The organism is Thalassospira lucentensis (assembly GCF_001613805.1).
GTDB classification, from domain to species: Bacteria; Pseudomonadota; Alphaproteobacteria; order Rhodospirillales; family Thalassospiraceae; genus Thalassospira; species Thalassospira lucentensis_A.
Map to the genome: position 1 here is coordinate 173,015 of NZ_LPVY01000002.1, position 57,671 is coordinate 230,685.

56 protein-coding genes and 1 tRNA gene (2 of these 57 running past the window's edge) are annotated in these 57,671 nt (G+C 55.1%); 31 read left to right on the forward strand and 26 right to left on the reverse strand.

Going from position 1 to position 57,671, the window contains the following annotated elements; translation table 11 throughout:
• The 3 genes from phbB to AUP42_RS01205 form a co-directional block, all read right to left on the reverse strand.
• On the reverse strand, positions 1–302 hold the beginning of the coding sequence (gene phbB / locus AUP42_RS01195; protein ID WP_062948099.1) for an acetoacetyl-CoA reductase. The gene continues 421 nt to the left of window position 1, outside the view; the window shows 302 of its 723 coding nt (coding positions 1–302); its start codon is at positions 300–302; the stop codon falls past the left edge of the window.
• Between the two features lie 248 nt (positions 303–550).
• On the reverse strand, positions 551–1,723 hold the full coding sequence (locus AUP42_RS01200) for an acetyl-CoA C-acetyltransferase (RefSeq protein ID WP_062948101.1): 1,173 nt from the start codon (positions 1,721–1,723) through the stop codon (positions 551–553).
• A 205-nt stretch (positions 1,724–1,928) separates the two neighbouring features.
• Positions 1,929–2,390, reverse strand: coding sequence for an Lrp/AsnC family transcriptional regulator (locus AUP42_RS01205; RefSeq protein ID WP_062948103.1), 462 nt, complete (start codon positions 2,388–2,390; stop codon positions 1,929–1,931).
• Positions 2,391–2,516: 126 nt separating this feature from the next.
• Between AUP42_RS01205 and AUP42_RS01210 the strand changes: the two genes are divergently transcribed.
• Both AUP42_RS01210 and AUP42_RS01215 read left to right on the forward strand, forming a co-directional pair.
• Positions 2,517–3,533, forward strand: a complete 1,017-nt coding sequence (locus AUP42_RS01210; protein ID WP_231858116.1) for a nucleoside recognition domain-containing protein — start codon at positions 2,517–2,519, stop codon at positions 3,531–3,533.
• Positions 3,534–3,754: 221 nt separating this feature from the next.
• Positions 3,755–4,225: a dual specificity protein phosphatase family protein gene (locus AUP42_RS01215; protein WP_197468230.1), complete on the forward strand. Its 471-nt coding sequence runs from the start codon at positions 3,755–3,757 to the stop codon at positions 4,223–4,225.
• An 11-nt stretch (positions 4,226–4,236) separates the two neighbouring features.
• Here the strand turns inward: AUP42_RS01215 and AUP42_RS01220 are convergent, their stop codons facing one another.
• Entirely contained in the window at positions 4,237–4,887 is a 651-nt protein-coding gene (locus AUP42_RS01220) for a GntR family transcriptional regulator (protein WP_062948109.1), read from the reverse strand.
• A 291-nt stretch (positions 4,888–5,178) separates the two neighbouring features.
• Here AUP42_RS01220 and AUP42_RS01225 point away from each other — a divergent pair, with 291 nt between their 5' ends.
• From AUP42_RS01225 to AUP42_RS01245, 5 genes are all read left to right on the forward strand, one after another.
• A complete protein-coding gene (locus AUP42_RS01225; RefSeq protein WP_062948110.1) occupies positions 5,179–6,315 on the forward strand; it encodes an amino acid ABC transporter permease in 1,137 nt (378 codons plus the stop codon).
• 2 nt (positions 6,316–6,317) lie between these two features.
• Positions 6,318–7,394, forward strand: coding sequence for an amino acid ABC transporter permease (locus AUP42_RS01230; RefSeq protein ID WP_062948112.1), 1,077 nt, complete (start codon positions 6,318–6,320; stop codon positions 7,392–7,394).
• Between the two features lie 22 nt (positions 7,395–7,416).
• On the forward strand, positions 7,417–8,460 hold the full coding sequence (locus tag AUP42_RS01235) for a transporter substrate-binding domain-containing protein (RefSeq protein ID WP_082824639.1): 1,044 nt from the start codon (positions 7,417–7,419) through the stop codon (positions 8,458–8,460).
• A gap of 141 nt (positions 8,461–8,601) precedes the next feature.
• Positions 8,602–9,381, forward strand: a complete 780-nt coding sequence (locus AUP42_RS01240; protein ID WP_419865689.1) for an amino acid ABC transporter ATP-binding protein — start codon at positions 8,602–8,604, stop codon at positions 9,379–9,381.
• Between the two features lie 13 nt (positions 9,382–9,394).
• Positions 9,395–9,871 carry a hypothetical protein gene (locus tag AUP42_RS01245; RefSeq protein WP_197468231.1) on the forward strand — a complete coding sequence of 159 codons (477 nt, stop codon included), beginning with the start codon at positions 9,395–9,397 and terminating at the stop codon, positions 9,869–9,871.
• A gap of 23 nt (positions 9,872–9,894) precedes the next feature.
• On the opposite strand, the gene AUP42_RS01250 is transcribed toward AUP42_RS01245, so the two are convergent.
• On the reverse strand, positions 9,895–10,971 hold the full coding sequence (locus AUP42_RS01250) for an alpha/beta fold hydrolase (protein ID WP_062948117.1): 1,077 nt from the start codon (positions 10,969–10,971) through the stop codon (positions 9,895–9,897).
• Positions 10,952–11,779, reverse strand: coding sequence for a hypothetical protein (locus tag AUP42_RS01255; RefSeq protein WP_062948119.1), 828 nt, complete (start codon positions 11,777–11,779; stop codon positions 10,952–10,954). The genes AUP42_RS01250 and AUP42_RS01255 overlap by 20 nt, the downstream gene beginning before the upstream one ends.
• A 323-nt stretch (positions 11,780–12,102) precedes the next feature.
• Here AUP42_RS01255 and phaR point away from each other — a divergent pair, with 323 nt between their 5' ends.
• From phaR to AUP42_RS01275, 4 genes are all read left to right on the forward strand, one after another.
• A complete protein-coding gene (gene phaR / locus AUP42_RS01260) occupies positions 12,103–12,717 on the forward strand; it encodes a polyhydroxyalkanoate synthesis repressor PhaR (RefSeq protein ID WP_062948121.1) in 615 nt (204 codons plus the stop codon).
• A 329-nt stretch (positions 12,718–13,046) separates the two neighbouring features.
• Complete coding sequence (locus AUP42_RS01265) at positions 13,047–13,316, forward strand: hypothetical protein (RefSeq protein ID WP_156484551.1); 270 nt, start codon at positions 13,047–13,049, stop codon at positions 13,314–13,316.
• 170 nt (positions 13,317–13,486) lie between these two features.
• Complete coding sequence (locus AUP42_RS01270; RefSeq protein ID WP_007090137.1) at positions 13,487–13,882, forward strand: helix-turn-helix domain-containing protein; 396 nt, start codon at positions 13,487–13,489, stop codon at positions 13,880–13,882.
• A 131-nt stretch (positions 13,883–14,013) separates the two neighbouring features.
• A complete protein-coding gene (locus tag AUP42_RS01275; protein ID WP_062948125.1) occupies positions 14,014–14,652 on the forward strand; it encodes a hypothetical protein in 639 nt (212 codons plus the stop codon).
• A 46-nt stretch (positions 14,653–14,698) separates the two neighbouring features.
• Here the strand turns inward: AUP42_RS01275 and proB are convergent, their stop codons facing one another.
• From proB to rplU, 4 genes are all read right to left on the reverse strand, one after another.
• Positions 14,699–15,814 carry a glutamate 5-kinase gene (gene proB / locus AUP42_RS01280; RefSeq protein WP_062948127.1) on the reverse strand — a complete coding sequence of 372 codons (1,116 nt, stop codon included), beginning with the start codon at positions 15,812–15,814 and terminating at the stop codon, positions 14,699–14,701.
• Positions 15,811–16,848: a GTPase ObgE gene (gene obgE / locus AUP42_RS01285; RefSeq protein WP_062948129.1), complete on the reverse strand. Its 1,038-nt coding sequence runs from the start codon at positions 16,846–16,848 to the stop codon at positions 15,811–15,813. The genes proB and obgE overlap by 4 nt, the downstream gene beginning before the upstream one ends.
• A gap of 179 nt (positions 16,849–17,027) precedes the next feature.
• Positions 17,028–17,288, reverse strand: coding sequence for a 50S ribosomal protein L27 (rpmA, locus tag AUP42_RS01290; RefSeq protein ID WP_007090141.1), 261 nt, complete (start codon positions 17,286–17,288; stop codon positions 17,028–17,030).
• A gap of 30 nt (positions 17,289–17,318) precedes the next feature.
• A complete protein-coding gene (gene rplU / locus AUP42_RS01295; protein WP_007090142.1) occupies positions 17,319–17,630 on the reverse strand; it encodes a 50S ribosomal protein L21 in 312 nt (103 codons plus the stop codon).
• 361 nt (positions 17,631–17,991) lie between these two features.
• Here rplU and AUP42_RS01300 point away from each other — a divergent pair.
• Positions 17,992–18,081 (forward strand) — tRNA-Ser (locus AUP42_RS01300).
• A 455-nt stretch (positions 18,082–18,536) separates the two neighbouring features.
• Positions 18,537–20,057 carry a hypothetical protein gene (locus AUP42_RS01305; RefSeq protein ID WP_062948131.1) on the forward strand — a complete coding sequence of 507 codons (1,521 nt, stop codon included), beginning with the start codon at positions 18,537–18,539 and terminating at the stop codon, positions 20,055–20,057.
• Between the two features lie 58 nt (positions 20,058–20,115).
• Here AUP42_RS01305 and mntR read toward each other — a convergent pair whose 3' ends face one another.
• The gene (gene mntR, locus AUP42_RS01310) at positions 20,116–20,547 is read right to left on the reverse strand and encodes a manganese-binding transcriptional regulator MntR (RefSeq protein ID WP_062948133.1); all 432 of its coding nucleotides are present in this window, start codon (positions 20,545–20,547) and stop codon (positions 20,116–20,118) included.
• Between the two features lie 142 nt (positions 20,548–20,689).
• Here mntR and AUP42_RS01315 point away from each other — a divergent pair, with 142 nt between their 5' ends.
• The 5 genes from AUP42_RS01315 to AUP42_RS01335 all read left to right on the forward strand — a co-directional run bounded on the left by AUP42_RS01315 (position 20,690) and on the right by AUP42_RS01335 (position 25,792).
• Positions 20,690–21,664: a metal ABC transporter solute-binding protein, Zn/Mn family gene (locus AUP42_RS01315; RefSeq protein WP_062948135.1), complete on the forward strand. Its 975-nt coding sequence runs from the start codon at positions 20,690–20,692 to the stop codon at positions 21,662–21,664.
• A gap of 23 nt (positions 21,665–21,687) precedes the next feature.
• Positions 21,688–22,488, forward strand: coding sequence for a metal ABC transporter ATP-binding protein (locus AUP42_RS01320; protein WP_062948137.1), 801 nt, complete (start codon positions 21,688–21,690; stop codon positions 22,486–22,488).
• Between the two features lie 39 nt (positions 22,489–22,527).
• Positions 22,528–23,748, forward strand: a complete 1,221-nt coding sequence (locus AUP42_RS01325) for a metal ABC transporter permease (RefSeq protein ID WP_062948139.1) — start codon at positions 22,528–22,530, stop codon at positions 23,746–23,748.
• Positions 23,745–24,695 carry a metal ABC transporter permease gene (locus AUP42_RS01330; RefSeq protein WP_062948141.1) on the forward strand — a complete coding sequence of 317 codons (951 nt, stop codon included), beginning with the start codon at positions 23,745–23,747 and terminating at the stop codon, positions 24,693–24,695. Before AUP42_RS01325 ends, AUP42_RS01330 begins: the two co-directional genes overlap by 4 nt.
• Positions 24,696–24,871: 176 nt before the next feature.
• Positions 24,872–25,792: a hypothetical protein gene (locus AUP42_RS01335; protein WP_062948143.1), complete on the forward strand. Its 921-nt coding sequence runs from the start codon at positions 24,872–24,874 to the stop codon at positions 25,790–25,792.
• 14 nt (positions 25,793–25,806) lie between these two features.
• On the opposite strand, the gene AUP42_RS01340 is transcribed toward AUP42_RS01335, so the two are convergent.
• Entirely contained in the window at positions 25,807–26,913 is a 1,107-nt protein-coding gene (locus AUP42_RS01340; RefSeq protein ID WP_231858117.1) for a siderophore-interacting protein, read from the reverse strand.
• A gap of 167 nt (positions 26,914–27,080) precedes the next feature.
• Between AUP42_RS01340 and AUP42_RS01345 the strand changes: the two genes are divergently transcribed.
• The 4 genes from AUP42_RS01345 (at position 27,081) to AUP42_RS01360 (ending at position 31,416) form a co-directional block, all read left to right on the forward strand.
• Entirely contained in the window at positions 27,081–27,932 is an 852-nt protein-coding gene (locus tag AUP42_RS01345; RefSeq protein ID WP_062948145.1) for a GNAT family N-acetyltransferase, read from the forward strand.
• 365 nt (positions 27,933–28,297) lie between these two features.
• Positions 28,298–29,071 (forward strand): motility protein A, encoded by a 774-nt coding sequence (locus tag AUP42_RS01350; protein WP_062948147.1) that lies wholly within the window; start codon positions 28,298–28,300, stop codon positions 29,069–29,071.
• Between the two features lie 56 nt (positions 29,072–29,127).
• Entirely contained in the window at positions 29,128–30,051 is a 924-nt protein-coding gene (locus AUP42_RS01355) for an OmpA family protein (protein ID WP_082824641.1), read from the forward strand.
• Between the two features lie 54 nt (positions 30,052–30,105).
• Complete coding sequence (locus tag AUP42_RS01360; protein ID WP_062948151.1) at positions 30,106–31,416, forward strand: pentapeptide repeat-containing protein; 1,311 nt, start codon at positions 30,106–30,108, stop codon at positions 31,414–31,416.
• A gap of 7 nt (positions 31,417–31,423) precedes the next feature.
• Here the strand turns inward: AUP42_RS01360 and mutL are convergent, their stop codons facing one another.
• From mutL to AUP42_RS01395, 7 genes are all read right to left on the reverse strand, one after another.
• Positions 31,424–33,367 carry a DNA mismatch repair endonuclease MutL gene (mutL, locus tag AUP42_RS01365; protein ID WP_062948153.1) on the reverse strand — a complete coding sequence of 648 codons (1,944 nt, stop codon included), beginning with the start codon at positions 33,365–33,367 and terminating at the stop codon, positions 31,424–31,426.
• Positions 33,368–33,485: 118 nt separating this feature from the next.
• Positions 33,486–34,844: a M16 family metallopeptidase gene (locus AUP42_RS01370; protein ID WP_062948155.1), complete on the reverse strand. Its 1,359-nt coding sequence runs from the start codon at positions 34,842–34,844 to the stop codon at positions 33,486–33,488.
• A gap of 2 nt (positions 34,845–34,846) precedes the next feature.
• Positions 34,847–36,268: a M16 family metallopeptidase gene (locus tag AUP42_RS01375; RefSeq protein WP_062948157.1), complete on the reverse strand. Its 1,422-nt coding sequence runs from the start codon at positions 36,266–36,268 to the stop codon at positions 34,847–34,849.
• Positions 36,269–36,455: 187 nt separating this feature from the next.
• Positions 36,456–37,034: a DUF3035 domain-containing protein gene (locus AUP42_RS01380; RefSeq protein WP_062948159.1), complete on the reverse strand. Its 579-nt coding sequence runs from the start codon at positions 37,032–37,034 to the stop codon at positions 36,456–36,458.
• A gap of 50 nt (positions 37,035–37,084) precedes the next feature.
• A complete protein-coding gene (gene lspA, locus AUP42_RS01385) occupies positions 37,085–37,558 on the reverse strand; it encodes a signal peptidase II (protein ID WP_062948160.1) in 474 nt (157 codons plus the stop codon).
• 69 nt (positions 37,559–37,627) lie between these two features.
• Positions 37,628–40,468, reverse strand: a complete 2,841-nt coding sequence (gene ileS, locus AUP42_RS01390) for an isoleucine--tRNA ligase (protein WP_062948162.1) — start codon at positions 40,466–40,468, stop codon at positions 37,628–37,630.
• A gap of 103 nt (positions 40,469–40,571) precedes the next feature.
• Positions 40,572–41,528, reverse strand: coding sequence for a bifunctional riboflavin kinase/FAD synthetase (locus tag AUP42_RS01395; protein ID WP_062948492.1), 957 nt, complete (start codon positions 41,526–41,528; stop codon positions 40,572–40,574).
• A gap of 339 nt (positions 41,529–41,867) precedes the next feature.
• Between AUP42_RS01395 and AUP42_RS01400 the strand changes: the two genes are divergently transcribed.
• Positions 41,868–43,085 (forward strand): MFS transporter, encoded by a 1,218-nt coding sequence (locus AUP42_RS01400; RefSeq protein ID WP_197468232.1) that lies wholly within the window; start codon positions 41,868–41,870, stop codon positions 43,083–43,085.
• A 101-nt stretch (positions 43,086–43,186) separates the two neighbouring features.
• On the opposite strand, the gene AUP42_RS01405 is transcribed toward AUP42_RS01400, so the two are convergent.
• A complete protein-coding gene (locus tag AUP42_RS01405; protein WP_082824642.1) occupies positions 43,187–43,621 on the reverse strand; it encodes a MaoC family dehydratase in 435 nt (144 codons plus the stop codon).
• 242 nt (positions 43,622–43,863) lie between these two features.
• Here AUP42_RS01405 and AUP42_RS01410 point away from each other — a divergent pair, with 242 nt between their 5' ends.
• On the forward strand, positions 43,864–44,655 hold the full coding sequence (locus AUP42_RS01410; RefSeq protein WP_062948168.1) for a class I SAM-dependent methyltransferase: 792 nt from the start codon (positions 43,864–43,866) through the stop codon (positions 44,653–44,655).
• A 12-nt stretch (positions 44,656–44,667) separates the two neighbouring features.
• Here the strand turns inward: AUP42_RS01410 and AUP42_RS01415 are convergent, their stop codons facing one another.
• Positions 44,668–45,564, reverse strand: a complete 897-nt coding sequence (locus AUP42_RS01415) for a sterol desaturase family protein (protein ID WP_231858118.1) — start codon at positions 45,562–45,564, stop codon at positions 44,668–44,670.
• 103 nt (positions 45,565–45,667) lie between these two features.
• Here AUP42_RS01415 and AUP42_RS01420 point away from each other — a divergent pair, with 103 nt between their 5' ends.
• The 5 genes from AUP42_RS01420 (at position 45,668) to AUP42_RS01435 (ending at position 51,126) form a co-directional block, all read left to right on the forward strand.
• Entirely contained in the window at positions 45,668–46,696 is a 1,029-nt protein-coding gene (locus AUP42_RS01420) for a M23 family metallopeptidase (protein ID WP_062948170.1), read from the forward strand.
• A 191-nt stretch (positions 46,697–46,887) separates the two neighbouring features.
• Positions 46,888–49,311: a bifunctional diguanylate cyclase/phosphodiesterase gene (locus tag AUP42_RS01425; protein ID WP_062948172.1), complete on the forward strand. Its 2,424-nt coding sequence runs from the start codon at positions 46,888–46,890 to the stop codon at positions 49,309–49,311.
• Positions 49,312–49,534: 223 nt separating this feature from the next.
• Positions 49,535–49,657 carry a hypothetical protein gene (locus AUP42_RS21955; protein WP_256376265.1) on the forward strand — a complete coding sequence of 41 codons (123 nt, stop codon included), beginning with the start codon at positions 49,535–49,537 and terminating at the stop codon, positions 49,655–49,657.
• 198 nt (positions 49,658–49,855) lie between these two features.
• Positions 49,856–50,182 (forward strand): hypothetical protein, encoded by a 327-nt coding sequence (locus AUP42_RS01430; protein WP_062948496.1) that lies wholly within the window; start codon positions 49,856–49,858, stop codon positions 50,180–50,182.
• Positions 50,183–50,262: 80 nt separating this feature from the next.
• Positions 50,263–51,126 carry an NUDIX hydrolase gene (locus AUP42_RS01435; RefSeq protein WP_062948174.1) on the forward strand — a complete coding sequence of 288 codons (864 nt, stop codon included), beginning with the start codon at positions 50,263–50,265 and terminating at the stop codon, positions 51,124–51,126.
• A 44-nt stretch (positions 51,127–51,170) separates the two neighbouring features.
• Here the strand turns inward: AUP42_RS01435 and AUP42_RS01440 are convergent, their stop codons facing one another.
• The 3 genes from AUP42_RS01440 to AUP42_RS01450 form a co-directional block, all read right to left on the reverse strand.
• On the reverse strand, positions 51,171–51,650 hold the full coding sequence (locus AUP42_RS01440) for a hypothetical protein (protein ID WP_062948176.1): 480 nt from the start codon (positions 51,648–51,650) through the stop codon (positions 51,171–51,173).
• Positions 51,651–51,769: 119 nt separating this feature from the next.
• Positions 51,770–52,231: a hypothetical protein gene (locus AUP42_RS01445; protein WP_062948178.1), complete on the reverse strand. Its 462-nt coding sequence runs from the start codon at positions 52,229–52,231 to the stop codon at positions 51,770–51,772.
• 136 nt (positions 52,232–52,367) lie between these two features.
• Entirely contained in the window at positions 52,368–53,030 is a 663-nt protein-coding gene (locus AUP42_RS01450) for an NnrU family protein (protein WP_062948180.1), read from the reverse strand.
• 224 nt (positions 53,031–53,254) lie between these two features.
• On the opposite strand from AUP42_RS01450, the gene AUP42_RS01455 reads away from it, so the two are divergent.
• Positions 53,255–53,695 carry a GcrA family cell cycle regulator gene (locus tag AUP42_RS01455; protein WP_062948182.1) on the forward strand — a complete coding sequence of 147 codons (441 nt, stop codon included), beginning with the start codon at positions 53,255–53,257 and terminating at the stop codon, positions 53,693–53,695.
• Positions 53,696–53,792: 97 nt separating this feature from the next.
• Here the strand turns inward: AUP42_RS01455 and AUP42_RS01460 are convergent, their stop codons facing one another.
• Together AUP42_RS01460 and AUP42_RS01465 are read right to left on the reverse strand one after the other, a co-directional pair.
• The gene (locus AUP42_RS01460; RefSeq protein ID WP_062948184.1) at positions 53,793–55,775 is read right to left on the reverse strand and encodes a bifunctional 2',3'-cyclic-nucleotide 2'-phosphodiesterase/3'-nucleotidase; all 1,983 of its coding nucleotides are present in this window, start codon (positions 55,773–55,775) and stop codon (positions 53,793–53,795) included.
• 168 nt (positions 55,776–55,943) lie between these two features.
• Positions 55,944–57,230, reverse strand: a complete 1,287-nt coding sequence (locus AUP42_RS01465; protein WP_097052071.1) for an MFS transporter — start codon at positions 57,228–57,230, stop codon at positions 55,944–55,946.
• A gap of 138 nt (positions 57,231–57,368) precedes the next feature.
• Here AUP42_RS01465 and AUP42_RS01470 point away from each other — a divergent pair, with 138 nt between their 5' ends.
• Positions 57,369–57,671, forward strand: partial view of an AraC family transcriptional regulator gene (locus AUP42_RS01470; protein WP_062948186.1) — the 5' end (the start) only. The gene runs 489 nt beyond the window's last position; the window shows 303 of its 792 coding nt (coding positions 1–303); the start codon lies at positions 57,369–57,371; its stop codon lies off the right edge, out of view.

The window sequence follows — 57,671 nt, forward strand, 5'->3', positions numbered from 1 at the left end:
GCCTGCCAATGATCGACGGACATCTTGTGCATGAAGCCATCACGGGTGATACCGGCATTATTGATCAGGAAATCGACAGGGCCGACTTCGGATTCGACCTGCCGGATGCCATCGGCACAGGCATCCGCGTCCGCGACACTCCATTTAAAGGTCGCAATGCCGGTTTCGTCGGTGAAGGCGCGCGCGGCTTCATCATTGCCGGCATAGTTTGCCGCAACCGTATAGCCCGCTTCCTTAAGCGCCAGGCTGATTGCCCTGCCAATTCCGCGTGTACCACCGGTTACCAGTGCTGTTTTTGTCATGGTCGCCTCCCTAAACTTCAGTCATCGAATTCATGTATCGGTATCCCGTAGTTTGCCCTTCTACGACATGCGAAACTTTAGTCCATAAAACGAACTATAAACGTAACTTTATTTCTTCTCCATCATCCATGTCACGTGAAATGCGTGAACTTTGGTCGAATTTCATCTGCATTCTCAGGTAAACAAACAGGGCAGCCCCCAAAGGAGGCCGCCCTGCACGTTTCATCCAATCAGATGGTTCGAAGCGATCAGCGTTCGACGCACAGTGCGACCCCCATGCCGCCGCCAATGCACAATGTCGCAAGGCCCTTTTTGGCATCGCGTTTCTGCATTTCGTAAAGCAGGGTGGTAAAGACGCGTGCGCCTGATGCACCGATCGGATGGCCAAGGGCGATCGCCCCGCCATTGACATTGACCTTATCGGTATCCCAGCCCATGTCGCGGTTGACCGCAATTGCCTGTGCGGCAAAGGCTTCGTTGGCTTCGATCAGGTCAAGATCACCAACCGACCAGCCAGCCTTTTCAAGAGCCTTGCGCGATGCCGGGATCGGGCCGGAGCCCATGACGGCAGGATCAACACCGGCAGTCGCCCAGCTTTTGATCGTCGCAAGCGGCGTCAGGCCGCGTTTGGCGGCTTCATCGGCCGACATGACAATCAGGGCGGCGGCCCCATCATTGATGCCCGATGCGTTACCCGCGGTTACCGTGCCTTCCTTGTCAAACGCCGGGCGGAGCTTTGCCATGCCTTCGATAGAAGCACCGTGGCGCGGATATTCATCGGCATCGAAGATCACATCGCCCTTGCGTGAGGAAAGGGTGACGGGGGCGATTTCATCATTGAAGCGACCGGCTTTCTGGGCGGCTTCGGCCTTGTTCTGGGACGCGGTCGCGAAGGCATCCTGATCTTCGCGGGTGATCTGCCATTTATTGGCGATGTTTTCCGCGGTATTGCCCATGTGATAGCCGTTGAAAGCACACCACAGGCCATCCTTGATCATGCTGTCGATGAATTTGACATCGCCCATCTTGTGACCGGCGCGCAGATTGGCGACATGCGGTGACATGGACATGTTTTCCTGACCACCGGCGACAACGATTTTGGCGTCACCGGCCATGATCTGCTGGGCGGCAAGGGCAACGGTGCGAAGACCCGAACCACAAACCTGGTTGATGACAAAGGCGGTTGCGCTATCGGGGATACCCGCCGCGATGGCCGCTTGGCGTGCCGGGTTCTGTCCGGCCCCACCAGTCAGGACCTGACCGAAAATGACCTCGTTTACGGCATCCGCCTCGACACCGGAACGTTCCAGAGCCGCCTTGATGGCAACAGCGCCAAGCTCGTGTGCTGGGGTGTTGGCCAGCGAACCGCTAAAAGCGCCGATCGGTGTGCGTGCTGCACCCACAATTACGACGTCTGTCATGAAACCCTCCGATTATATCTTGAATACGTTTTTCCCCGGACCCTGACGATCCTGCTGATCGGACCTGCAATCCGCCCACGATCTTATCGCGACGCAATAAAAAGCCAAGCATTGATACACACCACTTTCGGACAGTTTTGTTTCCGGGTGTATGGGCCGGGCAAATCCGCGCAGATCCGTTATCCTCATAGTTTGCCTGAAACGGCTATAACGCAACCCCGACTTCATCCTTTAATATCTCGGTCGCAATATAGGTGCGGTACCAGACGATATTGTCGTCCGCGTCAAACAAGGTTTCGCAAAGGGCGGTATATTCCGCCATGTCGCGCATATGCAGGACCAGAACACCGGTGACCTCGCCGGTGACAAGGTAGCATTGCCGAACGGCTTCAAGGGTGCGGACTTTTTTGATGAAGTCCTGCCGGTAGCGGTTGCCATGGCGATGAAATTCCAGATTGATCACCGCGGTCAGTGGCCGCCCGACCAGCGCCGGATCAATCACGGCGACAGTTTTACGAATGACCCCAGATTCGCGCAGTTTGGCGACACGGCGCAAACAGGCCGAGGGCGACAGGCCAACATGATCGGCAAGGGTTGCATTCGCGATATCCGCGTTTTCCTGCAATATCCGAAGGATTTTGGTATCGATACGGTCAAGGTCGGCCAATATCTGCAACTCCGAAGCGCCAAGTGATAAAACTACGCCGTATTATTGCACAAAAGCACGTAATTTCGCCGCGTAATAATATGGTGGTTATGCGAGGATGCGCATCGTTAAACGAATGCCCCACATATGACCCGCGTACCACCCAAGAAGCCCGGAACCTCGCGCCCCATGCATCGCTATTTCCTGAATTTGCTAAACCGCAGCCAGCGTTTGTTCATCACCCTGATCAAGGTCATGTTGCCGGTGATGATCATTGTGCGCATCGCCGATGAATTCGGCGCGGTTGCCTTTACATCCGATCTGTTATCCCCTGTCATGAGCCTGATCGGGTTGCCGCCCGAGGCAGGCCTGATCTGGGCGACCTGTGCACTGGTCAGTATATATGGCGCGGTCGGGGCGTTTATCGGGTTATCCGCCCATCTTGATATGACAGCGGCGCAGCTCAGTGCGCTTTGCGCGATGATGCTGTTTGCCCATGGGCTTCCGGTCGAACAGGCAATTGTCAAAAGGGCCGGGGCCAGCTTTGTCGCGACGACTGCACTTCGGCTTGGCACGGCGGTGTTTTACGCCGCACTGGTCACATGGATCAGCGACACCACCGGATGGCTTTCCGAACCGGTTGATTTTTCATGGATGGCCGGCAGTGAAACCGTTATCGCCGCAACTGGCCTTGAAGGCTGGATCGACTGGACCATCCAGACAGTCAAATCGCTTGTTGTCAGCTTTGCGGTGATTGTCGGATTGCTTGTGCTACTTGATATTCTTGAAAAAACCGGCATTACCGACCGCATTACACGCGGCATGATGCCGATCCTGCGGGTGTCGGGCCTGTCACGCGATGTGGCACCGGTCACGACCATTGGGGTGTTGCTGGGCCTGACCTATGGCGGGGCGCTGATCATTGACGAGGCCCGCAAAAAGAACTTCCCGCCGCGCACCCTTTTTCTGTCGCTAAGCTGGCTGTCGCTGTCGCATTCGCTGATAGAGGATACGGCGATCATGCTGGCCCTTGGTGCAGATATCTGGGTCGTTCTGGTCGGGCGGGTGATCCTGACATTGCTGATCATTGCCGCCCTTGCACGTCTGACGCTGCGCTGGCAGCGTGAACCGGAACAACTGGCGACGGATTCCGCTAGTTCCTGAACGAAACCCGGGCTTGATATCCCTGATCCACTTAGTAAGCCGCGAATATCTGAAATGTCACAGTGACAGGGCTTGCCCGCGACTATGGCGCGTGTAGAGTGAGCAGAATTAAAATTTCTGTCAGAATCAAAACGGGGTCAAGGTCGGGTTTAATGTGTCAGGACATGTATATCCGTGCCATTTTACCTGTGACGAATGGCCAGAAGACCGGAATCATCCAGATGGCGGTCCCCGGATACGATGTTGATGAATGCGGTCATTTGACGATGGACTTTGGCCGTTGTCAGGCAGCCCTGGCAGAGCTGAAACGGCTTCATGTGCGTCATTATGTGTGTCTGACGACGCTGTCCGAGATCGGGCCGGAGGAAACCGGCGATATTCGCGATCTGGTCACGCGGCAGGGCATCAAAAGCCATCACCTTCCGATAGAAGATTATGCAAAGCCGGACGGGAATTTTTTGAGCGCATGGCGAAAAGTGTCGCCACAATTGCAGGCATGCCTTGATGCCGGGGACGGGGTTGCGTTGCAATGCCTTGCGGGCTATGGCCGAAGCGGCACCGTTGCCGCCCTTTTGCTGATAGAGCGGGGAATGGCGCCAGACATTGCGATAGAGACCGTAAAGAGGATAAGCGGTGAATCGATAGAAAGCAGCGTACAGTTGGACTTTCTGCTATCCCGGTCTGCCCTGTAAAAATTGACCGTTCAGCTTTCCGCCGCGTCAAGCAACGCACAGTAGCTTAACAAGGTTTCTGCGCGCAGGCGGAAATATGTCTGAAAGTCGCCCTTCTCGATCGGACCGATCAGTTTTTCAAATTCGGTCCGGATCAGGTTGGTCGCAAGATCAGGGAAGCGTGCCGACTGATGCACAAGCCCCGGAACGGTGCGATAAAACAGCATATCATCGGTACGTTTCAGAACATCATCCGCAATCAGCCCTGCTGTCAGAAGATGGACATCTCGGAGCACGCTCCAGAATTTTTCACGCTCTGCATCCGCCGAAAGACGCGATACCCGATAATAAAGCGGGGCAATCGACGCCTCGATATCCTGGGGCGTTGCGGTAATGCCAAGATCATCAATGATGCGATAGATGCCCGAACGGATCTGCAGCCCCTGGCGTTGGGTTTCCAATGGCTGATCCTGCACCGTGGTACCGACACCGACCTTGACCACCGCGAGTTTTTCGTAAGCAAGCCGCTGTAGCACCTGGCGGATCGGCGTGCGGCTGACCTCGAACTCCTTGCCAAGTTCCCCCTCATACAGCACAGCGCCGCTTTCATAGACACCCAGACAAATGCGTTCACGGATGGCTTCGTAAATAATATCGACGCTGGATTTCTGTGTGGCTGTCATGCGCTCTGTTCTTTTGTTCGGACCAGAGTCGCATTGAGAAAACGTCAAATTCGCAACCGATCATGGCCTATTCAATGAAGAATGGTGTACATGTATGCACCCACAATAGCAATGGCAAGATTTCATATTTCGGCCTGAAAGCCGCTGATAACTGCGACTAAACAGATATAACTCGCGCCTCCCCACCCTTATTTACCCCTTTGTCATATAAATATCATTTACTGTATAGCTGTATACAAGCATACTAGCTGCAATGCACAAGACACTCAAATCAGGGAATGGGTGATACGCATGCGTCTTCCAAGGTCACAGTTCTTCTGGCAATTGCTTGTCGTCGGTATCCTCGTCTGGCTGGGCTATGTTCTGGCCAGCAATATCGAAGCGAATCTGGCGAAATCGAACATCGTTCTGTCCTTCGACTTCCTGTCGGGGCAGGCCGGTTTCGATATCAGCGAGAGCCTTTTGCCGGTTTCATCGACCAGCAGCTATGGCAGCGTAATTCTAGCTGGCGTTCTCAATACATTGACCCTTGCATTGTGCTGCATAATCGGCGCGACCGTGATCGGCGTGCTGATGGGGATTTTACGAACAAGCGGCCATTATCTGGGAGAACGGGTTGCCGGATTTTACATCGAGATCACGCGCAACCTGCCCAAACTTCTGATCCTTCTTGCACTTTATCTGGCGATGGTGACCGCACTTCCGGTGGTGCGCGAAAGCTGGTCATTTTTTGGTCTTGTCCAGATTTCGAACCGGGCGGTTTATTTCCCGGTTATTGAACAGGGCATCGGGCTTTATTGGGTGATCGCCATGCTGGTGATCTGGCCGGTCGCCCTTTTGATACTTGGCCGCGTTGCCCGCCGGATACAGGAACGCACCGGCATCCGGTATCCGGTTGTCTGGCCGGTTTCGATTTTCATTCTGGTAATGATCGCGGTGCCTGCGACGACGGGCCTGATTGAATATCCCCTGTCGTGGCCGGTTCTCAGGGGGTTCGATTTCGCCGGGGGCGGACGGATTTCGGTTCAGTTCCTTGTGCTGGTGCTGGCGCTTTCAATCTATCACGGCGGGCAGGTCGCGGAACTTGTGCGCGGTGCCATTCAGTCGGTCCCGGTCGGGCAGTTCGAAGCCGCACGGGCATCCGGACTGAGTTTTGCGCAGATGACGCGGCTGGTCATTTTGCCGCAGGCGGTCCGGGCGGCTGTGCCATCGATGGGCAACCAGTATCTGAACATCACCAAGAACACCTCGATCGCGCTCGCGGTTGGTTATTCCGATCTGGTGTCGGTGATGACGACATCAATCAACCAGACATTCCGTCCAATCGAACTGATGACGGTGTCCATGGGTGTTTATCTTGGCATCTGTCTGATCGTTTCATGGCTGGTCAATATCTATAACGCGCGCGTCCAGATGGTGAGGACCTAATCATGGAACAAACCCTCCGGACCGGGAATGTCACGGCCCCCACCATCAGTCCTGTCACCATATGGCGCAAAAGATTGTTCGGAACCGTGCGCGACAGCGTGCTGACGCTGATCCTGATGGCGGTGATTATCGCCTTTGTCCGGGTCGCGGTTGACTGGCTGGTTCTTGATGCGGTTACCCCGTGGGGGGATCGGGCCGCCTGTGCGGAAGCCGCTGGTGCGTGCTGGCCGTTTCTTGTCGAAAAGCACCGGCTTATCTTGTTTGGTACTTATCCATGGGAACACCAATGGCGCCCGCTGGTTGCCAGCTTGCTGCTGATTGCAGGGGTTGTCGTTTCGATGGTGCCGCACTGGCAGGACAAGCGTCTGGCATGGCTTTGGATCTGCCTTGCCGTCGGGTTTACCGTTTTGATGCGTGGTGGCGTGCCGGGTCTTGAATATGTTCAGCCAGAACGCTGGAACGGCCTGCCGGTACTTTTGATGCTGGCGATTTTCGGACTGGTCTTTGCCTTCCCGCTTGGCATTGCGCTGGCCCTTGCCAGACATCAGGACCAATTGCCGGCCATTCGCGCAATTGCCGTTCTGTGGATCGAGCTGGTTCGCGGCGTTCCGATGATCATGGTGCTGTTTCTCGGGCTGTTTGTTCTGCCACTTATGATGCCCGACGACATCACGCTCAATCCGCTGATCACGACCATGATCGCATTGGTGATTTTCCATTCCGCCTATTTTGCCGAGTCCGTCCGCGGTGGTTTGCAGACCGTGCCATGCGGGCAGTATGAAGCCGCCGACAGTCAGGGTTTGACCTGGCTGCAAAAGACCCGACTGATCATTCTTCCGCAGGCTCTCAAGATAGCGATGCCCGGAATTCTGAACACGGTCCTTGGCGCTTACAAGGACACGTCGCTCGTCGTCATCATCGGCATTCACGACATCATGGCCACAGCGAAAATGTCATTCAGCGACCCTGTCTGGCAGCGCTACGGGCTGGAAGCGTATTTGTTTGTAGGAGCGTGGTTCCTGGCAACCTGCTGGTGCCTTTCTTCCTATAGCAGATGGTTGGAGAGAAGAACTTCGTAACGGCATTTTAACAGGGAGCCAAATGATGAAAGTACGTTTTGCCTTGCCTGCTGCGTTTGCAGTACTCGCCAGTCTGACCACTCAGGTTCAGGCCGGCCCCGTCATGGATCAGATCAGGGCGGATGACAGCCTTGTCTGTCTGGTCAATACCAACTCGCCGGGCTTTTCAGTTCCGGACAGCCAGGGTGTTTATCAGGGTTTCAATACCGATTTCTGTCGCATGGCGGCGGCCGCGATTTTGGGCGATGCCAAGAAAGCCGATATTCGTGGCATCGGTTTTTCCGACAGCATGAAAACGATCGTCGCCGAAGGTGCCCACATGGCATCGCGCAGCATTACGCGCACCGGCACCCGCGATGCCAACCCGGGCATGCGGTTTGTCGCGACGACCTTCTATGACGGCCAGGGCTTTATGGTGCCCAAAAAGCTGGGCGTTACAAGCGCATCCGAGCTGAGCGGTGCGACGATCTGTGCCGAGGAAGGCTCCACCACACTTCTGAACATTGCCGACTGGTTTGGCGATCGCAATATCGAATACCGCGTTGAAAACATCGCCGATAAAACAGCACGCCTGCAGGCATTCTTCTCGGGGAAATGCGATGTTCTGGCCAGTGACCGCACGGCATTGAGTTCGGACCGCTTGCTTGCAGAAAATCCCGATGATTTCGCCATCCTGCCCGACGTGATTTCCAATGAGCCACTGACCATTCTGACACGCCCCGACGCGACACTTGAAACCGCTGTTTACTGGGCTTTTCAGGTCATGCTGAATGCCGAAGAAATGGACATCACGTCTGAGAATGTGGATGCGATCATGGCGGACCTTGCAAACCAGCCCCAGGGGGTTGTGCGCCTTCTTGCTGCGGATTCCGCAGTCGGCGAGATGGCCCAGCAGATCGGTCTTCCGGCTGACTGGAGCTATCAGGTGATCAAACAGGTTGGCAATTACGGCGAAGTATATGAACGCCACCTTGGCACCAAAACCACCTTTGGCATGGAACGGGCCGGAACGGTGAATGCGCTTAGCCGGGATGGTGGTCTGCTTTACCCCGATCCGATCCGCTAGATGCCCCTGGGCGGGGCCGACCAATGAAGACAGCCTGCACGCACCTGTGGTCTGTGAGCAAGTCGGCCCCATTCTGCAGAAACTCGAAACCGCCCCGGGAATACCGGGTGGCAGGGCGACATCCGCCCCCGAAGAACAGGGATGGAAACCGTGATCTTAGCAACAACAAGCCCGAACCCGAACCGCACCAGCATGATCCACATCCGGAACATGAACAAATGGTTCGGGGATTTTCAGGTACTTAAAGATATTTCACTCGACATTGCCGAAGGCGAACGACTGGTGATTTGCGGACCGTCAGGGTCGGGAAAATCAACCCTGATCCGCTGCATGAACGGGCTGGAGAGACATCATGCCGGCAAGATCGAAATTGCCGGAAACCCGATTTCGACCGATGGCAGGTCGCTTGCGAAAATTCGCAAATCGACGGGCATGGTTTTCCAGCAATTCAATCTGTATCCGCACCTGACCATTCTGGAAAACTGCGTTCTGGCACCGATGTGGGTGCATAAAACGACCCGTAAGCAGGCCGAAGAAACAGCCTTTCGCTATCTTGAACGGGTCAATATCACGGCCCAGGCACACAAATACCCCCATCAGCTTTCGGGCGGGCAACAACAGCGCGCGGCAATTGCACGCACTTTATGCATCAGCCCGAAAATCATGCTGTTTGACGAACCGACATCCGCCCTTGATCCGGAAATGATCAAGGAAGTCCTTGATGTCATGGTCGACCTTGCGCGCGAAAATATTACGATGATTTGCGTCACCCATGAAATGGGTTTCGCACGCCGGGTCGCCGACCGGATGGTGTTCATGGACCAGGGCGAGATTGTTGAAACCGCCACACCCGATGCGTTCTTTGATGCGCCACAGTCCGAACGCAGCAAGGCCTTTCTGGCCAAGGTATTCAGTCACTAGAAAGTCTCTTTATATGAAGACAATCTTATTCGTCTGCACCGGTAACACATGCCGGTCCCCGATGGCGGCCGCCATTACACGCCAGTATGCCCTGCAGCATAAATTGCCAATTACCCTTCGTTCTGCCGGCCTTCACGCCCGTGAAGGCGATACCATCACCCCTGAAGCAGAATTTGCGTTGCGCCAGATCGGCATCACCGAAAATCACACGAGCCGGGGTCTTTCACGCGAAATCCTTGAAAGCAGCCATGTGATTTTTGTCATGGAAGCCTGGCAGGCAGAAGCAATAGAAGCCAGCATGGAAAGCTATGCATTTCCATGCCCGCCCCCGGTTCGAATGCTTGATCATGGGGCAGATATTGTTGATCCGCTGGGTCGCGGGCAGGCCGTATATGACGAACTGGTTTGTCGCTTCCGTGAACTGATCCCTGCCCGGCTATCCGAACTTGAAATCAGCGCCACTGCCGAAAGCCGCGGCCGCAACCCCTAACATCCCCCCAAAAGAGATTGCACTCAGTCTTCCCGAGCAAGCCAATCAAGCATCGGCACCCATGTGGATTTTTCCGCGCGCGATCCGACCATCATGCCGATATGACCGGCCGATGGGTGCAATTCGGTTCGCATATCTTCGGGCAGGGACGCAAAAAGGGCCTGCGCGCTTTCGGGCGGGACGATCCGGTCATTTTCCGGGATGACGGCAAGTGTCGGGCAGCTGATATCTGCCGGGTTAATATCAATGCCGTCGATCTGCCATTCACCCTTGGCCGGTTTGTTTTCGACATACCAGCCAATCAGGCAATCAATCGCCACCCGGCGGGTCAGTGGCACACCATCATTAAGCCAGTCTTCAAGGGCGACAAAATCATCGGCCTTGGCCGAATTGGCCGGGATGGAGGCAAAGCGGCGGAACTTTTCCCCGATCATGAACGGGTCAAGGCTTGCAAACAGGCTTTGCAGCACATCGACCGGCAGGCTGTCATGGATCGACAGCATATGAGGCAAGGACGGCGCAAAGGCCGCAGCAATACGCCCCTGTGTCGGGCCAGCCGCCATGAAATCCCAAGGTGTCGCCAACAGCACCAGACGCGATACCTGCGCGGGATCCAGCAGGGTCGCGGCCAGCGCCAGCACGCCCCCCATGCAATAGCCGATCATCGGCACCGGCCCGCCATTCATATCGGCGATATCCTGAAGGGCGGTGACCAGACGACCGGCAATATAATCATCAAGGCCGTAATGGGTTTCTTCTTCGCCGGGATAGCCCCAATCGACCAGAAGCGGCCGGTATCCGGCCTTGGCCAGAAAACGGGCGAAGCTGCGTTTTTTGTTCAGATCAAGGATATAGCCGCGGTTCACCAGCGACGGCACCAGCACGACAATGCCAAGCGGGCTTTTGGGCTTGGCATCTTCGACCGCACCGTAATCAAGAATGCGGGTTGCACCATCTTCCCAGATCACCGGCGCATCATCGGCACCGCGTTTATAGCCATGTTTCTGGTAGGCGCGCACACCGTCATGAAAGGCCGACTGGCTGGCAAAGGCGACACGATCAAGTGCCTGCGCGATATCGTCAGGATGATGGTTTTCCATCTCGCTCAGGAGCTTCTTCGCCTGCTCCTGCAGTTCCGGCCTCCAAGGCAGAAATTGTTTCCTGAAGATCGGCAATGCGGCGCGCGAGCTGAGCCAGCTCGTCATCTCGACCGCCAGATGCATCGCCAGCGGCCTTGGCCCCGCGCGACGATTGCTTGCCCTTTTCGGCGGGTTTGTCTGCTGTCGGTTTTGCGCGCTCATTTTTTCCCTGCCCCGTTTTCTTGCTTTGGCCTGTCTTGTCTATCCTGCCTGCGGCGGCCTTGGCCGTATCGGCATCTTTGGCGGCTGCGTCCGGATGGGACGTTTCATCGGCGCTGGTTACGCCCGTCATTCCGGCCATCGTCGCCATATTTGGCGGGAAAGGCCCACCGGGTGGAAAACCGGGTATTGCCATTTTTGACATCTGATTGAACATGGCGGCCATCGGATTGACCGCCGGGTCCATCGGCGTGCCCTTCATCATTTCCGGGATCGTTTCGGGCATCAAACCCGCTGCCATACCCGGAAAACCGCTCGGAACAGTACCGGGAAAGGCTCCTGGTTTCTGCCCCGTTGCCAGTTGCCCGATCAGCTTGCCCCATGCCTCGAACCCCTCGCCAATCCGCGAAGTATCTGCCCCAAGGGAGGCGTAAAGCCGCCCGATGGCGCTTGCCGCGTCGGCACCATCGGCCGTTGCGGCAACCTGTTCGCGCCAAAGGTCCATGAACTGCTGGGCCAGATGATCAAGATGATCGTCAAGTTCATCCTCGAGGTTGTCATTAGGCAGATCGTCGGGATCCTGATCCTTTTTCGCCCCTGTGTCGGACAATGTTGCTTCCCCCGGTTCTGATACGGATCACGCAGATGACATGCGCCTTGCGGCTGGTAAATACTATAGGGGGTTCGGGCCTGCGCGAAAACGAAATCCATTGCTGCGTGGCAGCAACCGGGACCAGAGGTTGTTTTTCGCAGCGCACATCGCGTTGAACACTGGACACATTGGAAATTACACGGCACTCTTATGCACGCTTGAGCAGGCGCAAAATTCAAAATGCTGCGCAACATTCAAATTTGTGCAAACGCAAACAAGGTATTTCATACCGCACTGCCCAAGCCAAACGTCCGGGAAACAGGGAAGCAGGGAATAACGTCATGACCACGAAAAAATCAGATGATCAGGATCGCGTCGTTATCAAGAAATACGCGAACCGCCGCCTCTATAACACTGCGACCAGTTCGTATGTGACGCTTGACCACCTGTCGCAGATGGTCAAGGACAATACCGATTTCGTCGTTTATGACGCCAAGACCGGCGAGGATATCACCCGTCCGGTCCTGACACAGATTATTGTCGAGGAAGAGAACAAGGGGCAGAACCTGCTGCCGATCAGCTTCCTGCGCCAATTGATCGGGTTCTATGGCGACAGCCTTCAGGGTCTGGTACCGAGCTATCTGGAACAGGCGATGCGTTCGTTTGCGCATAATCAGGAACAGATGCGCGAATATATGCAGGGCACGATGCAGGGCATTTTCCCGTTCGGCCAGTTCGAAGAAATGAACAAGCAGAACATGGCACTGTTTGAACAAACCATGAAGATGTTTTCCCCCTTCCTTCAGGAAGAGGCCGACAAGGCCAACGGGAAAGCCGATGCAGCCCAGACCGGCAAACCGGCAAAAAATGACGCATCCCTTGATGACCTGAAAAGCCAGCTTGAAGCGATGCAGGCGCAGCTCAACAGTCTGGTCAACAACAAAGCCAGCAAGTAAACGGCACCAAACCCGTTCATTTCAAAGCATCACGCAGAAAGCTCCGGATTTTCCGGAGCTTTTTTGTTTTTGCCCGCATGTGTCGCGGCATCATTCCTGCATAAACTTTTCATTAACGTTTTTCACCGCCCGGCACCTGTCGCAAGGCGGCAATTTTTGCCGGGTTTACGCCCCCTTGAATGGAGTCCCTTGCATAAGACCAGTTAAATACCCCGGTTAAACGCATAAAACCGCAAAATGACATGACAGCGATCACACCGATCCCCTTGCACCCGGCCCGCAGGCCCGACGCTGCAAGTAGTGGAACAGACGGCCCTGCCGGGATCGGGATGGATATCACTGCACTGGTTTCGCCTGTACGGGAAATCGCGCAGAACGGTGGCGCATGGCTTGAACCCCATGATCCTGGGGGCAGTGCAGCATTTTGGGCGCAGCTTTTGGGGCAGATCCTACCTCAGGAAAACCTTTTGCAACCTGCGGTCATTCAGGAATTGCATGCCAGCTATGCACGTCATTCCACACCTTACGGCTCAGAAAGCCATGTCTTTTTTTCGCCTAACGCACTAGACAACGACAGGCGAATTGACCTATATAGCTAGCTTCTGGCGGATCGCTGAGACTCCTATCTGACCAAAGTTCAGATATTTCTTGCAAGCAGAAGGCCTTCAAACCGGGTCAACCTGATTGTGATTAATAGGCGAAATTAACAAGCCTGACAGCGTCCCGAGTGGGAATAAATAACTGGCGGTTGATAACGGAAAAATATGCAATGACTGAGATTGTATCAAACGAAGAACCGAAACGCGCTAATCGCGCAACAGATACGGACCGTTATGTCGGTCAGCGTATTCGCGAACGTCGCATCATGCTGGGTCTGTCCCAGCAGCAGATGGCCGACCTGATCGGTGTTACCTACCAGCAGGCTCACAAATACGAGCGCGGCATCAACCGCATTTCTGCCGGTCGTCTTTACGAAATCTCCCAGGTCCTGGGCGTTCCTGTCAGCTACTTCTATGAAGGTCTCGACGGCAACCAGGAAACCGAACTTAATGCGCGTCAGCGCATGTGCCTTGAACTGGCGCGCAACTTTGCGAGCATCAAGCACGAAAAACACCAGGAAGCGCTGAGCCAGATGGCACGCGCACTGGCCGATCAGGCTGCCTAAGCCTGATCACTGCGATCTTCAGCATTGCTGCAAAAATCAGGCTGCCTTCCATGGCAGCCTTTTTTTGTGGCTGATCACAGGCACGATTTTTGTGATAGCGTCACGGCAAGACCAAGACAGGAGCAAACCGCATGACAGGCGATATCACGCAATCCGGCCTGATCGATCTGATCGACGAGCAACGCAGCAAACTTGGCTATCTGTCGATATCGGCCCTTATGGCGCTGACAAAGACCGGCAATGTCATCCTTGATCCGTTTTCAACCCTGATCAGCATCCATGCCGATATCGGGCGCGACAATATTTTCCATCCTGCCGTCCGGCTTGATGCCACCTCCCCGGCGATCCTTGAGATTGGCAGCCGAAATACGTTTTACGCCAACACGATGATTGATGCCCAGACAGGGCCGATCACGATCGGCAATGACAATCTGTTTGGCGAAGGTTGCGTTCATGTTGCCACAAACCAGCCCGGTGCGGCGATCATCATCGGATCAGACGGCCGTTATCGCGGATCAATCCAGATTTCAGGCTTATCCGTTCTGGGTGATGGCAGCCAGATCCTTGGCAATATTATTGTCCGCGATGTGCAGCTTGGTGCAGGCGGATCATTTCGCCACCCGATTGCCGATGAACGTGGTGCGGTTTTAAAGGGGGTTGGACTGGGAAGCGAGATTATCCTTCAGACGGGTCAGGTAATTGCCGGAAACGGCACCCTCGCCCCGGAAAACGTCCGGATGCAGTCCTTCTATCATCCGGATGCAAAATAGGGGCAGCCGATGGCTACCCCTTTGTCGCAAATCCTGTAACCGAACTCTATTGATCGGCGATCACAAGATCGTCGGAATGAATAACCGCGTTGCCACGGCTATATCCCAAGGCGGTTTCGATTTCCTGCGAGGAATGCCCCTTGATCAACCGGGTTTCCTCGGCCGAATAGGATGTAATGCCACGCGCGATTTCATTGCCCTCGGCATCAAGGATGCGCACCGCATCCCCGTGCTTGAAGCTGCCATCAACACCGGCAATCCCCGCCGCCAGCAGGTTTTTGCCAGCACGCAATGCCTTTGCCGCACCGCCATCAACAATGATGGCCCCGCGTGCCGAAAGCGACGTTGCGATCCAGTGGCGACGTGCCGCAAGCGGGCTTTCACTTGGCAGAAACAGGGTATGCGGCCCGCCTTCAAGCTGCGCCTTTAGCGGATGATAGATGGTGCCGCGCGCGATCATCATGCGGCATCCGGCCTTCATCGCGATTTCGGCGGCCTGCAATTTGGTCACCATGCCGCCGGAGCTATACATCGTCGGCGCGGCACCGGCCATGTCCATGATTTCGGGTGTCAGTTCACGCACCGTCGGGATCAGGGTCGCATCCGGGTTCTTGCGCGGATCGGCGGTATACAGCCCATCGATATCGGACAGCAATACCAGCGTATCGGCCGAAATCATGTGGGCAACCTTGGCACCAAGACGATCATTATCGCCAAAGCGGATTTCTTCGGTGGCAACCGTATCGTTTTCATTGATCAGCGGCACCGCACCGCGTGCCAACAGGGCATTTAACGTACCGCGTGCATTGAGGTAACGACGACGGCTTTCCATATCCTCAAGCGTCACCAGAACCTGCGCCATGATCAGGCCGTTACGACCCAATGCTTCCTGCCAGACCTGCGACAGGCTGATCTGGCCGGTGGCGGCAGCGGCCTGTTTATCAGCAAGGCTGATGGTGCGGTGATCAAGCCCCAGCAAACGCCGCCCCATGGCGATCGCACCACTTGAAACCACGATGACCTCGACCCCGCGTTCGCGCAGAAGAGCGACGTCATCGGCAAGTGCTTCGAGCCAGGCACGGCGAAGCTTGCCGGTATTTTCATCGACCAGAAGGGCAGAACCGACCTTGATGATCAGGCGTTTTGCGTCTGCAAGGCTCACGGTTGAAAGCCCTCATCTTCGCGGCCCTCCATCGCACGGTGCTCGCGCTCTTCGACAATGTGGCGGCGCAGTTCGCGATGAACTTCCTTGACCCCCTGCTGGGTGGCGCCAGACACGATAAAGACTTTCTTGCCGATCCCTTTTTCAAGGATTTCACGCTGTTCCTCGACCATTTCCGGCAGAAGCTGATCGGCCTTGGAAAGGGCGACGATTTCGGGCTTGTCGATGAGGACGTCGGCATAGCTTTCAAGCTCTTCGCGAACAGTGCGATAGGTCGCGACCGGGTCCTCGTCCGCGCAATCGATCAGATGCAGCAGAACTTCGCAGCGTTCGATATGGCCCAAGAACCGGGTCCCGATGCCCTTGCCCTCGGATGCGCCTTCGATCAGGCCCGGAATATCGGCCAAAACGAATTCATGATCATCGATTTCAACCACGCCCAACTGCGGATGCAGGGTGGTGAAGGGATAATCGGCGATTTTCGGACGCGCGCTGGATGACGCGGCAAGGAAGGTGGATTTGCCCGCATTGGGCAGACCGACCAGACCGGCATCGGCAATCAGCTTCAGACGCAGCCAGACCGACATTTCCTCGTTCGGCCAGCCTTCTTCGGCCCGGCGCGGGGCCTGGTTGGTGGAGGATTTGAAATGGGTGTTGCCCCGGCCGCCATCGCCGCCCCGGCACAGCACAAAGGTCTGGCCCGGCTCAAGCATATCAACAATCAAGGTTTCGCGGTCTTCTTCAAGGATCTGGGTTCCGACCGGGACCTTGATCGTGATCGAGTTGCCCGAACGGCCGGTCCGGTTGCGCCCCATGCCGTGCATGCCGATTTCGGCCTTGAAATGCTGCTGATAACGGAAATCGATCAGGGTGTTAAGGTTTTCGACCGCCTCGACGATCACGTCACCGCCACGCCCGCCATCGCCACCATCCGGGCCGCCATATTCGATGAATTTTTCGCGCCGGAAGCTGACCGCACCGGCACCGCCGCGGCCACTGCGTACGTGGATTTTTGCTTCGTCGAGAAACTTCATAACCGGTCCTTTGGGCGATGCCCGTCAATCATTCCGCCCGGCCGGATCGCGATTTCGAAACAGATCGCCTCGCATCGACGGCACGGGAAATTTTCATATAACACATAAAACAAGGGAGGAATGATTGCTCATTCCTCCCTCGAAATCTTTGCTACGGATGAGCGCAGCCGACGGGAGGCTTACGCCTCGGCCGGAACGACACATACATAGGTACGACCCTTGAAGCCCGACTTGAACTGGACGTTGCCGCCAGCCGTCGCAAACAGGGTGTGGTCTTTGGCCAGGCCAACATTGTCGCCTGCATGGAACTTGGTGCCACGCTGACGAACGAGAATGTTACCTGCAACAACCGTCTGGCCGCCGAATTTCTTAACGCCGAGGCGCCGACCTTCGGAGTCGCGACCGTTACGGGAGCTACCACCAGCTTTCTTATGAGCCATGAAACTCTCCTAAAACTGCATCCCGGCCGATCAGGCCGTGATGTCCGTGATGCGCAGAACAGTCAGGTTCTGGCGATGACCATTTTTGCGACGGTAGTTGTGCCGGCGCTTTTTCTTGAAAACGATCACCTTGTCGCCCTTGGTCTGTTCGAGAACTTCTGCATTAACAAAAGCCCCTTTGACCAACGGAGCACCAACCTTCGGCGCACCGTCGCCAGCAACCATGAGAACTTCTTCAAGTTTCACGGTATCACCGGCCTGGGCAGCGATCTTTTCGACTTTGATAACGTCGTTGGCAGCAACTTTATACTGTTTGCCGCCAGTTTTGATGATTGCATACATCGATATAGTTCCTGAAAAATCATTCTGGAAACGCACACGCGCGCTTCGGTGTCGCTGCTAACTGAAACCGAACCGCTGCGAGAGACGGGTGAAATACCTTTTTCGCCCACCAGAGTCAACCGCAAAGCGCACCGTTTCCGGGCTTTGGCCATGGCAGGGACGCATGGCAGACCTTTGGCGCAGACCGGATCGGCAACAGGGCGCATCCCAAATTGGCAAAGCCAGATCGCGTCCCTCGCAAACCAGGGCTGCCAACAGAACCGGGAACATTGATAAAAGAGTTCGGGGAAAATACGTTTTCCCTCTTGCATTCTGGCTTAAGGATCGTTAAACAGCGCCTCGAACGCCAGACCACACATGCGGAGAGGTGCCGGAGTGGTCGAACGGGGCGGTCTCGAAAACCGTTGTACTAGCAATAGTACCGTGGGTTCGAATCCCACCCTCTCCGCCATTCTCAAACGTTCATAGCCAATTACACGTATCAAAAAAACGTGCAATCTCGTGGCATTTTCAACATCGAAGATATACGCACCCAAGAAACCAATGCTTTAGAGATAGAGTATTGGCTAAAAGCATTCTAACACACCCGCGCGCAACGTGAGCCAATCGTGTTTATGACACGCCACAAGCGCACGCCTTTCTTGTCTGACCTCATCGAATTCTTTCAGCCGTCGCCATTAAACATCAATGTTAAATTAATTTTTACATAAAAGCTAAAATTCCCTATTACTTAGACTCTAGGAAGCAGCATTCTAGTCTCACTTCCCCTTATTCATAGATTGAAATCGCCTCGCAAGAGCCTATCAGCACAACCAAGATCAGGAACAACAGGGATGACATCCCGAAAATCAAGCCACTCATAAAAAATAAAATCTTTAAATATTTAGAAAAATTAAAGCAAATAAAATGATAAAATTCATCAAAATAAAAGAAAATGAATTCAAATATCTATATTACATAATTCCATTGATAACATTTTCAATATTACATGCATACAGACCATTTTATCTTGGATTAATACATGACGATTGGAGTATATTTGTAATACCCAACCAAATGACATCTAAAGAATTATTAGAATACTCAATATCTCAATTCTCGGATAGACCTGGAATTGGATTAGCATACTATACTATATGTTTTCTATGGAATGGAAGTATCCCCATTCTAGTTTTCATAACATCAATCTTCGTGGCGATATCAGCGATTTTACTATATTTAGTCTTGAGAAAAATTGAAATATTACTTGGAAACCGAAGCTTCTCTGCCGAAATAGCCACCACAGCCTGGATCGCATTCCCTTGGGGCCTTGGATATTCTGTCTGGAATTCAGGCGCCGTAACGTTGCTTTGCCTAATCTTATTCCTTGCTCATGTCCTGATGACCTTCAGTTATGTTGATTCAGGAAAGAAATGGCATCTCACAGCCAGTATTGCTTTTCTTTGTTCCTCCTTCCTGACTTATGAAGCATTTTACTTGGGCTTCATACCAGTATCGGCACTTCTCATCATTTTATACAAACAAAATAGAAAAAGTATAGAAAGAATACTGATCTCATTAATGTCATCAACGCTTATCCAGATATCCGTCATAGTACTTTCTCTGCAATCCACACCAAAAGAAGTAGGCATCAATATCCTACTACTGGCAGGAAATTTCCTGTACAAACTGCCGATAGCAATACTTCAACCTTTTGGACAGCTCTGGCCAATTATTGCAGTTGTTCTATGCATATTTCTATATTATGCGGCAAAAGCAACTAGAAACATAGAAAATGAGAAAATGCAGATTTACTGTTTGTATTTCATCGCCTGCATTTTTGGGATAGCAGTTAGCACCACTCCTTTTTCATTAGCTCATTATGTAATACAAGGATTAGGGGTTTTCTCCAGAACAACGATGGCCGTCAACATATGGATAGCAATACTAGTTACAGTTTGCTTGTCCCTTCTAAAGCGACATTCGTCTTCAGCCCTGAAAGGCAACATTGCGATAGGCTCCTTGATTATCGTCTTTATTGGAACATCGACATGGCACATCCAGAACTGGCACCGCTCCTGGGTTCGTCAGCAAGAAATATTGGCTTCGTTTTCTGCCGAATTACTAAACAGGATTCCTCCAGGCGGACTTCTGGTATTGGACGAACCAACCCGAATAGGGGGCGTAGAAGTTTTTGATGCGCCGTGGGATATAATGTCCGCCGTCTACTCGAAGACTGAAATCACAGGTAATTTAACCAACAACAAAAGACCGACCATCTACCCATTTTATTCTGATGTACCAATGATTTGGGACGGAGAAGATACTTTGGAGGCAAGGCCGGGAATGCCGGTGCAAGCAACCAGCGTATGGATGTTTTCACCAACGTCGGGGAAACTACGCCAGATAGAGGAAGCAGGTAAACTTAGCCCTTCTTTCCTAAATTAGACATTCACCCCTATCCTTAGCACATTGAGCATAGCTCGACAAATATCCTTAAGTCATTTCAACGGCACGGAATAAACTTCTCGAAGACCGCCAAAGTCTCCTCACTCACATGATGCTCGATCCCTTCGGCATCAAATTCCGCGATAGCGGGATCGACGCCCAGTGCGATCAGGAAATTATAGACAATCTCGTGGCGTTTGCGACATTTCTCGGCGAGCTCCTTACCCCGATCAGTCAGAAAAATCGAGCGGTATGGGCGTGATGTGACAAAGCCGTCACGTTCCAAACGCTTGATCGTATTATTGACCGTGGCGGCCGTCACGCCGAAGCGTTCGGCAAGGGCCACGGATCGCGCTTCGCCCTCTTCCTCGATCAGGTCGGCGATCATTTCAACGTAATCCTCAGTTACTTCGCGCGCATGGGCGTCGCGCAATTGCGCGAAAACTTCGGCCTTGTTGTGTCGCAGATGACGCGCAGTCGGATCGCCCATTCATAACTCCTTTAAAATCCCCAGGGTCTTCATATCAACATAGCGTGAAAAAATCAATTTAGCCTTGACTAACTTTAAAAGTCCGCACATAAATAGGGGGTATTAGCAGACTGATTTTAACTTGCATTACAGGATCCCCCACATGTCGCTTCGCCGCATCACCCGGAATTTCGGTTTTGCCCTCGCTGCCATCTGTAGCTTTGTTGCCGCCTCAGTGACAGATGCGTCGGCCAAACCGATTGATGTTGTCGCCACAACTTCGATGATCGCGGATGCAGCTCGCCAGGTTGCAGGCGACCGCGCCAAGGTCACAGCCCTGATGGGTCCCGGGGTTGATCCACATTCCTATCGCCAGACACGCAGCGACATTGCCGCCATGGCACGCGCCGATCTGGTTTTGTGGCATGGCCTTTATCTTGAAGCACAGCTTGAGGAATTCTTCCTTGATCTGGAAAAGCGCCGCAATGTCGTTGCCGTCGGTGAAGCGATTGATAAATCGAAACTTCTGAGTCACGCCGAATATAAAGGTCGTTATGACCCGCATGTCTGGATGGATCCGAAATTGTGGGAGACCGTGGTTCTGGCCGTACGTGACGCGCTGATCAAGACTGATCCGGAGGGCGAGGCCACCTATCGCGCCAATGCCGACAAGCATATTGCCGATATCGAAAAGCTGATTACCTACATGCAATCGGTCACAAAAACCGTGCCGGAAAAAAGCCGTGTGCTTTTGACCGCGCATGACGCGTTCAACTATTTCGGACGCGGTTATGATTTTGAGGTTATGGGCATTCAGGGCATTTCAACGGAATCCGAAGCCGGTCTGCGCCGGGTCGAGGAACTGGTCGACACCATAGTTGATCGCAACATCGCCGCGGTCTTTGTTGAAAGTTCCGTGCCGGAGCGTAATGTACGTGCCCTGATAGAGGGTGCTGCCGCGCGCGGCCAGAAAGTTGAAATCGGCGGCACCCTGTTTTCCGATGCCATGGGAGAACCGGGAACCTATGAAGGCACCTATATCGGCATGATCGACCATAATGCGACCCTGATTACCCGTGCGCTTGGCGGCGATGCCCCAGCCACCGGGATGCAGGGCAAACTGGCCGCTGGCTCCTGAGCCGCGCCACCGAAGGAACTGTCATGAGCAACGCAGAACTGATTGCAGAAGCCGGAAAGATCGTTGATGTCGCCGCCAAGGACGCACCACTGACGGTGCGTGGCCTTACGGTATCCTATGGCAACAAACCGGCGATTTTTTCCGTCGATGCCTCTATCCCGGCGGGTTCCATGACTGCGATTATCGGGCCGAACGGGGCGGGTAAGTCGACCTTTCTCAAAGGGACGCTTGGCGTTATCCCCCGACTGTCTGGCGAAATCCGTATTTTCGGCAAACCATTTCACGAGGCACGCGACCGGGTGGCCTATGTCCCCCAACGCGCCAGTGTGGACTGGGACTTTCCCGCCCGCGTCATCGATGTTGTCCTGATGGGGCTTTATGGCTCGGTCGGGCTGTTTCGGTTCTGGCGCGCACGCCACCGCGAACAGGCCATGGAATGTCTTGATCGCGTCGGCATGGCCGATTTCGCCACCCGGCAGATCGGGCAGCTTTCTGGTGGTCAGCAGCAACGCGTCTTCCTTGCGCGGGCACTGGCACAGAATGCCGAATTTTACCTGCTGGACGAACCCTTTGCCGGGGTCGATGCCGCAACCGAACGCGCCATTGTCGCCGTGCTGAAGGATCTCAAATCCGAAGGCCGAACCGTTGTTTGCGTGCATCATGACCTTTCGACCGTTGCCGAGTATTTTGACCGAGTGCTTCTGATCAATGTGCGCCGTATCGCCGAAGGCCCGGTCGACACTACCTTTACCGCCGCCAATTTGCAGGAAACCTATGGCGGGCGACTGGCGACCACGCATATCGATGAATTGCGTCTTGCCTGATCACATGCCCGTCCCGGCAAAGCCATCGGAACCCTTAAGATGAGTTTTCTTGATTACTTCATAAGCGCCCTGTTCCTGCAGGCCGGATATAACAGCGCCCTTGTCGCGATTGGTGCCGGGTTGCTTGGCCTTGCCGGGGGTGGCGCCGGTGCGTTCATTTTCCTGCGCAAACGCGCCCTTGTTTCCGATGCGATCAGTCACGCCACCCTGCCCGGTGTCGGCATTGCATTCATGTTGATGGTGGCCCTTGGCGGGGATGGGCGCTGGTTGCCCGGCCTGATCATCGGATCGGCCATTTCATCAGGCATCGGTCTTTTGATGGTCGAATGGATCACGCGTCAAACCCGCCTGACCGAGGATGCCGCAATCGGGGCGGTTCTGTCGGTGTTTTTCGGGCTTGGCATTGTTCTTCTGACGATTATTCAAACCATGTCGTCGGGACGTCAGGCCGGGCTTGAAAACTTCCTGCTGGGCTCGACCGCCGGCATGCTGATCAGCGAGGCGACCACAATCGCCATCGCCGGAGCCCTTGCCACCGCCTTTGTTTTCATGCTGCGCCGTCCGATGACGCTGGTGGCGTTTGATCCGGAATATGCTGCAACAACCGGCATCAATGTCCGTCACATTGATCTGGCCATGATGGGGCTGGCGCTGATTGTCACCGTGATCGGGCTCAAGATTGTCGGTCTGATCCTGATTGTTGCCCTGCTGATCATTCCGCCAGTCACGGCACGGTTCTGGACCAATCAGGTCGGACCGATGATCGGCATCGCAGCCGCCATTGGCGGGCTTTCGGGTTATGTCGGTGCGGTGCTGTCGGCGGCTGTGACATCCCTTCCGACCGGCCCGATCATTGTTCTGGTGGCTTTCGGGTTCTTTGTCATCTCTGCCCTGTTTTCACCGCTTCGTGGCGGTCTGGCATCGGCCTTGCGTCATTGGCGGTTCCAGCGACGCGTGCACCGTCGGCAGGGGCTTCTGGCACTGGCACGGCGCGAACCGATCTATGACGGATTTACCCTTCGCATCCTTCGTCATTCGGGCATGATCCGGCGTGACGGTGTGGCGACATTGCGCGGTAAAACCGCATCGCAAAAAGCCGCCCGGGACGAAGCGCGCTGGGCGATGGCGCGGCGCATCCTGCCCGATGATTCCGCCATTGAACGTTATGACGGACTGACCCCGATCGAAGACATGATGACGCCCGACCAGATCGATGAAATCGACCGCGTGATTGCCGAACAGACCGGAGCCCCCGCATGATCGACAATCTGATCACTGCCCTTGGTGCTGAATTCGTGCAGCTTAGCCTGACGCCGATTGTGATCGGTATTCTGGGCGCGGTTGCCTGTGCACTGCCCGGCAACTTCCTGTTGCTACGTCGGCAGGCCCTGATCGGGGATGCGATCAGCCACGTGGTTTTGCCAGGGATTGTTGCGGCCTTTCTGGTCACCGGCACCATCACGGCGGTCCCGATGATGATCGGGGCCGGTTGTGCGGCAATCGTTGCCGTCATTCTGATTGAGATCGTTAAACGGTTGGGCCGGGTTGAACCGGGCGCGGCCATGGGGCTGGTTTTCACCACCCTGTTTGCCGCCGGTGTCCTGTTTCTGGAAATGACAGACACCAGTTCGGTGCATATCGATGTGCAGCACGCGCTTTTGGGGAATCTTGAAAGCCTGATCTGGTTTGATGCCGAAGGCTGGCAATCCTTGCTTGACCCGCTGGCACTGGCGACCTTGCCACCGCAATTGCCACGTCTGGCGGTCGTTCTTGTGGGGATCGTGCTGTTCATCACGCTGTTCTGGAAAGAACTGAAGATATCGACCTTTGATGCCACCTTTGCCGAGGCGATTGGCATTCGCACCCGTGTTCTTGGATTTGCACTTGTCGTGGTAACGGCGATTGCCGCGGTTGCGGCCTTTGACGCGGTCGGATCGATCATTGTGATTGCGATGTTTGTCTGCCCGCCTGCCGCCGCCCGCCTGATGACCAATCAGCTTGGCCGGCAGATCGGCTGGAGCGTCGCCTTTGCCGTGATCTCGGCAGTTCTGGGTTATGTCTTTGCCGGATATGGCCCCGGCTGGTTCGGGTCGCCCTATGCGGTCAGTGCGGCTGGCATGATCGCCACAATTTCCGGTATTATCCTGTTGCTGGCCTGCCTGTTCGGGCCACAGCGCAAACGTACTGGCCAGCGCGCCGAAGCGTAAAGGAGGTCTGCCTACCAATGACAAAACTGACCGGATCAACACTTGATCTTAAACGGGCATCGCGCCGGTTGGCCAAAATCCGCCGCGCGATAGCTGCGGCCCGCAAACTGGGATAGGGCGCGAGACCGGATCAGTTTGACCTCGCCCCCGGCCTGCCAAAACTGCATACTATGGGTATGGTGAAACTCGCATCCTGTCGCTATCTGCCACTCCTGATCATTTACTGCCTGCTATCGGGCATGGCGGGCGGCGGGGTTTTACCTGCAAAAGCGCAGGATGTAAGAACGCTTGCCGATATTGAACGCGATCTTAACCGTTATGAAAAGGTCGCCCTGCACAGTTTTGCTGACCGCGACGCCTTTCTGTCGATCATTGATCAGACCCTTGGCCTTGATAACATCAAGGGTGCCGATTTGCTGTTTGCCAAACTTCCACGGTCACCCTTTACCGTATCGGGACGCCGCGGCAACAATCAGGCAGTACCGTGCCAGATTTTCATTCCAGCCAAGATCGCACCGGGTAGCGGTACTGAAATATTCGCCGAACTGATGCACGGCTGGTTTGGCGATCAGCTTCACTACGCCAGCAGCGCTAATCTGACCTATGACTGGCTGATGCGCCACGAAGTGCGCCATTGCGATCCATCACATTTTGGCGATGGCGGCGACAAGGAACGGGATAACGAAATAGAAGCCGATCTTTTCGCGCTGAACGTCATCACCGATCCGGTTATTCGTCAGAAGCTGGCGCAGGATGCGCTGGCATTTCGCATGATCACCGCCACCCTGTTTGCCAGCAGCAGCCATATGACCGGCCTGTCACTGAAACGCGCATTGCATGACAGACAATCTGGAAACGATCCGACGGCTGCCAACGAAATCGCGGCCTTTCTTGCGGCACGTCAACAAGTGTTCGATCACGCCAAAGCCATCGCAACAGGTGCCCGTCCGACCAATCAGGATATCATCCGCGCCGTAATTGAACTGGCCAACAAGCCACAAAGCAATTCGCTGGTTGCGGAAATTCTGGTCGATCTTGATAAGGCCATCGCCCATTTCGCACCCGAACTGCACGACCGGAACAAATCAGTCCAATAGTACCTGAACTAAGATCAGGCTGTCTTGCGCCAGAATGTCATCGCCAGACACTGATCACGGTCAAGGCCGGCTTCCTTCCGCCACATCTGATGGATGGATTTATAGCTCGCCTGCTCCACCCCGGCCCAGCAATAGACGCGGGTTGCATCCCTGGGAACTTCGATGCGGCTGACCGCATCGCGGATAGGGCTGGCATCAGATGATGGATGCAGATCCCGGCACACCCATTCAATCGCGATCCGGCTTTTGGTTGCCAGGTCAATGATATCGGCCGAGGTTTCCACCTCGATCACCGCATGACCGCTGGCATGTTCAGGCAGTTCTTCAAGATAACGGCCAATCGCCGGAAGGGCTGTTTCGTCGCCGGCAAACAGGAACCAGTCGGCATCGGGCAATTCCCCGCCCAGCGGCCCGGTCATGCCGATCCGGTCACCCGGTTGCGCATTAAGCGCAAAGGCCGAACCAGGTCCATTATCGCCATGCATGACAAAGTCGACTTCTATCCATCCTGCCGTGGCATCAATCCTTCGGATGGTATAAACCCGCGGCGCTACGGCATTTTCGCCTTCGGGCCAGATCACCGTGCCATTGGGGGCCAAGGTCGGCCATTGCGGGTCGACCACACCGCGCGGCGGGATCAAAAGGCGCATGTGAATGCCATCGCCGTCGTAAAATTTCAGATCATCGCCCGCAAGCCGCAACCGGCGCATATGCGATGACAGGTCCGTCACCCCGATGACGCGAAGTTCGCGGAAGTTCGGTAGCTTGCCATTGCTTTCCCCCGCCCCCTTCCAGCGACAGTCAAGATCGGCTTCAGGCACGATGCTTTGCAGGATGGCGATAAGTGCTGCCTTCATCTGGGCAACACCAGCCTCGCTTTTTGATCCGACTTCGATATCAAGGTGCTTTTCACCGGGCCGCAAAATCAGATGCCCGACCGACAGGGAAATCGTAGCTCCGTTGTCATCATTCGTCACATCGCAGTCGTGTTCGGCATAATAAGCCGCAACCGCATTTGCGGCATCAACACTGCCGGACAGCACGACACGGGTTTTGGCAATCAGGGGGCTATCGAATTTTACAGACATAAGGTGGCTTTCGGTGGCGATGACAGGCGGCATGAAGTCGCGTTCCATTGATAATAAAACTGATAGGCATTCTCAATAAAATTATTGTCATTACAATCGCGGGCTCATGTTACATCATGGCCCAAACCGCACCGGTCAGATGATGCGTCAACGCATGAATGGCTGGAAGTCCATGATCCACAAAGACGAAATAGAACGCCATGACCGATAAAATCCGCCGCCTGAAATCCTTTGAATTTGCCACTGCCGTTGACTGGGCCGCACAGGAAGGCTGGAATCCGGGATTCTCGGATGCGGATGCGTTTTTCAATACCGATCCGCTGGGATTCTGGGGCGCGTTTGACAAGCAGGGACTGGCAGCAGTGATTTCAGCCGTGCATTACAATTCGGATTACGGATTTGTCGGCTTTTACATCTGCCGCCCGGATCGCCGCGGCGAAGGTCTTGGTTTCCGTCTTTGGGAAACCGTGCTGAGCGAGGCGGTTGCCAAGACAATCGGTCTTGATGGCGTTGTCGATCAGCAGGAAAACTATCGCAAATCCGGCTTTGAGTTGGCCCATCGCAATTTGCGTTTTGGTGGTGTGGTAAGCGCATCAACCCCGCAAACCGATGATCTTTTTGAACTTCTGATCAATGATATCGCGATCATTGACGCGTTCGAACAGACCTGCAACCTGTTCCCCGAAAGCCGGATAGAGTTTCTGCGCGGCTGGATTTCGGGGGAAAAACATACCGCACTGGCCCTTCGCGGGCCGATGGGATTGCGCGGCTATGGCGTGATCCGGCCGTGCCGTACCGGGCATAAGGTCGGGCCGCTTTTTGCCAACAATATCGACGATGCCCGCAGCCTGTTCCACGCCCTGCTCGCCACCCGCAAGGATCAGGATCAGCCGGTCTATCTTGATATTCCCGATGGTAATGAGGCTGCACGTGTACTCGTTGAAGAACACGGCATGCAGGCCGAATTTGAAACCGCGCGCATGTATCGCGGCAAAGCCCCCGAACTGAACCTTGGAATGACGTTTGGAATTACATCGTTTGAATTAGGCTGACTATCCTTGCCGGTGGGTTGAGCCCCCGACAAAAGTCGACTAACAAACGTATAGTATGCACTAGCCATTCACGCTAAGCATATATGCGGATTGGGAGGAGCACAGGCATGGACTGTTCGCAGCAGCGAACGAATTATGCCGGATTTTGTCCATTTGCTATGGAAAATCGGTCTGCAGCCTCCCAATTTGATGGAATGAAACAGAAAAGATAGTCGCCAACACCATGACACGTATCAGGGGTACCGCGTTCTGATGTTTGCTACCACAAATCAGCTGCCTGCCCACCAGCAAGAGAAATCACCTCTTGTAAGCCAGAACCGGCTTTTGCCGCACAAACTCATAACGCCGGAAAACAAATAAGCATCATGGATATTGCAACACTTATCGGGATCGTCGCCGGTATGGGCGTTATCTTTGGCGCCATCCTTATGGGTGGCAGCCTGGATGCCTTTGTCGATCTACCATCGATCATGGTTGTTTTTGGTGGCACGGCAGCGGCAACGCTGATCAAGTTTCCGATGCGCGATGTGATCAAGTCGTTGAAGATCGGGATCAGGATCGCCTTCAAAAACCCCAAGGAAGATCCGCTGTCGATCTACGAGAAGGCAATCGAACTTTCCACTTTGGTTCGCAAGAACGGCTTGCTTGGTCTTGAGAATGTCGAGATTGAAAACGACATCATGGCGCGCGGCATTCGCATGTGCGTGGATGGTCACAGCGGCGAAGTCATTCGAAGCTCGATATCGAGCGAGGTCGAAAAATCGATCCAGAATGACGAACTTGGCGAACTGATGTTCCGTGGCATTGGTGATACGGCCCCGGCCTTTGGCATGATCGGAACCCTGGTCGGTCTGGTACAGATGCTGGCCAACCTTTCCGACCCCGATGCCATCGGCCCGGCGATGGCGATTGCGATGCTGACGACATTCTATGGTGCGGTTCTGGCCAACCTGATTGCGCTTCCGGTGGCTGACAAGCTGGCCCTCAAGGTCGAACAGCTTAAAAGCACCAAGCAACTGATTATTGAATCGGTGGTGCAGATACAGTCCAGCCAGAGCCCGATGGTCATGAAGGAAATTCTCGGGCCTTATTTGCCAGGTGGCATTCCCAAGGATGCCGAAGGCGAAGGTGGAGAATAACCCGTTTTCTCCACCCTTAACGCAACGAAGATACCCGAAGGCAACAGGCACAAGAAATGGCAAAGAAACCGGCAGCAGGAGCACCCGCATGGATGGCGACATTCGCCGATCTCATGTCATTGCTGCTTGTGCTTTTCGTGCTGTTGCTGACCTTTGCCGAAATGGATGTCATTAAATACAAACAGATTGCCGGATCGGTTAAAGCCGCCTTTGGTTTTTCCAAACAGGATGAACTGGCTGGTGTTGTCGAACTGGATGGCTCGATCCTTGGCAAGGCATTGAAACAGCCGACCCCCGATACCCCGCGCGTTGTTTCCAACATCCCCCCGGTCGAAACGCCCGAGGTCGAGATAAAGGAAGGCGACAGCAAGGCTGAAAAAGCCGAGGCACTCGAAGAAACGCTTGAAACCGTGCTTGATAAAATGGGTATGGCCGACGAAATCGGGGTCGAGCGGAAAGATGGTGACGTTATTGTCCGCTTCCCCAATGAAATAGCCTTTCCATCCGGCTCTTCGGGGATGACACCGGAATTTGCAGCAATTCTGAACCGTCTGGTACCCGTCATCAATCAGACCGAAGGCCAGGTTATAGTTTCCGGTCACACCGACAATATTCCGGTATCATCAAATTCGCCCTATATCTCGAACTGGGATTTATCGGCGGCGCGTGCGACATCGGTTTTGCATTACATGATTGATCAAAACGGCACCGATCCGATCCGAATGGTCGTTCAGGGACGCGGCGACAGCCGCCCGATTGCCGATAACAGTACAGCCGAGGGTCGCGCACAAAACCGGCGTGTTGAAATCACCATTGAGATGATCGACGATACAGGGAACAATGTTAGCCCAGCTAAATTCTCCCCGACCGGAAATACTCCGCCCGGCGGAGAATCCCCGGGAACAGCAAGCGAAAGCACCGCCCCGGATATTCCGCCGGTGGAACGGCGTCGAAGCTTTTCCATACCGGGCAATCAGTAAAAGCCAAATACGCCCAAGCCACAAAACCCGATAAAAGCAGGCAAGCTTGATGTCATGACATCGCGGTCACAAAAAAAACTGTCCGTCCTGTATGCCGATTACAGTGACCGGAACATCAAGGCAGTGCGAACCGCGCTCGAACCACTTGATCTGGCAGCCTTTCATACCAGCGACAATCGCGAATCCATCGTCGAACTTGCACAAATCCATCGCCCTGACCTGATCCTGATCGGTCTTTATCTTGATGGCATTCGCGGCATTTCAACGATCCGCACATTGCGTCAAAGCGCCTCTGAGGCCGATCCGTTCTGCAATCAGGTTCCGGTTTTGCTAGGCGCCCCCAAACTGGATCGTCGCGCCATGCACGATGCGGTCAGTGCCGGGATCGAAGGTGTGTTTCGCCAGCCCGTCGATGATGATCGTCTGCGCAAAATCGTTCAGACTGTCATCAGGAAACCGCGCCGTTTTGTATTTGAAGGCAATTATTTCGGCCCGGCCCGCGAAGGCGACAATTTGGCCGAGCCATCCCGCAAAACCCGTCCATCTGCTTCTGTAACGATTAAACCGGCACCCCAATCAAAAATATCAACGCGTGCGGCTACGTCGGTAACAGGCAAACCAGCATCGAGGTTTTCTTCGCCAAAAACGGATAATCCGACCCAAAACAGCGCCCGCCCCGCAACCGGTGCAATCGGCATCGAAACAGCCGAGATCGCATCGGAAAAATCGGCGCGCGACTATAACCTTGATGCTGCCAGTTCCGTGCGCGAGGTCCTTGGTGCGGTTCCCACCCCCGACGAAACGGCACTACCAGTCGCGGACACTGTCCCGATTGATACCGCCATCGACGAGGAACTGGTTGAGATCGACCTGATGACGGCCCTTCAGGGCCATCGTCTCTGGGTTGATACCGGTGGCAAGGAAGGCGCGATGATGTCAATCGAACATGCCGATCTGCGTGATGCCGATCTGGAAGGCATTGATCTGACCCGGTGTGCCTTGCCCCATGTGTCATTTCGCAATGCCAATTGCCAAAAGGCGGTGCTACGTCGTTGCGATATGACGGCAGGCGATTTCATCGGCTGCAATCTGGATCAGGCGGTCTTGGCTGCAAGCCGCCTTGCCGGGGCGCGTTTCACCGATGCCATATTGCGCAACACGGTGTTCCTCGGCTCAGATCTGTCAGGCGCATCATTTCGCGGCATGACACTGCACAATTGCGATCTGAGCGGCGCCAATCTTGCCAAAACCGATTTCCGCGATGCGGATTTATCCTCGGCCAGGGGATTGTTTGCCGAACAGATCCAACGCGCGCGGGTCAATGCCAATACCCGCCTGCCCCGCAATATGACGCTCAAGGAATAATGCTACCCTAGCGTCGGCCAAACATCTTTTCGATGTCATGCAGCTTAAGTTCGACATAGGTCGGGCGACCATGGTTGCACTGGCCGGAATGAGGGGTGGCTTCCATCTGCCGCAACAGCGCGTTCATTTCATCGGCGTTCAATTTGCGACCTGACCGCACCGATCCGTGACACGCCATGGTCGCGCAGACATACATCAACCGGTCTTTAAGCGCCATGCCCTGTCCCAGTTCGGCAATCTCGTCGGCAAGATCACGCACCAGCCCGGCCACATCAACCTTGCCCAGCATGGCCGGCACTTCACGCACCACCAGCGCGCCGGGACCAAACGGTTCGACCACCAGCCCCAATTCGGCAAATTCTTCGGCTCGGTCGGCAACGCGTTCGGCGGATGCCTCGTCCAGTTCAATGACTTCTGGCAACAGCAACCCCTGCCGTTTGACGCCATTTTCCGCCAGATCAGCTTTCATACGTTCATAGACAATGCGTTCATGGGCGGCATGCTGATCAACAATCACCAACCCGTCGCGGGTCTGGGCGATGATATAGTTTGCATGCACCTGCCCGCGTGCAGCGCCCAGCGGGTGATCAACAAATTTCGATGCGTCGGTGTCGTCAATCCGTGCCGACGGGGCCGCACCGGCATACCCGCCACCATATCCGCCAGCCAGCGCACTGGCGGCAGCCGCGGCAAATCCGCCATTATCACCACCGGTCTCACCACCAGCGAAATCGCGCCCGCGGTCAAACAACCCGCCATAGGACGAAGACGGTGCCTGGGCGGCATAGTCACGCTGCACTGCGGCCAGCCCTGGATGACTGGGCTGATAGGACCCGAAATTATATCCGCCGGAGGCCAGACGTGACCCGCCATTGGGTAAAGACGGCCCGTCGCCCTCGCGCCTTGCCGCGCCCAGCGCCATATCGGCCACCGTGGTCGATGCCCGATGCCCGGCCCCGGCAAGTGCATGTTTTAACGCACCAACGATCAAACCACGAACCATGCCCGGATCGCGGAACCGGACTTCCGTCTTGCCCGGATGGACGTTGACGTCAACATCGCGCGGCGAAAGTTCAAAAAACAGCGCCAATAGCGGATGCCGGTCCCGCGCCAGAAAATCCTGATAGGCCCCGCGCACGGCCCCCTGCAACAGCCGATCCTTGACCGGTCGGCCATTCACGAACAGGAACTGCATCTGCGCATTGCCGCGGTTCAGGGTTGGCACCCCGGCATAGCCGGTCAGGCGGATGCCTTCGCGTTCGGCTTCGATCTGAAGGGCGTTATCCTGAAATTCACGGCCCATCACCGCACCCAGCCGTTTCAGGCGCGCGTCGAACAGATCGCCTTCGCAGGCCGGGTAATTCAAAATCTGCTTGTTGCCATCGCCCGAAAGGGTAAAGCCGACATCGGGCCGGGCCATGGCCAGCCGATCCATGATTTCACGGGCATACATCTGTTCGGTTCGCGCGGTTTTAAGAAACTTCAGGCGCGCCGGGGTGGCATAGAAAAGATCGCGTACCTCGACCCGTGTGCCGAACGGATGGGCGGCGGGTTCCGGAGCACTTTTCGCCCCGCCTTCGACCGTCAGTGTCCAGGCATTTTCCGCCCCGCGTGTCCGGCTGGTCAGGCGCATCCGCGATACCGATCCGATGGACGGCAAGGCCTCGCCGCGAAACCCCATAAACCCGATATTGAACAGATCGTCATCGGGCAGTTTCGATGTCGCGTGGCGTTCGACCGCAAGGCCGAGCTCATCAGGCGTCATGCCCTTGCCATCATCCGTTACCGACAACAGGGTTCGTCCGCCATCGCGTAAGGTCACATCAACACGGGTTGCCCCTGCATCCAGCGCATTTTCCACCAGTTCCTTCAACGCCGCAGCCGGGCGTTCAACCACCTCACCGGCGGCAATCTGGTTGATCAGGTTCTGGGGCAGGACGCGCAGGGTCATACAGGCGGTGCTCGTTAAAACGGGGTGATATTATTGTGGTTGATCCGAACCTATCAAAGCACAAAGCGCGGCGAAATGCCTTTCACCGCGCTTTATACATTTTAACGTCAGGATCGGCTTAAAACGCCAGATCACCCTCGGGTTTGCCAACCACCGTCACGGTGACATCGGCCGGATCAAGCAGTTCCCCGGCAACCCTATTGACGTCATCAAGGGTGACGGCTTCGACAAGGCTGTTGCGTTTATCAAGGAAGTCCATGCCCAGATCCTGCATCTGCATGCCAACCAACATGCCCGACAGATTGCCAAGGCTGGTAAAGCGCAGCGGGAAGGCCCCGGTCAGATAGGACTTGGCGTTATCGAGTTCTTCCTGCGACACGCCCTTATCCTTCATTTTCTGCCATTCATCGCCAATGATCGACAGACTTTGACCAATGGCGTCGTTGCGCGTCGCAACCCCGCCTGTCATCAGCTCTGCCTTGTCCATATCGGCCAGATAGCTGTAAACGCCATAAGCAAGGCCGCGCTTTTCACGCACTTCCTCGGTCAGGCGGGATGAAAAACCGCCACCGCCAAGGATATAGTTCATGATATAGGCGGCATAGAAATCCGGGTCCTTGCGTGCGATGCCCTTCTGGCCCCAGACGGCTTGACTTTGCGGGATATCCTGTTGGATCACTTCAATCCCGCCAAATTTCGGCGTGACTTCGGGAATGGCCGGAAGGTCGCTTTTTTCCGGCAGACCACCAAAAGCTTCATCAAGCAGCGGGCCGAGTTCCTCGGCAGTAATATCGCCCGCTACCCCGATTACCAGATTGTCGCGCGCCATCGCATGACGGACAAATTCACGGAAATCATTGGCATTCAGGCTGCTGACCGATGCAATCGTACCCGATACCGGATTGGCATAGGGATGATCGCCAAAGATCGATTTGAAAAATGCCTTTCCGGCAACATCCCCCGGATCGGTTTCCGCCCGGCGCAGGCCAGACATCACCTGTGCCCGGATGCGTTCAACCGCCTCGTCATCAAAGCGCGGCTCGGTCAGGGCCAGTCGCAAAAGGTCAATCGCCGTATCGCGTTCACGCGTCAACGTCACCATCGATCCGGAAAAGTCATCGCGACCGGCATCAAAGGAAATGCTGATCGACCGATCTTCCATTTCAGTACGAAAGGTCTGGCTGTCCATTTCGCCAGCCCCTTCGTCGATCAGGCCCGACACCATATTGGCAAGCCCGCCCTTGCCCGCCGGGTCGGTTGCGGAACCGGCCCCCTTGAAGGCGAAATCAACCGTCAGAAGCGGGTTCAGATGATCTTCGATCAGCCATGCGGTAATGCCACCATCCGATGTGACTTCCTGCACCTCGACCGCACTTGCCTGACTTGTGAAGGCTGTCATCAGCAGGGTAGCCGATGCCAGCCCCAGCAGTGTTTTGCGCATTTTCAGTACCGGAGTGTTTTTTGCGATATAGCTCATGATCAATGCACCTCCTGCTCGCCGATGACCGGGGCGGTCGGCATTCCGCTGACCGGGCCGCCTTCGGGCGGTTGCAACCAGCCGGTAACGGAACGTTTGTCGTCAAACACGGATTTCGCGGCCGCATTGACCTGCTCGATCGTCACGGCATTGATCCGGTCCGGCCAGCTTTCCACCTGATCAACAGTCAAACCAACCGCCAATGCCTCGCCCAGGGTGCGGGCAGCAGCCGACAGGGAATCACGGGCAAACACCGCACTATCTAGAAGCTTCTGCTTGGCACGCGCCAGTTCTTCCTCGGTCACGCCATTTTCGACAACCTTGGCAATTTCGGCATCAACCGCCTTTTCAAGATCGGCCAGTTCGACACCATCGCGTGGCACGGCATAAAGCCCGAAGCTTGCCAGATCGACCGCAACCGGGTCGTAGAACGTTCCGGCACTGGTCGCAATCGACTGATCGACCACAAGCGATCTGAAGAACCGGCTGGTCGTGCCAGATCCAAGGATTTCGCTTAACACTTCAAGCGGGGCAGCCTGATCGGCATTTTCGCTGTTATAGGATGGTGCCAGATAATAACGCAACATGGATGCCTGCCCGACCCTCGGATCGGTCAGCGTTACCTTGCGCGGGGCATGCTGGGTCGGTTCCTTGACCCGGTGACGGGTCGCCACATCACCTGCCGGGATGGCACCGTAATATTTTTCGGCCAGCGGTTTAAGCTGATCCATGGTGATGTCGCCGGCGACAACCAGAATGGCGTTATTGGGTGCATACCATTTGTGATAAAACGCCAGCGCGTCGTCGGTGCCGAGCGTTTCCATTTCATTGAGCCAGCCAATGATCGAACGGCCATAGGGATGCGCCATGTAAAGGGCAGCACGCATCTGTTCGCCAAGCAAAGCACCGGGATTATTATCAATCCGTGATCTGCGCTCTTCGATGATCACGTCACGTTCAGGCAGCACCACATCATCGGTAAGCTGCAAATTCTGCATCCGGTCGGCTTCCATTTTCATGACCATTTCAAGCCGGTCGCGGGCAATATTTTGAAAATAGCCGGTATAATCCCAACTGGTAAACGCATTGTCATTGCCGCCATTGCGGGCAACGATCTTGGAAAAGTCACCCGGGGCAATGTCCTTGGTACCCTTGAACATCAGATGTTCAAGGAAATGGGCGATCCCCGATACGCCCTCGGTCTCGTCGGCGGAACCGACCTTGTACCAGACCATATGGGTCACGACCGGGGCACGGTGATTTTCCACCAGCACGACCTGCATGCCGTTATCAAGGGTCATGGTTTGCGGACTGAAAACCGCCGCCCCGGCAAGATGGGGGCTCAGGATCATCAGAATTGCGGCAAGCAGGCCAATCGGCCCGCGCGCAAACAACGAAATCGGGGATCGGGTCGGAAATGTCATTATGTCATCCCAATGCTATAAGCAGGATCGCCAGAAACAGGCAGGGTGCCTGATCTATAGGGCAACGGACAAGTTTTTGATTAAGAACTGAATATGACAGAACAAGGGCGCGGAAAGACCGCGCCCTGCCATAATTCGAATTTTGTTCTATTTCCGGAAAATTTCACCGGAATGTGACCGTCACGCTCTAGAAAATATCTTCGAGCCAGCCTTTCTGACGGCGTTCGATGACCGGTGTTTCACCTTCGGAAACCGACTCACCCAATGCCTGCTGATCGCGGATGCGTTTGGCTTCGGCTTCGGCGTCAACCTGAGTGCCGAATTCCGGCTTGTCCTGCCAGAAGATCAGCTTGTCGACGACGCTGTCGCTTTCTTCGATAAAGATCGAGGTTTCGCGATCAACCGTGGTGCGGATTGCCGGATCGGCATATTGCGCGCCCGACTGCGACAGCAGGGCAATCTGCCCCTGGCTGCGATTGCCATCGGTGATATCGCGCTTGACCGCATCGGGATCTTCACCAGTCAGGATACGACGCGCCTGATCGGTGGTCGTACCTGTCTGCGGGCGTGGTGCGCCCGGTTCGGGAACACGCAGTGTGAAATCAGGCGGCAGGCTCAGCGGTGCACGGGAAACAACCTGAAACTCGTCCGGGGCCGTTTTGTTCAGACCGAACGTTTCACGCGTTGATTCACAACCGGACACGGCAAGTGCCAACCCGCCCAGCAGCGCAACTTTGAAAATCGATGTCGATAGTTTCCGGGCCATTGATGCCTCTTTACCACTCAGTCTCCGGCATCGAAATGCCGGATCAAAAATTACCTGGATGATTTTTTACCGCCAAACAGGGAATCGATCAACAGCAGGACTGCGCCAATCGTAATTGCGCTGTCAGCGATATTGAAAACCGGCCAATGATAACCTGCAACATGCATGTCGATAAAGTCGGTTACCGCCCCGTGACGCAACCGGTCAACAAGGTTGCCAACCGCCCCGCCAATCACGAGTGCCAGCGCAATACCCAGCAACCGGTCGCACGTCCGCCACATCCAGATCAGAAAACCAATGGTGATTGCTGCCGTCGCCGCAATCATGACCCACGGTGCCTGCCCCTGAAACAGGCCGAACGAAACGCCACTGTTCCATGCCAGCAGGAAGTTCATGAACGGCGTGACTTCGATCACGCGATGCGGGTTTGACAATCCGTCAATCGCAAGCTGCTTGGTCCACTGGTCGACGGCAAAAACCACCGCAATAACAACCAGTCCAAAGACAAAGGCACGATGTTTCATCAACACTCTTTCTGTCTTGCCTGAACAAGGTCTTCCGGATGGAAAGACCCGGACCGGAAAAGGGCCGCCTTATTCGGTGGCCTCAATCCCCATTTCATCTACGGCATCGGCACAGCGCAGGCACACGGTTTTGTGCACCGGATGGCTGCCAACTTCGGGCAGGGTCTGCCAGCAACGTTCGCATTTCTCGCCCTCGGCCAATGCCGGAACCACACCAACGCCTGCGACTTCCTCGAGGGTATAGGCCCCTTCGGGCGCATCGCCAGTGATCAGTTCGACATCAGATGTGATGGCGATTTCGGCAAGATTAAGGCCGTTAAGCGCTTCGACATATTCCGTCGTCGCATAGACCTTTGGCGCGGCATCAAGGCTGGCGCCAATACGTTTTTCCGCACGTTCAAGTTCCAGTGCCCCGGTCACGACACGGCGCAGTTTGCGGATTTTTTCCCACTTGGCAGCCAGTGCCTCGTTCTTCCAGCCATCCGAAACCGTGTTGAAGGTTTCGGAATGGACCGAACTGTCAGCACCATACCGTGCGCGCCATGCCTCGTCCGCGGTAAAGCACAGAACCGGTGCCAGCCAGCGCACCAGACTGTCAAATACGCGATCCATAACCGTACGTGCCGCACGGCGTTTGGCGCTGCTTGGCGCGTCGCAATAAAGCGCGTCCTTACGGATATCAAGGTAGAAGGCCGACATATCAAGCGCGCAGAAGTTATGCAGCTCGATAAACATCGTATGGAAATCATAATCTGCCGTGGTTTTACGCACCAGATCGTCAAGCTTGCTCAGACGATGCAGGACCCAGCGTTCCAGTTCCGGCAATTCGCTGTCCGCAACCTTTTCCGCCTCGGTAAAGCCGTCAAGGTTGCCCAGCAGGAAGCGCAGCGTGTTGCGCAGGCGGCGATAGATGTCAGAATGACGTTCGATGATCTCGTGGCTGATGCGCAGGTCATCGTGATAGTCCGAACTGACCACCCAAAGACGCAGGATATCTGCACCCAGTTTGTTGATGACCTCCTGCGGTGCAATGATGTTGCCAAGCGACTTGGACATCTTGCGGCCTTCGCCGTCCAGAACGAAACCATGTGTCAGGACCGCGTCATACGGCGCACGACCGCGCGTTCCGCACGATTCAAGCAATGAACTATGGAACCAGCCGCGATGCTGATCCGACCCTTCAAGATAAAGGTCGGCCGGCCATTTAAGGTCCTGGCGTTCTTCAAGCACGAAGGCATGGGTCGAACCGGAATCAAACCAGACGTCAAGAACGTCGGTGACCTGTTCGAAATCCTTGGCATCATATTTGTCACCAAGGAAATATTGCGCATCGCGGGTGAACCACGCGTCGGCACCTTCGGCACAGAATGCTTCGTAGACGCGGTCAAGTACACCCTGATCACGGAGCGGTTCACGGGTATTTTTATTGATGAACACCGTAATCGGCACACCCCACGCACGCTGGCGCGAAACGCACCAGTCCGGGCGGTTGGCAATCATCGAATGCAGACGGTTGCGACCGGCTTCCGGTACAAAGCGGGTTTCATCAATCGCCTTAAGTGCCTTTTCACGCAGGTCATTATCCTTCATGGAAATGAACCATTGCGGTGTGGTGCGATAGATGATCGGAGCCTTGGACCGCCACGAGCACGGATAAGAGTGTTTCAGACGCCCACGCGACAACAGCGCGCCAACCTCAACCAGCTTGGCAATGACCGCCTCATTGGCATCGGCTTCCTTGCCGTTTTCATCATAGATGCGTTTGCCGGCAAACAGCGGCACGGTCGGGTAATAAGCCCCGTCGCCATCCACCATTTCCGGCACTTCAAGACCATATTTCAGACCGGTCTGGTAATCGTCCGGGCCGTGCGTCGGCGCGGTATGGACAAAGCCGGTACCGGTATCGGTCGTGACATAATCCGCGGCCAGAAGCGGCACATCAAATTCATAACCCTCACCGCGGAACGGATGGGCGGCAACGGTGCCTTCAAGGTCGGAACCCTTGAAATTGCCAACGACCTTGTGCCCGGTGATGCGGCCGTTTTTGCAAACGTCTTCGACCAGATCGGCACAGATCGCCATTTTCTCGCCGACCTTGGCCCAGGCTTCCTCGGCGGTTTCGGTCACTTCGATCACGACATAGTCGATCTCGGCCCCATACGAAATCGCGCGGTTCCCCGGGATCGTCCATGGGGTCGTCGTCCAGATCAGGATCGTCGCATCGGAAAGGGCTTCGACCCTGGATGAAACAACCGGGAACCGGACATGGATCGTTTTGCTGGTATGGTCGTGATATTCGACTTCGGCCTCGGCCAACGCGGTCTTTTCAACCACCGACCACATGACCGGCTTCGAGCCCATATAGAGCGAGCCGTTCATCAGGAATTTGCCAAGTTCACGGGCAATCGATGCCTCGGCCTTGTAATCCATGGTGACATAGGGATTGTCCCAGTCGCCCATCACGCCAAGACGTTTGAATTCCTCGCGCTGGATATCAAGCCATTTCTGGGCGAACTCGCGGCATTCCTTGCGGAATTCGGCGATGGGAACATCATCCTTGTTCTTGCCCTTGGCACGGTACTGTTCTTCGATCTTCCATTCGATCGGAAGGCCGTGGCAATCCCAGCCCGGAACATAAACCGCGTTCTTGCCCATCATCTGCTGCGAACGGGTGATCACGTCTTTCAGGATCTTGTTGAGTGCATGACCAATATGCAGGTGGCCGTTGGCATAGGGCGGGCCATCATGCAGGACAAACATTTCACGATCCGCCGAAATACCGCGAATTTTGCCATAGAGGTCCTCTTTCGCCCACTGTTCCAGCAGGGTCGGCTCCATCTTTGGCAAACCCGCCCGCATCGGAAAATCGGTCTTGGGCAGGATAACGGTCTTTTTATATTCGACACTCATCGTGACGGTCCTGTCGTCTTTAAACAAATTACAAGGGCGAACCCCCGGTGATACTGGCTGCCCCCGTAAAGGCGCGCGGATCATAACGGGTTCGACAACAATTTCAAATCTTGCCGAGAATCTCTTTGGCGGCAATCACATCCGCAGCGATCTGGGCTTTCAGTGCGTCAAGCCCGTCGAACTTCTGTTCGCCCCGGATAAAGCCGTGCAAACGCACGCGAACGCGACGGCCATAGATGTCCTGATCGAAATCGAACAGGTGGGCTTCAAGCCCGGCATCCGCATCCCCGCCAAAGCTGGGGCGCACACCAATATTTGCGACTCCGTCGATCCAGCGTTCGACGGTTTCATCATTTTCTTCCGATATCAGGCCAAGCTCGACGGCATAAACACCGAATTTCGGACGCAGATGATTGCCAAGTGCGACATTGGCGGTCGGAAAACCAATCGTGCGGCCGCGCTGATCGCCCTTGATCACCACACCGGCAACTTCCCACGGGCGCCCCAGCAAATGGGTCGCATCCTGCGGGCGGCCTTCACGCAATGCCTGCCGGATCGCGGTCGAGGAATAGATGATCCCGTTATCATGCGTAACCGCCTCGATCGCCGTCACCCCGAAACCGGATTTTTCGCCGATTTCACGCAGCAGATCGACATTTCCCGCCCGGCCCTTGCCAAAGCAGAAGTCCCAACCGACAACGACATGGCGCACACCAAGTCCATTCACCAGAATGCGTTCGATAAACTCTTCGGCGCTCATCGCGGCAAAATCGCGATTAAACTCGGCTTCGAAAAACAGATCGATATCCAGATCGGACGCCGCCGTAATCCGGTCATCGGCCGATGTCAGACGGAATTCGGGTTCGCCTGCGCGGAACAGCATCCGGGGATGAGGTTCGAACGTCAGAATGCCCAGCGGTGCATTGAGATCGCGAGCGATCTTGCGCGCATGATCAAGCAACGTCTGATGGCCCAGATGAAGGCCGTCAAAATTGCCAATCGCAACAACCGCGCCACGCGCGTCATTACCCAGATTGTCAAAAGATCGAAAAACGCGCATCCGCGCCGGTCTCTCTTTTTTGCTCGTCATCATGCCGGCAGATCGCATATCCGCACAGTCCAGCGGGCAGCTATAAAGCGCGCAAGCCCGAAGCGTAAAGACTTTTCCGACAAAAAGCGTCTGGCTGCTGCTATGCGCCCGGATCATTGTGGTCGCAGATTTTTAAAAAATCGCGCTGTTTTACCCCTTGACCTCAACTTTACTTCAGGATGCAGGATCATTGTCACGCCCCCCGACAAAGGGGTTTCAACCAATACCGGTAAGCGATCAGAACCTTTTGCACCACCACACGGAACCCCGGCCTGCCTCGCGCCAATCAACCCGATCGGAGACTGCCCTGTGACTGACCAGCCCCAAACACGCCAGCAAGATATGCCAACCGAAACACCAAACCTTTCGATCCGGATCACCATGCTGCTTCTGGCGTCGCTGACGATCATGTCGGGCGCGCTGATCGCGACATCGCTTCCGGGGATCGAAGCGCGGTTTGCCAATCATGAAAATGTCGTGATGCTCAGCCGCCTTGTCCTGACACTGCCCGGCCTGTTCGTTGCCATCGGTGCGCCCTTTGCCGGGGCAATTGCGGATCGGATCGGGCGCAAACCGCTGCTTCTGGTGTCGCTTCTGCTCTATGGAACCGCCGGTGCATCGGGCCTGTTTGCCGACAGCCTGTCTGGCCTTCTGATCGGTCGGGCGTTGCTTGGTCTTGCGGTTGCGGGAACCATGACCACCGCCACCGCCCTTGTCGGCGACTATTTCAGCGGTGATATGCGCGACCGCTTCATGGGATATCAGGTTGCCTTCACCGGGCTTGGCGGGCTGGTTTTTATTGCCGGCGGCGGTGTTTTGACCGAACTGCACTGGCGCAGCCCCTTTGCGGTCTATGCCATTGCCTTCCTGCTGATCCCGGCGGTTCTGAAAGTATTGTATGAACCCGAACCGGTCCGGCACGAACCTGGACACGTTCCCGCAGATGATGTCACCCGGCGCGATATTCTGCTGGTCGCATTATTCTGCCTGATCGCCGCCCTTAACAGCACGGCCTTCTACCTGATCCCGACCCAGATGCCGTTCTATATCGAGAAACTCGGTATTGCGCCCGCCAGCGGCACCGGTCTTGCCATGGGCCTATTGCCACTGGCATCGGCCATCGCATCACTTAATTACGGACGTCTGCGGCGTCACTTCACCATCCCGGCCCTGTTTGCCATTGGTTTTGGCATTATGGCAGTGGGCATGAACCTGATCGCCCTGACCCAGGATTATTTCGGCATTGCCGGTTCCATCGGATTGACCGGGTTGGGATTGGGCATGGTGATTTCGAACATGATGGCCGGTGCCATGGCGGTGGCCCCACCATCCATCCGTGGTCGCGTTGCCGGGGTGCTTACTGCCAGCATCTTTATCGGCCAGTTTCTATCCCCGCTGATCAGTCAGCCATGGGTGGATGCGTTTGGATACCGCGCGATCTATCACGATATGGGCATGCTTGTCGGATGTTTCGCCGTGGTCGGACTGCTGACCGCCATCAGACGCCGGATCAGCGTCACCGCCTAGGGCAAAGCTCCACCCCGCCCCCGTGCCGATGGGGTTTCCTGATCCGGATGCTGGCGCGATGTCCGTCGCGCCAGCTTTTCTCTGCGGGTGTCTTCCTGTTGTCAGGCTGCGGCGCGCGATGGCACCATCACCATCGCCTCGCCCGCGATCACGCATTTATCGCCAACATAACAGTTGGTTTCCAGAACCACCCGACGCTTGGGCGCGATGATCTCGCGCACCGTAACCTTTGCGGTCACAGTTTCGCCAATACGGACCGGTGCCTTGAACTGCAAATTCTGCGACAGGTAAATCGTGCCCGGCCCCGGAAGACGCGTACCCAGCACGGTTGAAATGAAACCGGCTGACAACATGCCATGCGCAATGCGGCCTTCAAACATCGTGGTTTCGGCAAATTCCTGATTAAGATGAACCGGGTTGGTATCGCCGGACAATCCGGCAAACATCACGATATCGGTTTCCGTCACGGTTTTGGCGTAACTTCCGACCATGCCGATCTCGATATCTTCAAGATACAGCCCTTCCAGTCCGTTCATCTCTCTCATTTCCTGACTTTCCTTGCCTGTTTCTGATCGCTGCGTCTGACTTCTGATTTATTTTTGCGCCGCAGCATTCGCAATATTATTTCGCGTTTTCTTTTTTCGGCAATGGGTAATTGGTTGAACAGGGTAATTTCACAGGCTTGCCATATCCGGCGGAACTGCCCAAATGGGGACTTCCGTCCTGCACCGTCACGGTGCAAACTGCCCCTCAGAACAACAAATTGCGGAAAACGTCCATGAATGCGACCACTGCCGACATCTATGAAATCGCCATGGGCCGATGGAGCCGCCGCCTGTCGCGCAGCTTCCTTGATTTTGTTGCGGCACCCTCCTGCGGTTCGCTGATTGATGTCGGCTGCGGTACCGGCAGCCTCACACTCGCCGCCGCCACGCGGTACCCAAAGGCACGCATTGTCGGGGTCGATCTGATCCCGGATTACCTGTCCGAAGCGTTGCTTAGCGCCGCACCCAATGTCAGCTTTGAAACCGGTGATGCCAGCAACCTGCCCTTTGGCGATGACAGTTTCGACACCGCCTTTTCGCAATTGCTGTTAAACGATCTGGAAGGTCCGGCGGGTGCTGTTTCGGAAATGGTTCGCGTCACCAAACCGGGCGGGCGGATTGCAGCAAGTGTCTGGGATCGTGCTGGGGGATTATCCTTCATCCGCCTGTTTCTCGATGCCGCGGCCGTGATCGCCTATCCGGCAGGCGATGAATTGCGCAGCAGGATTTTCGACATCCCCTATCAAAGCGAAGACGCCCTGTTTGATCTTTGGTCCGATGCCGGTTTGCGTGATGTCGATACCGCAACCCTGTCGATCCGCATGGATTTTCTGGATTTCGAGGATTACTGGCAGTCGCTTCTGGGTGCGCACAGCCTGATCCGTGATTTCTTTACCGGCCTTGATCCCGAATTGGCCCTGCAGCTGCGCACCGCTACCGAACGGTCCTATCTGGGGGGCAAGGATGATGGTCGCCGTTCGCTGGTGGCATCCGCCATGGTTGTGCGCGGTATCGTCGAGGAATAAGCGACGATTACATCAAGACCGGCGAAACGGCATCCATAATACCGACCAAAGGCTTTGACTGCGTTTGTCGCGAAATTCCTCAAGTCCGATCTGCATGTCATGATCATTGGTCTTGGTATGGTCGACATAACTGACAAACAGCCGGTCCCAAACCGACAGGATATTTCCGTAATTGCTGTTGGTTTCGCGCATCAGGCTGGAATGATGCACCCGATGCATATCGGGCGTTACAATCAATCGGCGCAATAACCGGTCAAACCCGCCGGGCAAATGAACATTGCCGTGATTAAACAGCGCAAATCCGCTTAGCATGCTTTCATAAATCACCACCGCCCACGGATCAGCCCCCAGCAGGATCACAAAAGCCGATTTATAAATCGCTGATGCGACAATTTCGAACGGATGAAACCGCACCGCGGTCGAGACATCAAATTCGATATCGCAATGATGCACCCTGTGGAACCGCCAGAAAACCGGCACGATATGCGTCAGGCGGTGCTGCCAGTAAACCGCGCAATCAAGTGCGACGATTGCAATCAGGCCACTCAGCCACCCGGGTAGGCTCATCAATTCCTCGGCCTGATTGATCACGCCCCAGCCCTGCTGTCCGGCCAGAATGGCCGCGGCAATCATCGCGGCCCCGATGGTGAAACGGGTTAATGCAGCCCCCATCAACAGCAAACCAAAATTGGTCAGCCACCGCCCCGGGTTGCGCAGCCCACCCGCCGGACGATAAGGCATGAACGCCTCCCACATTGCCATCACGACAAGGATGGCGGCAAAGATAACCAGTCTTAAAAGCCCGGCCTGTTGATCCATCATGTTCCTGCCAAATACCAGGGTGGTGACGACGATTGTGTCTTTATGGTCATAGTCGATGATATTGAAACAATACAGTACCTTGCCCATCGCAAGTCCATCACCATTATGTTAGATGAAGGATGTGTGACGAAGCAGTCCTGTCAAAAGCGGTTTCAAAACCAACGACACAGGGCACCGGCAGGAGGATTTGATGGGGCAGGCGACAGGACGTATTGCGGCAGGTTTATTCGGGGTCCTTATCCTCGTGCCGTTCGCGACCATCGCCCGTGCGGATGGCCCGCCCTTTGATCTGCCCGTCGATTGCCCCTATGGCCAGTGTGATGTGGTCCATTATGTCGACCATGATCCCGGCCCCGAAATCCGTGATTTTGCCTGTGGCACTACCACCTATGAAGGTCATCGCGGCACCGATTTTTCCATTCCCGACGAGGCCACCATGATTGGCGGGGTTGCAGTCAATGCGGTTGCCGCCGGCACGGTGATTGCCACCCGTGACGGGGTCGAGGATATCGACGCCGGCCGACTGGTCGGGGATTCGCTTAAGGGAATTGAATGCGGCAACGGCATTCTGATCAACCATGAAGACGGCTGGCAAAGCCAGTATTGCCATCTGCGCCGCGGATCACTTGCGGTAAAAAAGGGCGATACGGTCGAACGCGGCCAGACAATCGGGCTGATCGGCATGTCCGGACAGGCCACCTTCCCGCATCTGCATTTCAACCTGCGCAAGGATAACCAGCTGATCGATCCGTTCAGCGGCACGCCAATGGGCGCTGTCGCCCCGCAGGATTGCAATGCCAATAACGCCGTTCTATGGACCGAGGCCGCGCAGGAACAGATGTCCTATCGCGCCATAACACTTTATGCGTCAGGATTTTCGTCAGCCAAACCCAATGCAACCGATATCAAGCGCGGCTATGGCAAAAGCAGCGAACTGCCCGCCTCAAGCCCCGGCCTGTTTTTCTGGGCCTATCTGATTGGGGCGGCCAATGGCGATGTCATCCGCCTGCGTATGGATGGCCCGAACGGCATCGGCGGCCATCGTGATTTCACCATCAATGTCGAAAATGATAACGGCCCGCGCGCCAAGTGGTTTTACGTCAATATCAACCGCCCCGGTGATCGCTGGCCCGCAGGAGCCTATCGCGGTGAGGTAACCTTTACCCGGCCTGGGCAACCGGCCCGGGAAATCGGCATTACCGACCTCACCATTCGCTAGGCGGAACGTTTAATTCATTTGTCTTCAAGTCTGGTTGCGCGTGCGCTTCGTACCTATGTTTCATGGTAGCATTTTAAAAAATGCATGCTCGACAGGTTCATGATCGTGATAACCAGAATTACATTAGATAATCTCCTTGTAAGCTGATATCTAACGATCATCCCCAAGACAGATTTCCGAACGGCGAGTGGATGTATAGAGTTCTCGATTGCCTGACCACACAGCATGACCCGTGGCTGGTTCTGATTGCCGTCCTGCTGTGCCTTGGCGGGGTGCATACGGCATTTAACCTTTATAGCCGCGCATGCGTCGGACGCCTTCAGCAAAAACTGAGCTGGCTGTTCCTGACCGGTGTGGTAACCGGTTGTGCAATCTGGGCAACTCATTTCGTTGCAATGCTGGCCTACGACCCGGTTTTGCCGGTTGGCTATAATCCCGGTCTGACGATCCTGTCGCTTTTGATTGCGATTGTTGCAACCTTCATCGGCTTTACCATTCCAGGGATCGCGAAACAAAACCTTGTTCCGGCACGTCTGGTCGGTGGTCTTGTCGTTGGACTCGGTATCTCGGCAATGCATTTCACCGGGATGGCTGCAATGAGGGTTCCAGGTGTCATAAGCTGGCATATGGATATTGTCGTCGCCGCCATTCTGATGGGGGCTGCATTTGGTATGGTCACGCTGCTGATCGCGGGAAAGGCCCAGACGGGGCGTGAAAAGACCTATGGCAAAATCGGGCTGACCGTTGCCATTGTCACCATGCATTTCAGCGCCATGGGCGCATTGATCATTACTCCCGATCCAACCATCCCCGTCCCGGCACAGATCATTTCGCAAAGCAGTCTGGCGCTTGCCGTTGCCATGGTTGCCACCCTTGTCATCGGGATCGGCTTTGTCATGGCAATGATTGACCGGCAATTGCGCGAAAATGCGTCGGCGCGGATGCGCATCTTTGGCGATTCCGCGATCGAGGCGCTGGTGATGACCCAGAATGGTATTATCGTCGATGCCAATCACAGCTTCCTGAAGATGATCAAGGGCGAAACAGCAACAATATCGGGTGTCGATTTTATCGAAACATGGCTGCCTGATGCTTCTCCTGCGTTTCGCGATGGGGCCGAACATTACACCGAAACCAGTCTGGCGCTCAGTCCCGGCCATACGATACCGGTTGAAGTGATCCGCCGCGATCTGCCTGCCGACGAATTTTCCGAAGATGCGGTGATTTACGCCCTTCGCGATTTGCGCGAACGTTACGAGGCGGAACGTCATATCCGGTATCTCGCGGAACATGACGCCCTGACCAAGCTTCTGAACCGGGCCACTTTCCATGATCGTCTTGCGCTGGCACTGGAACAGTCGCGCGTCACCGGAAATCCGGTTTCGGTTCTGTGTATCGATCTTGATCATTTCAAGGAGCTGAACGACACCTACGGCCATATCGCAGGTGATCACGCGCTTCGCGAAGTCGGCGAACGGATCGGCAAACTGATCGAGGATAACGTGATTTTTGCCCGTGTCGGCGGGGATGAATTCGTTGCGCTGATCGTGCATGACAATCCCGACCCGGACAGCATGATTGCGACCGCACAGAACAAGGCACAGGCGCTTCTTGATTGTCTGAGCGTTCCCGTATTTATCAATCCCGGCAATTCGGCCCGGATCGCGGCAAGTGTCGGCATCGCGCATTTCCCTAATGATGGCGATGATATCGAAAGCATCATGTTCCACGCCGATCTGGCGATGTACCGGGTCAAGCAGGGCGGCGGCAATCATCTGGTTTTCTTCTCGCCGGAAATGGATGATGAATACCGATACAAACGTCAGCTTTCCGGTGCCCTTCGCCATGCAATGGATGAAAACGCACTCGAACTGCATTATCAGCCGCAATGCAATGCCCACAGCAGCAAGATCATAGGTTTCGAGGCATTACTGCGCTGGCATCACCCCGAACTCGGTCAGGTACCGCCATCGCGCTTCATTCCGATTGCCGAGGAAACCGGCCTGATCAATCCGCTGGGTGAATGGGTTATGCGGAAGGCCTGCGAAGAGGCCGTAACCTGGACCAACCCGCTTGGTATCGCGGTCAATCTGTCCGCAGTTCAGTTGCAGAACCTTGATCTGGCCCAGACAGTCGCCGGTATCCTTGACGAAACCGGGCTGGCTCCGGAACGGCTTGAACTGGAAATCACCGAAACCGCCCTGATCCACAATGCGTCCAGATCACGCAAAATTCTGACCGAAATCAAGGCTCTTGGCGTTCGGATCGCGATGGATGATTTCGGGACCGGCTATTCGTCACTCGCAACCCTGCAGAACTTCCCGGTCGACCGTATCAAGATCGATCAGTCATTCATCGCAAGGCTGATGGCAAGCGAACAGGCGGTGGCGATTGTCCGTGCCGTGATCAATCTGGGCCGCGACCTTAAACTCGAAGTCATCGCCGAAGGCGTCGAAACCGAGGATCAGGTCGCCTTCCTGACGGCCAATGATTGCGATGCGGTTCAGGGATACAAGTTCGGTCATCCCCGTCCGATTGCCGACTATCAAACCACCGTCAGCGGGACCGCCGTCGCGGCGCAGCATCGCAGTATCGCGGGAATCGGCAGTAACTGAGCCGGTCCGGCTTCCCGATTCTGATGTTTTTATGCAGCGCACCATCAACCTTTGGTTATTTGTGACCAAATTCGATACAGAAAAGCTGGCCTTTTCCATCAGGTTGAAAGTTTTTTGACGATTTTCAAAGGACAGCACTTGTATCGGGACCATATGCCTGCATATATTTCAACAGTGCGCCATACGGTGCATTTAAAGATACCTGTCATAAGACGGAGTAAAAATGATGAATAAGCGCAAAGCCGTTGCTATCGCCGTTGCCCGTGAACAGCAGATTGCCCGTTCGATGGAAATCCTGTTTGCTGGTACCATTCTGGCTCTGATTGCATCGCTTCTGATCCTCTGATCTTTTTTGTAACGCGCTTCGTCATTTAATCGGCCGTTAGCCATCCGGGATAACGGCCCCGAACGTTCAAGAACATCTTCATGAACAACCGCCGCCTTTTCATCGTTGCCATTACGCGAATTACCAGCCCGGTGGTCTGAGGACCCCGGGACGTGTCTTTTCGCCTTTTGGATACAATGAAAATGTGTGTGCATTGTCATGACCGATCATGCCTTTCTCGCGCCGCTTGAAAGCGCGCAGCCGACCAAATCCGTTTATTGTTTCGCCGTTCACGCCGCCGCAGAACCCGATGTGATGCCGCGTGTTCTTGAACTGTTTTCCAAACGCAATCTTGTCCCCGCCAGCTGGCATTCCACCGTCGCCGACGGCCATGCCGGTTTCAGCGAATTGCAGATCGATATCCAGATTCAGCAACTGGAAACCAAGGTTGCCGAACATATCGCCCGGTGCCTGCGTCAGATCGTGCATGTGAATACGGTTCTGACCTCGGAAAAGGGATATTCCAACTCGGCACTTGGCGCTTAGATCTTGGACGCTTAGTCTGTACGGGTCGCGGCGCTGCAATATGATCGTGTTGCAGCGCGCCCCAACCGACGGAGCCCGCCTTGACCTATCTTGACCATATCAAAGCCTGCAACAACGCCAATCCGGCACGCTATGTGCCGTTCCGCATCAACGGAATGTCGATGGGGGCGCTACGTCCGGACTTCGCCACAGCCCTTGTATCGCTGGGGTCCGACTTTGTGCGCGACGACAATGGTGAATTCTGTTTCGCGCCGCATGTCGTCAATCTTGATGAACGCAACCGCGTACTCGATACCGCGACCAGAGCACTGCGCGCCAAGGGTGTGATCCGTCGCCTCCATGGTGAACGGTTCGATATCCGCCCGACACTGGGCCATGATCCCCTATGCCAGCTTGATCGATCCGCCATGCCCTATTTCGGGTTCCGGTCCTGGGGCGTGCATATGAACGGTTATGTGCGCAAGGACAACGACATCCATATGTGGGTCGCCCATCGCGCCAAGGACAAACCGACCTATCCCGGCATGCTTGATAACATGGTCGCCGGTGGACAGCCCGCCGGTCTTGGCTTTCTGGAAAACATGATCAAGGAATGCGCCGAAGAAGCCGCCATTCCCGAAACCCTTGCCCGGAATCTGAAACCGGTCGGCACCATTTCCTATCTGTATGAAACCAACGAAGGGCTAAAACCCGATGTGATGGTCAATTACGATCTGGAACTGCCCGCCGATTTCGTCCCGCAATGTGCCGATGGCGAGGTCGAACGTTTCGAATTGCTTCCGCTGGCCGAAGTCGCCGAAATCGTACGCAAAAGTTTCGATTTCAAATTCAACTGTGCGCTGGTAATCATCGATTTCCTGATCCGCCACGGCTTCCTGACCGCCGATAACGAACCGGAATATTGCCAGCTCACGACCGGTCTTCATCGCAATATTTTTCGCTAGGGAATTTGGATTTTATCCACCCGCAAAGACGACCGGTTACCTAGTTACTGTTTGGTTGGTGGCCCACCCATAAGTGCGCCAACCGCCATCAGGGTCAGCTTGGCACGCAGTTCCGGGTCAAGCTTGTCTAGGTCTTCCTGCTTGGTGCGCATCGCGCTGAGCGCCTCGGATATCAGCTTGGCACGCTGATCATCGGCTGCGCTCGGCATCCGGCTTTTCTTTTTGCCGATCTTGGCATCGGCTTCTTCCAGTGCCTTCAGGATCGCTGTCTGCGGATCACTTGATGATTCTGTCAGGGTCTCGGCCAGGGCCTGGGCCCGGGCCTCGTCAAAGGACATGCCGCTTTCCTGATAGGCCATCGCCCGGTCTTCGATCCGGCGTGCCTGTTTGGCCTGGGCAGCGGTGCGGGCGGCCATATCGGGATCATTCAATTGCAGGGACTGCGCATCGCTATAGGCCTTCAGGGCCTCCCGTCCGCGTTTTCCAACGAAAACGCGCAGCAGCGTCTCCTTTAGCATTCCCATTCATCATTCCCGCTATGGTTTGATTGCCTTTACCGCAAGACAACCATTATGCCCCCAAAGGGTTTCAAAATCATTGCTTCAAATCCGCCGGAACGCGCCAGAACCACGATACCGGTCCGTTATATATGTTGCGCAACCCGGTCTTCTTCAATCTCAAGGATGTACCCGACCAGCGCTTCGCAATCCTCTGTGCCCAGGTGTTCAAGATCAAAGATAAAATCAACATTGTCGCGCGCCGGATCGTCGGTTTTTCCGACGATGCCGAATTTGATATATTCCGCATCAAGAGCGGCCAGCGACGATATCACATCGGCGACCCCCACCCGGTCTTCAGCCGTCAGTGACAAGCGGATCAGGACCAGAATATCGGCATCGCAATCAACCGCCTGACGGGCAATCGATTGTGCGTCGGAATTTTTCGGTGCAATATCAACGTCAAACCCGCCATCGGCAAACAGGGTTGCGACATGCTTGTGATGGGATTCTTCCGCCGAAGATGCCGTCGCCAAAAGCAATCTGGGATGTCGGCCTTCCATTTCGGCAAAACGGGCAAGATTGGTCGCAAGTTCAGGAGACGTCATAACACCTCGCAGAAATAATCTGTCCGGGGGCGGACAATTGGCAGCCCAGTATCCCAATGATATTCTGGAACTTCAAGCATTGCCGCGAGTTTTTCTGCATCGCTTCGCGCAAATGCGATATGCCCGAATTCGCTGCTCAGCCGCCCATTGTGGCTAAGGGATCAACTCCGATCACATGGGGATGAGCCCACAGGATGACGATATAAAGTCCGATCCCCAACACGATATCGCGCCAGCCAAACGCCCCCTTGGCAATTCCCGTCAGGTCAAACCGCCGAGTCCCGTCAAGGATTGCCTTATATTCCGCATCATCCATATGTCGGACGCGGATTTTTTCCATCCGCCAGAACCCCGCAATGGCAAAAACCGTCGCCCCGCCAAAGAACATGAACGCCACCAAATCGCCATTGGGCAGGATATGACCAAGCCCCCACAACATCATGCCCAAAAGCAACGGATGGCGCGTAAACCGGTTGATCCCGGGATGTGCCGGATCAAAGCCCATTTTTCGTCCGATCGACAGCGGACAGGGTTGAATAATTGCCGTTGCCCACAAAATACAGGCGGGCAGCATCAGTGTTATTGTCACGTGATTTTGCCAGATTTCGTAGGGCCAGAGCGCAATGAAGTCTGCATTCTGCACTTCATAAATCACCCATCCCAACAGGAACAGCGACGTGATCGAGAACGTTACGATATAGGCCCTATGACCGATCCTTGCCGTGATCGCGCCACGCAAAAGACCGGGCACGATATGCCCTGCCATAAAGACCACAACCGAAACGAAAAACCATGTCAAATGACGATCTCCCCTTTACATTGACGCGCTGTCATGCAAATTGCGCATCTTTCCGCGTGCGCAAAGCCGGTCGGCAAACTGGTCCGGAATGGCCCGAAATGGCTAAGACCCTTGCGCCGCGTGATATTAGCGGATACGTCTGTATCCCTGTTTGACTTCGGACAATAAGCACCTGCCTATGGATTTTCCACCGGGCAGACAAAGAAACACGGAATATACTCGAAATGAGCTGGACGCCGGAAAAGATTGAATTGCTGACCTCGCTCTGGAATCAGGGCTGGACCACAGCACGCATCGGTGAAGAACTGGGTGTTGGCAAAAACGCCGTCGTCGGCAAGGCTCACCGCCTTGGCCTGCCCAAGCGCCCCTCCCCGATCCAGCGTCGCGCCGAAGAAAGCGAGCCGAAAAAGGCCCCCGCACCCAAGGTACAAAGCAAAGGCATCAGTATCTTTGATCTGGGTGTCGGCATGTGCCGTTGGCCGTTTGGCGACCCGGGCGATGAAGATTTCCATTTCTGCGGCAAAAAAATTGTGCCCGGCAAACCCTATTGTGACGAGCATTGCGCTGCCGCTTATCTGAACGGGAAAAACCCGCGCGAAGATGGCCCGCGGAACGTTCCGGGCCGCCCGAATGCACCGCATATGTCGCACGGCGCAAAAAAATAACGGTTTTCCGCTGGTCGACCTGACCGGCCAGTAAAGCACCGAATGAAAAAGCCGCCCGTCGAAAGAGGGCGGCTTTTTCTTTTGCGATTAGGCGATCCTATTTAGACTGAAGGACATATTGGGCAAAGCCCGCCTCATCCTCGCCGACAAAGCTGATATTGTCGGGCGCATTCAGGGCCGACGATGCCTTGGGGCTCGTCACGAACGTTACCTTGGATGCCTCACCTATTGGTGCCAGGCTCCAGTTGCCATCGGCCTTCGGATCGATTTCCTGTTCCTCAAGGATGTAATTCGCCAGAACCGTTCGGTTTTCATCCGGGGCTTCGATAATGATGGTCGATCCGTCCAGTCCCGGGAAATTACCGCCGCCGCTTGCGCGGTAATTGTTGGTCGCCACAACAAAATCCTGATCATCGGCAACTGGCTTGCCATCATAGGTCAGGTTGATAATGCGGTGCGCATCCTTGTTCACCACTTCGCCCGATGCGTTATAGCGCGCGGGCTGTGTCACATCGATCTGGTAATTGACCCCGTCGATGACATCAAAGTTATAGGTCGGGAATGTCTCGTTGATCAGCGGCTGTTCTTCAGTGCTGTTCGGATCGATCTGATTGAACTGCACGGCCGACATTTCAAGCCATTCACGCACCTGCGCACCATCAAGCAGCACCGCGCGCAACGTATTGGGATAGATATAAAGATCAGCAACGTTTTTAAGCGCGATCTTGCCTTGCGGGATATCGGTGAAATATTCCGGGCCGCCACGGCCACCGGCCTTGAAGGGGGCACCGGCCGACAGGATCGGCATGCCGTCATATTCCGATCCCTTCAGGATGCGTTCCAGATACCATTTCTGCGCATTGGTCACGATCTGGATCGACGGATCATCGGCCACCAGCGCAAAGAAGCTGTTGATCGGCGTTGCTGTCGTACCGACACCTTCGCGCATATAGGCAATTGTCGCCTCATGCTCTTCTTTCACCGCCTCGATCACTTCCGGATCGGCATCGACCAGCGGCGTGATATCGCGCCCTTCGCGGTGATAGATCGGACGTGCTTCCGAAAGGCTGTCTGTCACCTTCCATTCACCGGCATCATTGACCGAAAGCGTCAGATCAATAACGCCAAGATGGCTACCCCAAAAGCCCGGCATGACGGCAGCCACACCATTGATCGTCCCCTTGGCAAGGTCAACACCATCAATATCGGCATAGGTATCGGACGGGAAAACCGTATGCGCATGGCCAAACAGGATGGCATCAATGCCGTCAACCTCACTCAGGTAAAAGGTCGCGTTTTCCTCCATGCCTTCGCGCGCCAGAGTCGACAGACCGGAATGCGGCACCGCAATCACGATATCCGCACCCTTTTCACGCATTTCCGGCACATATTTTCTGGCCATGTCGACGATGTCTTTGGTCACGACATGGCCTTCGAGATTGGCCTTGTCCCACTGCATGATCTGCGGCGGGACGAACCCGATCACGCCGACCTTTGCCTTGTGCTTTTTGCCGTCGCTATCGGTAAATTCACGATCAAGGATCACATAAGGCTGGAAATACGGTTTGTCATTTTCTGCATCAGCGTCACCGTCATCGGCAAAGACATTGGCACTGACATAGGGGAACTTGGCGCCTGAAAGACTTTTGCCAAGAAAATCGAGACCATAGTTGAATTCGTGATTGCCGATATTGGCCGCGTCATAACCCAGCAGGTTCATCGCCTTGTAGACCGGGTGGACCTCGCCCTCTTTCAGGCCGTGGCGCTTGGCCATGTAATCGCCAAGCGGGTTGCCCTGGATCAGGTCACCATTATCAATCAGAACGACATTTTCCGCTTCGCCCCGGGCATTTTTCAACAGGGTCGCGACCTTCGCCAGACCAACAGTGTCAGACTCGCCGTCGCGATAATAATCATAATTGACCAGATGCGTATGGATATCGGTGGTTTCCAGAATGCGCAGCGATACCGTGCTGTCGGCCAATGCCGTACCACTGGCAAGCGCCACGGTCAGGGATAAAACAGATCCCGCAAGGACACGACCGACAAAGGTGCGACTGATCGGACGAAAATGTGACATGTGACTGGTTCCTGTTGAAGCGATGCTCATGCTCGAATTTATTATTGTTCGTTTGGTAAGGTTTTGAAGATTTTGCGAAAATACCAAGGCAAACACAAACAAAAACACCCGCATAGGATGTGCGGGTGTTTTCAGGATTGAAATTCTGCGCCAGGACGGAACCGCTTTCTACTCCGCCGGCCGCAACATCGGCTGGTGGGATTTGTACCCCATCACCACCTCGTTCCCCGGTTCCGGATCGTGGGGCACATTCAGCGCCAGGATCAGCGAAACCGCCGCCATCGCCGCCCCTGACAGGAATACCGCCGATGGCGATATAAGCCACAACATCCCGAACGCCACCGGGATAAACACCGCGGCAATATGGTTGATCGTAAAACTGACACCGGCTGTCGATGAAATATCGGCCGGATCGGCGATCTTCTGGAAATAGGTTTTGATCGCAATCGCCATCGCAAAGAACAGATGATCGATGACATAAAGCGCCCCGGCCAGCTTGTCGTTTTCGACAAAGGCATAAGACACAAAAACAATGAACAGACCGATATATTCAAATGTCAGCGCCTTGCGTTCACCCCATTTGCCAATCAGTTTCCCGATCTTGGGTGCCAGAACCATATTGATCGCATGGTTTAACAGGAACAGAAGCGTGATGGTTGCGGCGTCATAACCAAACTTCTCGACCATCAGGAACCCGGCAAACACCGTGAAAATCTGGCGGCGCGCCCCACTCATGAAGGTCAGCGCGTAATAAAGCCAGTAACGTTTGCGCAGGATCAGCTTCTTGGTCTGCGGGTGGGCATCGGCAAATTTCGGAAACGCCATCCATGCAAATACAGCGGCGATAACCGTCAAGGCCCCGCCAAACAGATACACATACCGGTATTCAACATTCAGCAATTCCAGCATCGCCCAGACAATGCCAAACATCACCAGCGATGCGACCGATTTCGCCGAAAGCTGCCGGCCCATCACCATCGCGGTGCGTTCCTTTTTCACCCATTGCAACGACAATGCCTGCTGCATGGTTTCAAAATAATGGAACCCGATCGACATCAGAACCGTCGTGCAATAAAGCCCGACGACGGTGGGGAAATAGCCAGAAATCGCCACCCCGATGCCCAGCACCAGAAGCGAGATCAGCGCAAAGGTCTGCTCGCGCAGGATGATCAGCACAAAAATCGCGGTAAAGGCCATAAAACCCGGAATTTCACGCAACGACTGCAAAATCCCGATCTCGCGGCCGGTAAAATCCGCCATCTCGACCGAAAAGTTGTTCAAAAGCGCCATCCAGGTCGAAAATGACAGCGGCATCGCCGCCGCCATGAAAATCAGCAGCACCTCTGGGTTGCGCCATCCCTTGTGCGCAACAGCCGCACCCGACAGATCGGGATTGCCCGGTACCTCGATGGGCGCGGCGTGGGTGCTTGTTTCCGGTGGTAAATCCTTGGACATGATGTCTCCCCGCACGGAACCGGTGGCAATCGGGGCACGTGCTTTTATCTGTTTGATTGGAATGTCTTCAAACTAGCGTTGCGGCATACGTCTGTCTTGCGATAATCTGCCATCATATATTGCAAACAGGACATTCTCATGGATGGATCACGGGATATCTCGAAATATGCGCAACATTCCCGTCCCCGGCCCGATCATTTGCCCCGCCCGGTTTATGTCCGCATGAGCGACCTTCCCGCCGGTTACAGTATCGGCGCGCACAGTCACGACTGGCATCAACTGATTTTTGCCATCGAAGGTACCATGACCGTCACCACCGCGGCTGGCATCTGGGTTGTCCCACCCCAGCGTGCGGTCTGGGTGCCGCCCGGTGTTGAACATGCCGTCGCCCATGCCACCTTCACCCGTGCGCGCCATATCTATATCGATAAAAATGCGCCG

Bases quoted from the DNA above. Each gene is read 5' to 3' on its own strand.
- AUP42_RS01325 (WP_062948139.1), top strand. From the start codon at position 22,528: ATGAGTTTTCTTGATTACTTCATAAGCGCCCTGTTCCTGCAGGCCGGA.
- AUP42_RS01250 (WP_062948117.1), bottom strand. From the start codon at position 10,971: ATGGAAAACCATCATCCTGACGATATCGCGCAGGCACTTGATCGTGTC.
- AUP42_RS01235 (WP_082824639.1), top strand. From the start codon at position 7,417: ATGATGAAAGTACGTTTTGCCTTGCCTGCTGCGTTTGCAGTACTCGCC.
- AUP42_RS01305 (WP_062948131.1), top strand. From the start codon at position 18,537: ATGATAAAATTCATCAAAATAAAAGAAAATGAATTCAAATATCTATAT.
- AUP42_RS01240 (WP_419865689.1), top strand. From the start codon at position 8,602: ATGGAAACCGTGATCTTAGCAACAACAAGCCCGAACCCGAACCGCACC.
- AUP42_RS01360 (WP_062948151.1), top strand. From the start codon at position 30,106: ATGACATCGCGGTCACAAAAAAAACTGTCCGTCCTGTATGCCGATTAC.
- AUP42_RS01230 (WP_062948112.1), top strand. From the start codon at position 6,318: ATGGAACAAACCCTCCGGACCGGGAATGTCACGGCCCCCACCATCAGT.
- AUP42_RS01315 (WP_062948135.1), top strand. From the start codon at position 20,690: ATGTCGCTTCGCCGCATCACCCGGAATTTCGGTTTTGCCCTCGCTGCC.
- rplU (WP_007090142.1), bottom strand. From the start codon at position 17,630: ATGTATGCAATCATCAAAACTGGCGGCAAACAGTATAAAGTTGCTGCC.
- ileS (WP_062948162.1), bottom strand. From the start codon at position 40,468: ATGAGTGTCGAATATAAAAAGACCGTTATCCTGCCCAAGACCGATTTT.
- AUP42_RS01335 (WP_062948143.1), top strand. From the start codon at position 24,872: ATGGTGAAACTCGCATCCTGTCGCTATCTGCCACTCCTGATCATTTAC.
- AUP42_RS01210 (WP_231858116.1), top strand. From the start codon at position 2,517: ATGACCCGCGTACCACCCAAGAAGCCCGGAACCTCGCGCCCCATGCAT.
- AUP42_RS01425 (WP_062948172.1), top strand. From the start codon at position 46,888: ATGTATAGAGTTCTCGATTGCCTGACCACACAGCATGACCCGTGGCTG.
- AUP42_RS01445 (WP_062948178.1), bottom strand. From the start codon at position 52,231: ATGACGTCTCCTGAACTTGCGACCAATCTTGCCCGTTTTGCCGAAATG.
- AUP42_RS01225 (WP_062948110.1), top strand. From the start codon at position 5,179: ATGCGTCTTCCAAGGTCACAGTTCTTCTGGCAATTGCTTGTCGTCGGT.
- obgE (WP_062948129.1), bottom strand. From the start codon at position 16,848: ATGAAGTTTCTCGACGAAGCAAAAATCCACGTACGCAGTGGCCGCGGC.
- AUP42_RS01460 (WP_062948184.1), bottom strand. From the start codon at position 55,775: ATGTCACATTTTCGTCCGATCAGTCGCACCTTTGTCGGTCGTGTCCTT.
- AUP42_RS01200 (WP_062948101.1), bottom strand. From the start codon at position 1,723: ATGACAGACGTCGTAATTGTGGGTGCAGCACGCACACCGATCGGCGCT.
- AUP42_RS01465 (WP_097052071.1), bottom strand. From the start codon at position 57,230: ATGTCCAAGGATTTACCACCGGAAACAAGCACCCACGCCGCGCCCATC.
- rpmA (WP_007090141.1), bottom strand. From the start codon at position 17,288: ATGGCTCATAAGAAAGCTGGTGGTAGCTCCCGTAACGGTCGCGACTCC.
- AUP42_RS01330 (WP_062948141.1), top strand. From the start codon at position 23,745: ATGATCGACAATCTGATCACTGCCCTTGGTGCTGAATTCGTGCAGCTT.
- mutL (WP_062948153.1), bottom strand. From the start codon at position 33,367: ATGACCCTGCGCGTCCTGCCCCAGAACCTGATCAACCAGATTGCCGCC.
- AUP42_RS01275 (WP_062948125.1), top strand. From the start codon at position 14,014: ATGACAGGCGATATCACGCAATCCGGCCTGATCGATCTGATCGACGAG.
- AUP42_RS01370 (WP_062948155.1), bottom strand. From the start codon at position 34,844: ATGAGCTATATCGCAAAAAACACTCCGGTACTGAAAATGCGCAAAACA.
- lspA (WP_062948160.1), bottom strand. From the start codon at position 37,558: ATGAAACATCGTGCCTTTGTCTTTGGACTGGTTGTTATTGCGGTGGTT.
- AUP42_RS01375 (WP_062948157.1), bottom strand. From the start codon at position 36,268: ATGACATTTCCGACCCGATCCCCGATTTCGTTGTTTGCGCGCGGGCCG.
- AUP42_RS01350 (WP_062948147.1), top strand. From the start codon at position 28,298: ATGGATATTGCAACACTTATCGGGATCGTCGCCGGTATGGGCGTTATC.
- mntR (WP_062948133.1), bottom strand. From the start codon at position 20,547: ATGGGCGATCCGACTGCGCGTCATCTGCGACACAACAAGGCCGAAGTT.
- AUP42_RS21955 (WP_256376265.1), top strand. From the start codon at position 49,535: ATGATGAATAAGCGCAAAGCCGTTGCTATCGCCGTTGCCCGTGAACAG.
- AUP42_RS01220 (WP_062948109.1), bottom strand. From the start codon at position 4,887: ATGACAGCCACACAGAAATCCAGCGTCGATATTATTTACGAAGCCATC.
- AUP42_RS01410 (WP_062948168.1), top strand. From the start codon at position 43,864: ATGAATGCGACCACTGCCGACATCTATGAAATCGCCATGGGCCGATGG.
- AUP42_RS01270 (WP_007090137.1), top strand. From the start codon at position 13,487: ATGACTGAGATTGTATCAAACGAAGAACCGAAACGCGCTAATCGCGCA.
- AUP42_RS01355 (WP_082824641.1), top strand. From the start codon at position 29,128: ATGGCAAAGAAACCGGCAGCAGGAGCACCCGCATGGATGGCGACATTC.
- AUP42_RS01320 (WP_062948137.1), top strand. From the start codon at position 21,688: ATGAGCAACGCAGAACTGATTGCAGAAGCCGGAAAGATCGTTGATGTC.
- AUP42_RS01455 (WP_062948182.1), top strand. From the start codon at position 53,255: ATGAGCTGGACGCCGGAAAAGATTGAATTGCTGACCTCGCTCTGGAAT.
- AUP42_RS01265 (WP_156484551.1), top strand. From the start codon at position 13,047: ATGGATATCACTGCACTGGTTTCGCCTGTACGGGAAATCGCGCAGAAC.
- AUP42_RS01215 (WP_197468230.1), top strand. From the start codon at position 3,755: ATGGCGGTCCCCGGATACGATGTTGATGAATGCGGTCATTTGACGATG.
- AUP42_RS01395 (WP_062948492.1), bottom strand. From the start codon at position 41,528: ATGCGCGTTTTTCGATCTTTTGACAATCTGGGTAATGACGCGCGTGGC.
- AUP42_RS01345 (WP_062948145.1), top strand. From the start codon at position 27,081: ATGACCGATAAAATCCGCCGCCTGAAATCCTTTGAATTTGCCACTGCC.
- AUP42_RS01245 (WP_197468231.1), top strand. From the start codon at position 9,395: ATGAAGACAATCTTATTCGTCTGCACCGGTAACACATGCCGGTCCCCG.
- AUP42_RS01405 (WP_082824642.1), bottom strand. From the start codon at position 43,621: ATGAACGGACTGGAAGGGCTGTATCTTGAAGATATCGAGATCGGCATG.
- AUP42_RS01415 (WP_231858118.1), bottom strand. From the start codon at position 45,564: ATGGGCAAGGTACTGTATTGTTTCAATATCATCGACTATGACCATAAA.
- AUP42_RS01340 (WP_231858117.1), bottom strand. From the start codon at position 26,913: ATGCCGCCTGTCATCGCCACCGAAAGCCACCTTATGTCTGTAAAATTC.
- phaR (WP_062948121.1), top strand. From the start codon at position 12,103: ATGACCACGAAAAAATCAGATGATCAGGATCGCGTCGTTATCAAGAAA.
- AUP42_RS01430 (WP_062948496.1), top strand. From the start codon at position 49,856: ATGACCGATCATGCCTTTCTCGCGCCGCTTGAAAGCGCGCAGCCGACC.
- AUP42_RS01420 (WP_062948170.1), top strand. From the start codon at position 45,668: ATGGGGCAGGCGACAGGACGTATTGCGGCAGGTTTATTCGGGGTCCTT.
- AUP42_RS01440 (WP_062948176.1), bottom strand. From the start codon at position 51,650: ATGGGAATGCTAAAGGAGACGCTGCTGCGCGTTTTCGTTGGAAAACGC.
- AUP42_RS01380 (WP_062948159.1), bottom strand. From the start codon at position 37,034: ATGGCCCGGAAACTATCGACATCGATTTTCAAAGTTGCGCTGCTGGGC.